Source organism: Marinobacter gudaonensis, assembly GCF_900115175.1.
GTDB lineage: Bacteria > Pseudomonadota > Gammaproteobacteria > Pseudomonadales > Oleiphilaceae > Marinobacter > Marinobacter gudaonensis.
Genome location: NZ_FOYV01000001.1, coordinates 343,367 through 401,037, shown reverse-complemented (window position 1 = coordinate 401,037; position 57,671 = coordinate 343,367). Strand labels below are relative to the sequence as shown.

Genomic DNA, 57,671 nt, shown 5'->3' with positions numbered 1-57,671 from the left:
AAAGACTCCATGGGCCCAGACACCCGGATCTTCCTTTACCCCGTCTCCGGCGCGCCCGATAGCCGGGGCCCCACTCCGGAGAGCGGGTTCCGGGTGGATCATGTAAGGTCCACGAACCAACCTTCTGTGATCAAGAGCTGGCAGGAGGGCACCTACCAGCTGTCCGGCGTTCTGGAAACGCACCCGACCACAGGTGTTGTTCTCAGTCGGAGCGCACGGTCGGTGTCGATGGAAATGGATGCGGCCAGCCTTGAATTCCTGGGCTACATGGCCATGTTGCTGGCTTTGGCCATTGTCATTTCCCGAGGCGTGAGCAATTTGCTTACCCAACCGATCTGGCGTTTGTCGACCCTGCTCAACAGTTCCACCAACGGGATCATCACCACCGACATTCAGGGCCGCACTGAGTGGGTTAATCAGGGATTCGTGCGCCTCAGCGGCTACGAGCTTGAGGAGATCCGGGGCCGAAAACCGGGTTCGTTCCTGCAGGGGCCCGACACCGATCCCGATACCGTTGAAAGAATTCGCGGGCACCTAAGCCAGCAGGAGCCCTTCGAAGAGGAGCTGCTGAACTACCATCGGGAGGGCTGGCCTTACTGGATTCGTATCAACTGCGAGCCACTGCTGTCAGAGGACGGACGACTGGCCGGCTACATCGCCGTGGAAACGGACATCACCGAACAACGAAAAATCGCCCATCTTGAAAACGTGGGCAGCGAGGCGCTTGAACGGATTGCCGAGAACGGCAGGCTCGAGGACACACTGTTCGCCCTGGCCAGCAGCGTAGAGGACTTTGTGCCCGACATCCGCTGCTCCATCGAGTTGTCCGCCTCATTGTTAGGTGACCATTGTGATCTGAATGCTGCCTGTTATTTCGATGTCAGTGGCGGTTCGATGGCTGGCTATTGTTACTGTGAGACAGTGTCGCCGCTGATTCTTGATCCGGCAAAGAACGTGATCGGCCGCCTGAACGTGTTCTACCGTGGTGGTGACATCCCCTCGAAGAACGACTGTGCGGTCTTCAAACGGGCCGCCCATATTGTGGCGATCATTGTTGAGCGCTATTACGCAGACTACCGCCTGGCGGAGGCGGCCGGCGTTTTCAGACACGCCAATGAAGGCATGGTGGTTGCCGATGCGTCCGGCATGGTTCTGGATTGCAACCAGGCGTTCACCGACATCACCGGTCTTGACCCGGGGCACGTGCGCGGTCGGCTAGCCCTGGATCTGCTCTGGGAAATGGAAGCGGTGCAGGAACCGGGTACCGAGATACACGTGCCGGCACCAGAAGACCAGCGAATCCGGGATACCTGGATCAGACACAAGAACGGCAAGACCTCCTGCGTGCGCCGAAGTGTAAGCCTGGTGCGGGACAAGCACGGGGATATTCACCGGTATATCTACATCCTCAACGATATCAGCGAGCTCAAGGAGTACCAGAGCCAGCTTGAGAGCATGGCCAAGTTCGATCCTCTTACCAAACTGCCCAACCGGGCCCTATTGAGCGACCGGTTACAGCAGGCCATGATCAACTGTGAACGTAACGGATCGGAACTGGCGGTTCTGTTTATCGATCTGGATGGCTTCAAGGAGGTAAACGACGGCCACGGCCACGCGGTGGGCGACGAATTGCTTCGGTCTCTGGCGCGGCGCCTGAGATCCATCATGCGGGAAGGGGACACCCTGGCGCGCTTCGGTGGCGACGAGTTTGTGATGGTCGCTCCGGTGGAATCGGAGGTGAAATCCTGCCCGGTGCTGCTGGATCGCATTCTCGCTGCGGTGGCCCAGCAGAGTCGAGTGCTCGGCAAGCCGGTGGCGCTGACGGCCAGCATCGGCGTAACCTTCTATCCTCAGGCGGATCCGCTCGATGCCGAGCAGCTGTTGCGCCAGGCCGACCAGGCCATGTACCTGGCCAAGCAGGGCGGCAAGAACCAGTATTGTTTCTACGACGCCGACAACGAACGCGCCGTTCGCGATCTGTTCAAAGACCTGAAGCGGGTAGAGGAAGGCCTGAACAACGAAGAGTTCGAGCTCTTCTATCAGCCCAAGGTCAACCTCAGAACCCGGCAGGTTATTGGTGTGGAGGCATTGATCCGCTGGCGACACCCGATTCGGGGACTGCTGGGCCCCGCCGATTTTCTTCCGGTAACCGAGCGCCACCCTCTGAGTGTCGGTATTGGCGAGTGGGTCATTCGCACAGCGCTCGCTCAGGTGCGACGCTGGCGCAAGAACGGTCTGCGCCTGCCTGTGAGTGTCAACATCGATCCATTCCACCTCGTTCGGGAGGATTTTGCCGAACGCCTGAAACGGTTGCTGGGTGAATACCCCGAGACTCGGCCGGGCGACCTAGAGATCGAAATTGTGGAAACCTCGTCCCTGGAAAACTTCAATGCGGTGAACAAGGTAATTCAGCAATGCCGAACCCTGGGCGTCCGGTTCGGGCTCGACGACTTTGGCACCGGGTATTCGTCCCTGACCTACCTGCGTCAACTGCCCCTGGACTATCTCAAGATTGATATGAGCTTTGTTCGGGGCATGCTCGAGAACCCGGACGATCTTGCCATTGTGAAAGGCGTGCTGGGGTTGGCCGACTCCCTGAATCTGCCGGTTATTGCCGAGGGTGTGGAAACCCTGCAACACCGAAACAAGCTCATGACGCTTGGCTGCGAGCTTGGCCAGGGCTACTGGCTGTCCCGGCCCGTTTCGGGCGAGGACCTTGAGGTCTGGATGTCGCAGTGGCAGGAGGCGCTGCCCGAGATGGCCGCGGTCTCAGGAAACCTGGTCGGCCCGGTCTAGCGGAAACCGTTTAGCGCGCTGATAGCGTCGCACCTCCAGCCATCCGTGTGTCGCCAGGGCCGAGAACACGATCACGCCACCCACAAGGCTGAGCTTTGGCGGCACTTCTCCCAGGAACAGCCACACAAGGAAAGAGCCCAGCACCGTCTCCAGCAACAGCATCAGGCTGACTTCCGCGGCCGGAATATAACGTGGCCCAATCTGGATCAGGATGCAGGCGGTGGGCAGGAACACCAGGCAGAGCAGGGCAATAAAGAAGAAATCCCGGGCAGAGGGCCATTGGGCGCCGCCCATCAGGGCAGCGGCCAGGGCAAGAACCAGGGCGCCAAACATCAGCATCACGCTCATGTCGCTGTCGGGCTTGGAGCGGGCCACATTCAGGTTGGACGCCAGTGCGGTGGCGGCAACCGCCGCCATCAGCAATCCAAGTGGATCGCCCTTGCCGAATTCGCCCACGGCCATGAGGGTGGCCCCGGCCACGCACACCAGGATCACCAGCCAGGTTCGAAGCGGCAGGGTTTCTTTCCAGATTGCCCAGGCAATCAGGGCAGCGATGACCGGGGCGGTATTCAGAATCACCAGCACGTTGCCGGCGGCGGTGTTTTTCATGCCCACCACAAAGCCGAGGGTACTGATAGCAAACGCGCCCGCGCAGAACAGCCCCTTGCGGCCGCATTTGCGGATCTCGGGTATCAGCCTGGCCCGGTACCGGGCCCAGCTAATGACCAGGAAACTGAGGGCCAGCAAGAGGCCACGCCAGAACAGGAAAACCACCGGCTCAACGGAAGTGATCTTCACCAGGAGCGCGTCCGGTACGATGAACAGTACGCCCAGGGCGGCAATAGTCAGTCCTTTGATTCGGGTGGTCTGCAAACTGTATTCGCCTTGACTGATGCGGGCCTATGGGCCCGGGGTCGGGTTTAGGGTTTGTCCTGCTCGGGCAGTGGCTCAATGCGGTTAATATCGCCCGTGGGGGCGGCCGGTTCGTCCTGATAGATGACAAACATTGCCCCGCCAATAACAGCGATGGCAAATAACGTTTTGAGAATGATCGATTTTGACATGGGCGCTTCGCCTCCTTTTTGCAGCCTATATCTCATGCCTATGGGCGGTACAGGCTTTTCACAACGCCACGGGCGGCGAAACTGAGCATCCTACAAAAGTCGCTTCGACAGTATAGCGCCGGTCAGCAATACTGAAACCAGACGTTCAGAGAAGGCAGTCGCGCGGCCCCGCAGACGACTGCCCGGCAATGAGGAGGCACGCCATGACAGTCCAGTCGGAACCCCTGGTTCGGAAATACAGTGAAAACGGCATTACCACACTCACGCTGAACCAGCCCGAGAAGCGCAACAGCCTGTCCATGGCCATGCTGGAGGCCTTGTCAGAGGCCCTGGAAGGCGTTGCCACCGATAGTGACACCCGTGTGGTGGTGCTGGCTGCTGCCGGTCATGTGTTCTGCGCCGGTCACGATCTCAAGGAGGTTAAGGAGCAGTTTGACAGCCACGAGTTTCAGCTGGCGCTGTTTAACCAATGCAGCAAGGTAATGCAACAGATCGTTAACCTGCCCAAACCGGTCATTGCCCGGGTGGCGGGGGTGGCAACCGCAGCGGGCTGCCAGCTAGTGGCGAGCTGCGACCTGGCCGTGGCGGCTGATACCGCTCGTTTTGCCACGCCCGGGGTCAACATTGGTCTTTTCTGTTCTACGCCCATGGTGGCGCTGTCTCGCAACGTGTCCCGTAAACACGCCATGGAAATGCTGCTGACCGGCGAGATGATCGGCGCGGTCAAGGCGGAGCGCCTGGGGCTGGTGAACCAGGTGGTGGACGAACAGCATCTGGACGAAATGGTTTACAAGCTGGCGCGCACCATCGCCGATAAATCGGGGCTCACCCTGAAGATCGGCAAGGAAGCGTTTTACCGTCAACTGGAAATGCCGTTGGCAGATGCCTATGAATACACCTCGAAAGTCATGGCGGATAACATGATGGCAAATGACGCCCAGGAGGGAATTTGCGCGTTTCTGGAGAAGCGCAAACCGGAATGGCAGGACCGCTGAGTCTTTCAGTTCCGGGGCTCAGGAGGTAGGGCAATTCGCGGCACCCAACCTGAGCCGATCGCCCGGTTCAATGCCGTGCTCCCTGAAGAACCCCGAGTTCATTTCCACCGCGCTGATGAACGGCACGCCGGCCGGGTAGGTGGGACAACCCGAGCCAGAGGCGGAGGCACAGGGCACCATGTGGCGGATGCTGCCTACGATGCCGTTATCGTCGAGAAATGCGATATCGAGCGGAATCCGTGTTTTGTACATCCAGAAACCGTGCTCCGCATCGCGCTCCTGCTCATATTCGAAGAGCATGCCGTGATTCGGCGAGAGAGAGTCTCGCCCCATCAGGCCCTTGCGGCGCTGTTCCGGCGTCGAGGCCACTTCCAGGGTTACCGGTATTGCCGAGTTGCCGCCGATAAAACACGCCTGGATCTCAGGCAGACTTTCCTGTGGTGCCGCAACACCGGTGCGACACCCCTGCAGCGATGCGATCGCCAACAACAGGCATAGCCAGGGTAATGATCGGGGCGACGTGGCGGCAATGTTCACGAGCGCAGCCGATAACCGGTCTTGAAGATCCACCAGATGGCGGTCATGCAGGCGGCCAGGAACACCAGTGTCATACCGACGCTGATACCCACGTGCACGTCAGACACGCCGTAAAAGGCCCAACGGAACCCGCTGATCAGGTACACCACGGGATTGAACAGGCTTACGGTCTGCCATACTTCCGGCAGCATGTCGATGGAGTAGAACGTACCGCCCAGAAACACCAGTGGGGTCACGATCATCATGGGCACAATCTGCAACTTCTCGAAGCCGTCTGCCCAGATGCCGATGATGAAACCGAACATGCTGAAGGTAATGGAGGTGAGCACCAGGAAGGAAAACATCCAGAACGGATGCAATACGTCGTAATCGACAAAGAATTTGGCGGTGGCCAGAATGATCACGCCCAGGATCACCGATTTGGTGGCAGCGGCGCCCACGTACCCGAGCACCACCTCAACGTAGGAGACCGGCGCAGAAAGCACCTCGTAAATGGTCCCTGAAAACTTTGGCATGTAGATGCCGAAGGAGGCGTTGGAGATGCTCTGCATCAACAGCGAGAGCATGACCAGGCCCGGAATGATGTAGGCGCCGTAGGCGATGTTGTCGATGTCGCCCATGCGAGAGCCAATGGCCGAACCGAAGACCACAAAGTACAGGCAGGTGGAGATTACCGGGGAGAGGACACTCTGCATCACCGTGCGTCTCATCCGGGCCATTTCAAACTTGTAGATAGCGCGAACGCCGTAAAGGTTCATTGCCATTCCTTATCCGTTTGCTTTACTGGCGGGCCTACTCATGTACCAGTCCCACGAAGATTTCCTCCAGGGAGCTCTCGCGGGTCTGCAGATCCCGGTATTCAATGCCCAGATCGCTCAGGGTGCGCAACAGACGGGCCACGCCGGCCTGCTCCTGCTGGGAGTCGAAGGTGAAGATCAGCTCGTAGCCGTCGTCCGAGAGCTCCACCGGCTCCAGGGTCAGTTCGCCGGGCACTTTCTCGAGACGTTGTTGCAGCTGCAGGCGCAGCTCTTTCTTGCCGAGCTTGGTCATCAACTGGTCCTTGTCTTCCACCAGGATGATTTCGCCCTGACGGATCACGCCGATGCGATCCGCCATTTCCTCAGCTTCTTCGATGTAGTGGGTGGTCAGGATAATGGTAACCCCGTTCTCGCGGAGTTTACGCACCATCTGCCACATGTCCCGGCGCAGTTCCACATCCACGCCGGCGGTGGGCTCATCCAGAAACAGAATCTGCGGTTCATGGGACAGGGCCTTGGCAATCATCACCCGGCGTTTCATGCCACCGGAGAGCGACATAATGCGGTTGTTGCGCTTGTCCCAGAGAGAAAGATCCTTAAGCACCTTCTCGATGTGCGCCGGCCTGGGCGCCTTGCCAAACAGGCCACGGCTGAACGACACCGCATCCCAGACAGTTTCGAAGGAGTCCGTGTTCAGTTCCTGGGGCACCAGGCCGATGGTTTCCCGGGCTTTCCGGTAGTCCTTCACGATGTCGTATCCGGCGGCCGTAACCTCGCCCACTGACTTGTTCACGATGCCGCAAATGATGCTGATAAGGGTGGTTTTACCGGCGCCGTTGGGGCCAAGCAGGGCGAAGATTTCGCCACGCTGGATTTCCAGGTTGATGTCTTTCAGGGCCTGGAAACCGTCTTCATAAACCTTGCTGAGGTGCTTAACGGAGATGTCCGGCTGCACGGGCGTTTCCTGTAGTCAGATTGGGTCTGAGAGAAGGCCGCGTATTTTCTCATGACTGACGCCGGTTTAGAAACCTTTGCCTTGTTCGCGGAAACCACCATAATGCCGCGAAGACCAAAAACAGGGGCATTACGTGAAGCATCTGGTACGCGCAGTGATCATTCTGGGATTTCTGGTAGGGCTGATTACCCTGTTGATGTTGGCGTTGGCCCTGTTCGGTCCGGCCGATGACAGGGCAGGCTCAAAAACGGCTTCGGCGCGCTGCGATCTGCTGAAAGATGGCCCATGCGTCTGGAACACCGATGCCGGCCGCTGGTCGGCCAATCTCGAGATGGTTCGCGATACCAGCGAGGGAACCGCTTACCGCCTTCAGGTAATTACACCGGAAACGCCCCAGCGGTTCCTGGCCGTCTTGCGCGGCGAGTCCATGTATATGGGAGAGTATCCGGTAGCCCTTGGCCAGGATACCGGCAATCCCTACACCGCGCAGTTCACCGCACCCATCTGCAGCGTGGACGCCTCGATGACCTGGCGGATCGACCTGCAGGAAGGCCAGGCTCCAATCGAAGACGTGCCGCTAACCCTGGTGTTCGAGGCTGCCGGTGGGTGAGGCCCGCAAAGCGTGCGCCAACCCGCTGACAACCATCGGAGAATGTGTAAAATCACGAAATCCGGCCGACAACGGCCAACTCTAACGACAACACCGCCGAACCGGGGACAACGTGATGGATTACGGAGATAGCGTTCAGAAAGTCCTGCTCAGAAAAATCCGCAAGGCCGAACAGGACCTGATGCAGTTGAAGCTGGATTATTGCCGGTTTGTGTTCGGCCTTAGCCACAGGGCCCGTGTGCTCGCCAATGGTGAGGTGTACGTGGTTCGTTCGGTAGACGTCGACACCATGACCCACGCCGACGATGGTGGCTTCACCCGCCCCGCTATTACCGGCAGCCCGGCGGAAGGGAAGGACGAAGGCCAAACCCGGGACCTGGGGACCGACTGGGTGCTGGAGGGTTCCCAGGTTCGGAGCTGAGCTGAGGTCACATGACCGGAGACAAAACCCCTCAGATAAACGCGTTACTGGTAATCGCTTCGTAGAGGCTGGAGGTCGGGGGAACATAATGGCTGTAGCGCCAGAACTCCGCGCCCTCGAGTCCCGATCGATAGCAGGCCAGTAACACCGTACTGGAGGTGAGTGTCGCCAGAGCCTGAAGGGCTTCTGTCTGACGGTGACCGGTCTTCCTGCTGATAATGTGCGCCACCGTTGCCGCGAGCCTGTCCGTGTGCCGGGTCTGCCGGTCGCACAGGGCACAGGCCGCTCCATACAGCCAGGCTGCTGCATAGCCGCGCACCGCTTCCGGCGCGGTGGCCAGATCCAGACCCCGCACGCGACAATCCCTCTCCTGTAATCCCGCCAGAATATGCAATTGAGTGATCAGCCCGGTGCGGTCGGGCGCGCTGGCATCCGAAGACCGCACAACCTCATGGGCGCGCTCCCGAAATGAGGGTGTCGGTGCAGGGTGGCCGGCCGCCATGGGTTCGGTGCGCACAAGGGCCGATACCCGAAAGGCCAGGAGAAAAAGCAGCGCCAGGAGCCCCGCCTGGGTCAGAAGTATCATTCCGTTCACTGTGTTCACCGACTTCCGAAATGTTGCAAAACGTGATCGAAGTGTAACGGAATGTATCTTGATCAGAACGCCTACCGTTCAACAGATTCGCACGGGAATTGACTGAAATGACGGAACTGTGACGGGTATCGCACCGGGTTGTGGCGCGTTTTGCTCAGCAGGTCGGCATCGTCTGCAACGCCAGTTTCCGTCGGATATAGCGGCCAAGGGCGTCGATTCCGATGTTTAGCAATGCCGTGATGAGGATCAGCACCATGGCACGATCAAACCGGATGTTCTGGATGGCGCTGTCCACGTAGAAGCCCAGGGTATAGATGCCGAGAATCCCGAGAATGGCCGTTTCCCGCATGATGATTTCCCAGCGGTAGAACAGGAAAGCGAGAAAGGAACGATACACCCGGGGCACAAGCTCCCAGCTGTAGCGGTTGAAGCCGGTGGGCGCGTCAGGACGAAGGCGAATGCCGTTTGTCTGCCGGCCAATCAGGTGGCCGATAATGCCGCCGTTGTGGAGGGCCAGCGCCACCACGGCGGGCAGCATGGAGGGCCCCCAAAGCTGGAGCAGGATGTAGGCCAGGATGTACTCCGGGGTGGAGCGGGCAATCACCAGGAACACATGGCCTGAAGTACGGCGCACGGGCCCGCCGAAATGATTGGAAATCAGCGGGAAGGCCAGCAGGGTGAGAATGCCAGTGGCTACCAGGGCAATCTGAGTCAGGACAACAGTGTTCCAGATGCCCGGAAGCGCCTCATTGATCATCAGGTCGTTCAGCCATGGCAGCAGGCCGGCCAGCCCTTCGCCGTCCCGGAGCGGGCTGGGGACAATATCCTGCGTAAAGAAGCGCTCGACGTTGCCCCACACGATGGGCAGCCCCTCGCCAAGGAAAAACGGGGCGCCCAGGATGTAAACGGGCAGCAGCCGTGGTTTTACCCAGAGCGGGATGGTGGCAATGAGCACGTAAAACAGGATCAGCATGGCGCCTGCGTCGGAATAGAGACCCTGGGAGAAGGATGCCTCAAGGTAGAAACCAAGGGTGGGCAAACCCACGAACCCCAGGATAGCGCTCGAGCGTAAGCCGCACTCCAGGCGATACGCCGTGTAAGTTCTCAGTTGCACCCAGCAGTCCGGAATCCGGGTGTAGAGGAATGTTGCGATGACACCGGTGCCGGGCGGCAGTAGCCGTGCGGGTTCGGGATCCACCTCATCGAGGATTTCGGAATAGACCTTGGCGAAGATCCCGGCATAGGGAATGGCGATGGCAAGAACACCGGTGAGCGGGTGAAAGCCAAAAAACTGAAGAAAGATCAGTGCCCAGAAGAGCTCGTGAATGGCCCGGATGAAAGCACAGAAAATACGAACCGGCAGAAAGCGGTACACCAGTGACAGCAGGAAACCGCAAATGCTACCCAGGGCCACGCCCACAAAAGCGAAGGCAACGGTTCGCAACAGGGCGGTCATCAGGCCTTCACTGCTGAAGAAATTCGGGGTAATCACGCCCAGAAAGAAGTTGCCGAGATCCCGCCAGGGGTTTGAGGCGGTGATGGCAATGTCCGCAAACAGCAGCCCGACGAGGGCGATCGCCAGGAAAATCAGGCTGGTGCGTACCGTGGGGGAAGAAAGCATGGTGCCGCTCCGTTCCCTAATACAAGGACATGATGTCGGCAGACGTCAGCCGATCGCTGCGCTCGTCCAGGGCCACCTGTCCGTCCTGAATGCCGACAATGCGGGTACAGTATTTAAGCGCCATGTCGACGTCATGCAGTGCAATCACGCTGGTGGCAAACCGTTCTTTCAGCAGCTCCATCACCATGTGGGCCATGGGGCCGTCGAGAGCGGAAATGGGCTCGTCTGCAAGCAAAATGGGGGCGTTCCGGTAGAGTGCGCGGGCAATGGCGACGCGCTGGCGCTGACCGCCGGATAATGACGCGGCCGGCATCCAGATTTTTTCGGACATGCCCAGCGTCTTGAGTAGCCCGCTGACTTCGGCCCGGTTGCGAGCAAAGGGCCGGATCAAGGTTATTGTGCTGTACCAGGTGGGGTGCCGGTCCAGTTGCCCCATGAACACGTTGTGGAAGACCGGTAACGCGTTAACCAGCCCCAGTTCCTGTGGTACGAGGGAGGCATCCCGGTTCACCCGTTCGTGGATCAGGCGAATCAGCGTGGATTTACCGGCGCCGCTCTTGCCTACGAGGGCAACCTGTTCACCGGATTCAACCCTCAGAGAGAGCGGGCCTATGACCCGCTCTCCACTGAAGGAAGCCGTCAGACCAGAAAAGTCGAACCCTGACATCAGTCCAGGATTCCGATCTCTTCCGCTGTCCGGCGAATCGGCTCATAGTCGTCGTTCGAGGCGGGAATAAAGCCAGACCGCGGGAAACTCTCGAGCAGGGCAGGGTCGTCAAGGTTCAGAAGGGCTTCGGTAACCCGCTGCTTGAACCCTTCGCCAAACCGCTCATCCACATCGCCACGGATGGTCCACTGGTAATCGGGGTAGGGAGGGGTTTCCCAGATCACCTTAACGGCGTCGGTATCGATGTTGCCATCTTCGAGTTCTTTCTCCCAAACCTGGAAGTTCAGGGCGCCCACCTCGTAGGTTCCTGCTTCCACCAGCCGCAAGGTGCGGGTATGGTTGCCACTGAAGCCGACCCGGCTGAAAAAGTCCTCCGGCTGCTGGCCGAACACTTCGCGGATGTAAAACTCGGGCATCAGGCGGCCAGACGTGGACCCCTTGGAGCCAAAGGTAAAGGTCTTGCCCTTGAGGTCGGATTCCAGTTCCGCCAGTTCGCCCGCAGGCTCAATGCCGGTGCTGGTATTGGCAATGAAGTAGGTCTGGAAGGCCTCGTCTTCTACGCCCTGGGCAATGGCTTCGGAGCCGGGAACCAGCCGCCGCGCCTGTACGCCGGAAAGTCCGCCGAACCACGCCAGCTGCACCTGGTTATTCCGGAAAGCCGAGACGGCGGCGGCATAGGATTTGACGGGGATGTATCGAACATCCACGTTCAGTTCACCTTCCAGATAGTCCGCAACACCCCGGAACCGCTCCACGAGCTTGGTCTCGTCTTCATCGGGAATGGCGGTAAAAACGAAGGTTTCCGCGGAGGCGGAAGCCGCAGTGAAGCAGAAAAGGCTGGAAATCATCAATTTCCGTATAAGATTGGAGGCCATGTGCGTTCCTTGATTACCAGAGAATTTGAATGGACATCGTTGAGAATCAACGCTTACTGGTATCGAGGAGGATACCTTGATTTACGTTAACTCTGAACAGCTATACGATTTGCAGGTTTGATTGGCTCAGGGCCATCTTACTGATCGAAGGAAATTTTTCTCCGGGCGAGCGCGATGCACATCATCATGATCACACCAGCGAAGCCGGGTTCAAGAGCCGGCAATCGGGCCACCGCTGAACGCTGGCAGTGGTTGCTGCAAAGGGCGGGCCACCGGGTGACCGTGGTCACTGAATATGCCGGGGAGCCTTGCGACGCCTTCATCGCCCTCCACGCCTGGCGCAGTGTGGCAGCAATTCGACGTTTCCGGTCATCGTGGCCCGATCGGCCACTGATCGTAGCCCTCACGGGCACCGACATCTATCGTCACCAGCGGGAGTACCCGGAAGACACCCGATACTCCATGGCGGAGGCCGACGCCCTCATCGGGCTCCATGATCGGTTGGCAGACGACATCCCCGCTGAGTTCTCCGACAAGCTGGTAACCCTGTACCAGTCTGCTGCGGGCCCTGAAAACTTACCGACCCCACAAGCGGAGGTGGCAAGTGCCGGCTTCAACGTGTGCGTCATCGGGCACCTGCGGGAAGAGAAAGACTCCCTGCGGGCCGCCTGCGCATCAAGGCTGCTGCCCCCGGAGTCCCGTATTCGGGTGTTCTGCGCCGGAAAACCTCACGACGAACAGTGGCAGGCCATGGCCGAGCGGGAAATGAGGGAAAACCACCGCTTCCGCTGGCTGGGCGAGCTGGATCAGGCGCAGACCCGACAGCTGATGGCAAGCAGCCAGGTAATGGTCATCAGTTCGGTAATGGAAGGCGGCGCCAATGTGGTGTCCGAGGCCTGCCGCGCCGGTTTGCCGGTGATTGCCTCCGATATTCCGGGCAACCTTGGGTTGTTGGGAGCAGATTATCCCGGTTATTTCCCGGTTCAGAATGAACGCGCACTGGCTGACCTGCTCAACCGCGCAGAAACCGACCCTGAATTCCTTGACTGCCTGAAAAACGCCGTCTCCCGGCTGGCCCATCGTTTCACGCCGGAGCGGGAACAGGCCTCACTGGAACAGGCGCTGGCCCTTGCCGTCCAGCGCCGTTCACAGCGGAGTTAATCCCGAAGGGCAATCGGTTCGATGGGCCCCGATTCATCCTGGGCCATGACCCGGCCGATAATGGCCGTGTGGGGATAACCCAGAGACCGCAGTTCCCGCACGCACGCCTCGGCCTGATCCGCCGACACACTGGCCAGAAGTCCGCCGGCGGTCTGGGGATCGAAGATCAGGGGGTAGCGCGGATGATTCACCCATTTCTCCTGATCGCGAATACCACGGCGCAACCGGATATTGGCCGGCTGGAGCGAACTCAGTATGCCTGCGGCCGCGGTTTCCTCCGCGCCGGGCAGAACCGGAATGGCCGAGAGATCCAGCTCGGCGTCCACGCCCGAGGGTTTGGTCATCTCCACCAGGTGACCCAGCAGGCCAAAGCCAGTGACGTCGGTACAGGCTCTGGAACCGTACTTGCGCAGGCACACGGCAGCCGCTTTGTTGGACTGGACCATAGAGGCGAGGGCCGCATCAATCCACCGGCCCTTGGCGGCAAGACGGGCATGGGCAGCAAACAGGGTACCGGTGCCAATTGGCTTGGTGAGGATGAGCGTATCGCCGGGTTTCAGGCCACCCTTGCTCATGACCTCGTCGGGATCGATCAGTCCGTTCACCGCAAACCCGAGAGCCAGTTCCTTGCCTTCGCCGGTGTGCCCACCCACCAGTGCGCATCCGGCCTCGTTGAGGACCTCCACCGCACCAGACATCATCTGATACACCACGTCTTCAACCTTGGACTCGATGCCGTAGGGCACGGTGGCCACCGCCGTGGCACTCTGCGCCTCAGCACCCATGGCGAACACATCACCCAGGCTGTGATTGGCGGCCACCCGGCCGAACACGTAGGGGTCGTCGATGAAGGCGCGGAAGAAATCCACGGTGTGCACCACCGCCTTGCCGGGCGGAACCTTCAGCACGGCGGCATCATCGGGAGCGTGCAGTCCTATGAGAATGTCGTCGCGCTCGATGGGTTTGAGTTCACCCAGGGCCCGGGACAGTACCGTGCTGCCTACCTTGGCGCCGCACCCGCCACAGCGCATGGCGACAGCCGAGATCGCCTGGGAGGCTTCCTCCGGGGTCTGGGCGGCTGCGGTATCCGGCAAAGAAGACGACTCTTCCATGGGCGGAAGATCGTTGAATTTCTTCATGAACCGGCGATCAATCCAGTCTTTCCAGCGCCAAACCCAGGCGCCGTCAAAAGCCGTCTCGCCCCGGGATGCCACCGCATAACGGTCGCCAGTGCTGATCAGGGCAAGCCACTTCTTCTGAGGAAGGAAATCCCTTGGCGATTTGCCGGTTGCGAGGCGCTTGAGGTTGTCTGCCAGCGGCGGGCCCTGACGAACCGCAAACACACCGGCTTTCTCCCGGGGGTGATTGATCACATTGGCGATGTCACCGGCGGCAAAAATACTGTCGTCGTTTTCCACCTGAAGGGTATCCCGCACACGCAGGAACAGGCCGTCATCCAGAGCCAGCCCGGTGGCCTTGAGCCACTCCGGCCCCCCGGCTCGGGTAACCCAGAGCACTTCGTCGGTTTGCAGGGTCTCGCCGGATTCGGTGACCAGAACACCTGCCTCAACCCTCGAGACGGGCGCACCCAGATGCAGTTTCACACCGCGCTCTGACAGCGTTTTGCGGAAGACTTCCCGTACCTTGGGGTTGTGAGTGGGCAAAATCTCATTAGCGGCATCAAACAGGTGAAAGTGCAGCTGGTCAGGGTCTTTACCACGTTGTTTCAGTTCTTTCCGAAGGCGGTATTGCATGGCCAGGGTAAGCTCAACGCCACCGGCTCCCGCGCCCACCACGGCTACCGAGAGCGGGCCGTCGTGATTCTCGATACGCGAAAGCAAGGCCAGCCAGCGACTGTTGAAACCGGTGATGGGCTTTACCGGGACCGCATGGTCTGCAGCACCTTCCACTTCGTTCACCCGCGGCGATGACCCGATATTGATGGAAAGGATGTCGTAGGGCACATCGGGCCGGCCGCGGCAGATCACGCGCTTTCGGTTTCGATCGATACCAATGGCTTCGGCACGGTAGAACCGTGCGCCCGCGTATTCCGCCAGGCGGCTCAGGTCGATATGGACGTCATCGTAGCTGTAGTGGCCGGCCACGTAGCCCGGCAACATGCCGGAGTAGGGGGTATGGGTGTCACGGCAGATGAGCGTCAGGCGCACGCCGGGAACCGGGTTCATGGCGAACCGTTTCAGTACCCCGACGTGGCTGTGCCCGCCGCCAATCAGGACAATGTCCCGTAATACAGGCTGGTCAGGCGTTCGCATCAGATAATTTTCTTGGCTTCAACGGTAAATTGGCTGTATCCCTTCACGTTTGAGAACGCTTTCAGCTTTTCCTGATCTTCCGCAGACGGATTGGCGATCTGATCAATGGAGGTAATGCCTGCGTCATTCATTTTCTTGGCGGTGGCAGGGCCGATGCCTTTCACCAGGGTGAGGTCGCTCTTGTTGACCGGCTTCGCAGCCTTGGCCCCGGAGGTCTTGCTGGCAGCAGCCTTGCTGGTTTTGGCGGCCGGCTTTTTCGCAGCGGATTTGGTCGCGGCTTTCGATTTGGTCGCCGCTTTTGCCTTGGCGGGCGCTTTGGTACTGGTTGAAGCCTTGGCCTTGGCTGGTGCCTTGGCGGTTTTGGCCGGTGCGGTTTTCCGAGCGGCGGTTCTGGCTTGCTGGCTGGCCTCATCGGAGAGTTTCTTCACCTCGTCGCCGGCCTCTTTCGATGCCACCCCGAGCCGCTCAAGAATGTTGCTCTGCAGCTCGTGGAATTCGTTCAGACGACGCTCGAACTCCTCGTGGAATCGCTTCATCTCCCGGTCGCGCAGCTCGTCGATTTCCTTGAGCAGCTTGCGCACAGGCTCCTGCACCTGATTCTGCAGGCTGTCGAACTGCTTCAGGGCGTCATTCACCAGGTTTTCAATCTGTGACGACGTTTTTTCGAATTCCTTGTTCACCTTTTTGACAATCTTGTCAACGCTCTGCTTGGCTTTCTTCGCCATGGAATGTCTCCTTGCGGACAGGGTTCAACGGTGCAGAATCAGGCCATTTGCCGAAAACCGGAAACGGAGCCTGAGGAACGACGTGACTTCAGGGACTGCTTTTTCGAGAGGACTTCCCGGATCCTGCGCAGTTTTTCCGATGCGGAAGAGGTACCGTTCGGATCGGACTCCACGAAATCAATGGAATAGAAAAAGTTGCTACAGTGCTTTCTGCGTTCCGTGACGAGCCCGGACAGGTTTTCAGCCCGAATCTCGTCAAAGGGCATATCCATGACCAGATCCAGCAGCACTGTGTCTCCCGGATTAAATAACTTGTCGGTTTTCATCACACAACCGTAGCCGTCCAATTCATACAGGGCCGCTTCCACTGTTTCCTTACGGAACAGTCCCTGCTTGACCCGAAAGCGGGCGACCAGGTCTGGTAACGCTTCGTTCATGAATTCTGTTTCTCTGAAGATGTCCGTATCCACTGCAGCCTGCCCATTGGGAGGACAGGCTGGATATTGGTTAAACAATAGACACGGACTTCCGCTTTTGCAACGCCGTCAGTGCCATACCGGCGACCCCTAACGCAGTTTTTCAGATGCCTGCCGTACGGATCGCGTTATTTCGTCTTGAGTTCGTACATATCAACCCGACGATCTTTCAGGTTGGTGACAGAACCTTCGTTTCGTACCAGTTTGAGTTTCTCCAGATCCATGTCCGAGAACATGATCATCTCGGTATTGGGTGTGGTTTCCGCCATGACCGCATCGTGCGGGAAGGCGAAATCCGACGGCGAGAAGACCGACGACTGGGCATACTGTACGTCGAGGTTTTCGACCTTGGGCAGGTTCCCGACACTGCCCGTGATGACCACATAGCATTCGTTCTCGATGGCCCGGGCCTGGGCGCAGTGGCGAACCCGCAGATAACCGTTTTTGGTATCTGTCCAGAACGGCACCATGATCACATCCACGTCCTGGCTGGCCGCAATTCGGCCCAGCTCCGGAAACTCGATGTCGTAGCAGATCATGATGGCCACACGGCCGGCGTCGGTGTCGAACACCTGGAAATGGTTGCCCCCTTCGATAACCCAGTCGCGGCGCTCGTGGGGCGTGATGTGAATCTTGCGCTGCTCGTCGACGCGGCCATCCCGGTGACACAGGTAGGAGACGTTGTATACCCGGTCGTTCTCGATCAGGGGCATGGAGCCGGTGATGATGTTGATGTTGTAACTGACCGCCATTTCAGACATTTCTTCCCGGAACTGCTGGGTAAAGCCCGCCAGGAATCGAATCGCCCGGGTCTGGTCCAGCTGGTCGGTCAGGCCCATCAGTGGCGCATTGAAAAACTCCGGGAAGAGGGCGAAGTCACTCTTGTAGTCAGACAGCGCATCCACAAAGTACTCGACCTGTTTGAGTACCTCTTCCACGGAGGTGAATTCCCGCATCTGCCATTGAACGGCGCCCAGGCGCACCTGGGTTTTCTTGACGCTGAGCACGGGAGAGGGCGGCGTATACAGGATATTCCGCCATTCCAGCAATGTGGCGTAACCAAGAGACTTCTCATCTTCCGGCAGGTACTTATGCATCAGCCGGGTCACCTGGAAATCGTTCGAGAGCTGGAAGCTCAGGATGGGATCGTAAATCTCTTTGCGGTCTACCCGCTGGATGTACTCCGCCGGGGTGTATTGATCGGCGTACTTGAAATAGTTGGGGATTCGCCCGCCGGCCAGAATGGCGCGCAGATTCATGGAGCGGCACAGCTCTTTGCGGGCCTCGTACAGACGGCGACCGAGGCGGTACCCCCGGTATTCAGGATGGATGAAGACATCCAGGCCATAGAGGGAGTCGCCGTTGGCGTTGTGCCAGATCTTCTCGTTGCGCAGGATCAGGTCGTCGTAGGTGTGGGGGTTACTGAAGCGCTCGTATTTCACACACACAGTAAGCGCCACGGCCACCAGCTGGCCGCTCTCCTCAATACAGATCTGACCGTCTGGAAACTGCTCTACCAGGGCCTTGATGGTGTCTTTGGGCCAGGCTCCGCCGATGTCGTCGTACACGCGGTCCATCAGAACCTGAAGCTGTTCGTAGTCGTCGAGCCTGAGATTTCGCAGGTTGAGGTGCAGTTCTTCGTGCGCCATTCAGTTCGGCTCCCGTCGGTTTTGTGAGAAGAGGACAAAAGGCTGAAACCCGCCAATACTCAAGAAGTTTAACAGAAGCCGCTAAAGACTTCGCATCACGGGCCGAAACAGATATTGATTAATATCAGGACATATTCCAGAGGACACGACTGTGCAAATGACATTCGGGCAAAAGCTCCTGACCGCCTTCGGTATCCTGCTGTTGCTGGTAATGGGTGCTTTCACACTCTCCGGGGATCTTCGCCTCCAGAACACCACCGAAACCTATGTAGAAGCGTTGATTGACGATACCGTGCAGCAGAGTACGTCCAGTATCGCGCAGTGGCTCAATACCCGGCTGAAAATGACGGAAGCAACTGCCACGGCGCTGGAACAGGCCGAAAATGATGAGCAGGCCCGCGTGATCCTGCAGGCCATGACCACCGGCGGGGGTTTCCGGGATGTCTACGTGGGCCGAACCGACGGCTACATGCTGATGAAGTCACCGGAGGACAACGCGACGCTGCCTGCGGACTACGATCCGAGAAAACGGCCCTGGTACCAGAAAGCCATGGCGCTGGGCAGTGCCTCTTTCACCGAGCCATATCAGGACGCCAGTACCGGCGACATGATCATCTCCACCCTGGCACCGGTGAAGCGTGGTGATTACGAAGGTGTTGCGGGCGCCGATATCGGCCTGGGTGCCATTGCAAAGACCCTGTCCACGGTGACCCTGGCGGAGACCGGTTACGCGGCGCTCATTAACGGTGAGGGCACGGTATTGTTCCACCCCCGGCAGGAGCTGGTTGGCAAGAATATTGCCCAGCTGATTGGCGGGCAGCCGAACCTTGACGGCCGGGAACACGAATATGCTTCCGACGATGGCCAGTGGGAAGCAAGCTTTCATGCCATCAGTGAGGCCCGGGGTGTGGAATGGTACCTCGGCACCTTCGTGAACGCCGACAAGATCCATGCTCCGGTGCAAAGCGCCCGCCTGACCGGGCTGGTGATGGCCGTGATCGGTCTGATCGTATCACTGGTTCTCCTGCATTTCGGCATCAAGGTTCTGATGGCGCCGGTGCGCCGACTGAACGGCGCCATGGCTGATATCGGCAGCGGCGACGCCGATCTGACCCAGCGCCTCGATGCCAGCGCCAGCGATGAATTCGGCCAGCTGGCGCGCAGCTTCAATCAGTTCGTCGAGAATATCCAGACGGTGGTGCGCGACGTGCAGCGGGGCAGCGCCGAGCTGGGCGAGAATGTGGTGTCCCTTCGCGAAACCGCAAGCAGCAGCCGTTCCAGTGTGGAAAGCCAGCAGGCTGAAATTGACATGGTAGCGACCGCGATCAATGAAATGTCCGCTGCGGCGGGTGAGATCGCCCAGAACGCCCAGCAGACCGCCGACGCCGCGAATACAGCGGACGAGGACAGCCGTGCCTCCCTGGAGACCGTCGCTGCCTCCCGCGATGCCGTGCAAAAGCTGTCTCAGGAGGTCAACGCAGCGGCTGAGGTCATCGACACGCTGGGGCGGGACGTCACGTCCATCACCTCCGTTCTCGAAGTCATTCAGGGAATCGCCGAGCAGACCAACCTGCTGGCCCTGAACGCCGCGATCGAGGCGGCCCGGGCAGGAGAGGCGGGCCGCGGCTTTGCGGTGGTGGCGGACGAGGTACGCAACCTCGCCCAGCGCACCCAGTCCAGCACCGAAGAGATCAACAACATGATCGAGCGCCTGCAGAAGGGCGCCAACGATGCGGTTGAAGTCATGAAAGCGTCAACGGCGGTCTCCAACGTCAGCATGGAGAAAGCTCAGGACGCCATGGACGCGCTCAACCGTATTGCCGAGGCCATTAGCTCCATCAGCCAGATGACCTCGCAAATCGCGACGGCATCCGAGGAACAGACCTCGGTGACCGAAGAGCTCAACGCCTCGATTACGCGTATTGCCGACCAGGGACAGGAAGCGGCAGCGGCTGCCAGCGAGAACGATGTTTACAGCGGACAAATTGAACGGATCGGCACGGCCCTGAACCAGAACGCATCCAGATTCCGGGTCTGACACACACCCCTCAGCGACTGAGGATGTCCAGGCGCCGCCGGAGGTTGCTGAACGTCTGGCGGCTCACGTAGCGAGACTCGTCGCTGAGGTAGGGGTTGTCGAGGGTAATGACGGTGCGCCGGTCAAGCCCCAGGGCCGCTACAGCGGCGCCATAGTAGTTCCGAAGAAATTCCGCGAAACTGCCGTCGTGAATGGCACGCTCCATACCCAGTTGCAGGCGGTGAGCCGTGAGTTGATCGCCCGGCGCCACAAACAGGTAAGAAGGCATGGGGTAGGCGAGAAGAAGGTTGGGCTCGATGACGAGGTCCGGGTCTTTTTCAATTTCCAGATCGTAGAGAACCTCGCTGACCCCTCGGGCAAAGCATTCAAACCGATGGTTGCGCAGCATGCCGAAGAGGATTTCGTAGCGAGAGTGTGTGATAACCCGAATGCCGTTGGATTCGAGGATTGGTGTGTCTGGCCAGTGGGATCCCTGGCCGATACGAATGTTGCTGTTGCGAAGGTCTTCGAGGTTGTCGATGCCCTCAAAACGGGGAAGGGTTTCGGGTAGCACAACGCATACCCTGAAGCCGAGCAGGCCACCGTCAACCGGTATGGGCACGGCGGTGAGAAAACTCTCCCGCTCCTCCGTGGTTGCCACATTGGCGATATCCACCAGCCGTGACTGGTGATCCGCAAGCTCCCTGAGGGCCCGGCCCTGGCTCAGCTCCTCGCTGCGGATCAGTCTGAAATCCCCGTACTCAGGGGTCTTGCCCAGGGCGAGTTCCACCAGGGCACGAATAGCCGGGCTGTCGTAATTTCGGTACCAGAGTACGTATTCCCTGGGGGCCGGCAAGGCGCTTTTCCCTGTGTCCGGCTCCAGCTTCGCGGCGTTGGCCAGTGGCAACAGGGCAAGGCTGACTATCAGGATGGCCAGGGTTCGAGCCCGGTGCAGGGCCCGTCCGCGGAGAGCGCGACAGGCAAAATAGGTGTCCAAATCAGAAATCCTTTCTTAATCCGGGAAAGCCCGTTCCTGACAGGCGCAGCGCACAGGCACAATTCACTCTAGAACACATAGGCCGAAATAAACCGGACAGATTCCAAAAAAATTGTAAAAGATTCTTGCGAGGCCGAAGCGGCGTTGCAATGATCGGCTTCCATTCTCTACTGGATGACAGTTATGGCGTTCATTGACAACCTGATCGGTGCCACTGGCCAATGGGTGGCCAGCACTGATCCCAAGGCCACGCTGGCGAGCCCTCTGGCCTGGCTGAAGAAAACGGGCGGGTACACGGCAGTGAACCGCATCATCGGGTTTTCCATCCCGTTCGCACCCCGCAATGGTTTTTCAGTGGAAGAGGTACAGCCGGGGTACGTGCGGGCGAAAATACGTTTGAAGGGCAACAAGAACCACTTCGGCAGCCTGTACGCTGGCGCCTATTTCCTGGTTGCGGAAATACCCGGTGGGGTGCTGACGCTGTTTGATCTCGGGCCGGCCTACGTTCCGATCCTCAAGGAAATGACGCTGCAGTTCCTGCAACCGGCGAATTCCGATGTAACGGTGGAGTTTCGCCTGCCTCCGGAAACCGTGGCGCAAATTCTGGCGGACGCCGACGCCACCGGCAGGGCGAAGTTCGTGCTGGAAGGCAAGCTGGTTGATGCGGAGGGCAACCACGTGGCCACTTCCATCGCCCATTACCGGGTGCGCAAGAAAGGCTTCCAGGCCCCGGACTGAACGTCAGGCCGGGTCGAGACCGGCGATGGTTTCGAGGAATACCTCGCCGTACTTTTCAAGCTTGGCGGCACCCACTCCACTCACCTCTGCCAGCTCATCCAGGGTTTTAGGCCTGCGCTCAAGCATGTCGAACAGGGTGGTATCGTGGAAAATAACGTAGGGAGGGACTCCCTGCTTGTCCGCCAGCGCTTTCCGGCACGCCCGCAAGGCATCCCAGCCTGCCTGATCGGTAATCTGGTCCCGGACCGGGGCACTGGCGCGACCGCCTGAGGCTCGTGCTGTGGCTTTTTTGACCACCGGGTCTTTGCGCAATTCTATGGTCTGCTGGCCTTTCAGCAGTGGCCGGCATTGCTCGGTGAGCTGGAGGGCCCCGTAGCCGTCAGGATCGGCCCGCAGGTAACCGTTTGCCACCAGCTGACGAAACACCGATTTCCATTCGTTGGCGCTGAGCTCCGTGCCGATGCCGTAGGTGGATACCTGATGATGACCGGACTGGAGAATCCGCTCGTTCTCGGAACCCCGAAGCACGTCGATCAAGTAGGTCACACCAAAACGCTGGCCGGTCCTGAAAACACAGGATAGCGCCTTCTGGACCGCCACCGTGCCATCCCAGGTTTCCGGCGGGTTCAGGCAGGTATCGCAGTTCCCGCAGGGCTCTTCCAGCTGATCGCCAAAATAGCGCAGCAGCACCTGCCGGCGGCAACTTGTTACCTCGCACAGGCCGAGCATGGCGTCCAATTTCTGGCGTTCCACCCGTTTGAACTGATCGTTTCCCTGGGAGCTTTCCAGCATCTGCCGTAGTTTGATCACATCCTGCAGGCCATACACCATCCAGGCTGTGGAGGGCTTGCCATCCCGTCCGGCGCGACCGGTTTCCTGGTAATAGGCTTCAAGACTCTTGGGTAGGTCCAGATGGGCCACGAAGCGCACGTCGGGCTTGTCGATGCCCATGCCAAAGGCAATAGTGGCAACGATGATCACCCCGTCTTCCCGCAGGAAGCGCTCCTGATGCCGGGCCCGCTCATCAGCCGACAAACCTGCGTGGTAGGGCAGAGCGGTATAGCCTTTCTGGGCCAGCGCTTTTGCAGTGGCGTCGACCTTGTTACGCGACAGGCAGTAGACAATGCCGCAGTCACCCTCATGCTCAGCTTTAATAAAATCAAGTAACTGTTTGTTAGCATTCGTTTTTGGAGAAATTCGATACTGTATGTTCGGACGATCAAAGCCACTGATGAAATGCCGGGCCGAGGTTAGCGAGAGGCGTTCGGCGATTTCCTTCCGGGTCCGCTCATCGGCGGTCGCGGTCAGGGCGATTCGCGGAACATCCGGAAAGGCGTCGGCGAGCAGGCTCAGTTGCAGATAATCGGAACGGAAATCGTGCCCCCACTGGGACACACAGTGGGCTTCGTCTATGGCAAACAGGGCAATGGACGCGTTGTGCAAGAGTTCCAGGGTGCGGGGCTGGATAAGCCGTTCCGGAGCGCAGTACAGCAGGTCCAGCTCGCCGGTCATCAGAGCGTACTCGGTGGCCCGTGCCTGCTCGAAATCCATGGTGGAATTCAGGAAGGCTGCCCGCACGCCCAGCTCGTTCAGAGCCGCCACCTGGTCCTGCATCAGGGCGATGAGCGGGGATATGACAATCGCAGTACCCGGGCGCACCAGCGCCGGTACCTGATAACACAGGGATTTGCCACCGCCGGTTGGCATCAGTACCAGGGCATCACGACCTGCCACTACTTCACGAACTATGTCGCCCTGCAGGGGGCGGAAGGTCTCATAACCGAAGATCTCATGCAGCACCTGCTCCGGATCCCTTCCGGATGACGTTGGGCGTTCGGTGGATAGCTGGTCGTAATCCTGGTAGTGGTCCTGGTGTGAATGCATAAAGTAACCGAGTCTTCGGCGCCGGGCCTTGGGGATAATGGGGCCTGATAGGTGCTGGCCGGGATTGCGCTCGTGGGCGCGGCGCAAATGATACCAGAGCCGACCGCCCGGGTGCGATTGATCAGTCCCGGATGCGCCCGGTTTCGAACCTTCGCACAGGTCGCAGAATCGGAAGACCGGACTGTCCGGACAGGGCCCGGCCCGGCACGCCGACAGCGAGTGCAGGTATGGAGGCAAAGCAGTGGAAGAAACGCTACAATACCGCGGTTTCAAACCTCCGTTTCACGCCATATCGTGACAGACACAGATAATAACAGGGCTTACATGCAGGAATTTGATGCCATCCGTCCCTATTCGGACGAAGAAACCGGCGCTGCAATTCACCGCCTGGTCAACGACCGGGAATTTCTGGACATGATCGGCCGATTCAAATCACCCACCCTGGCACGATGGGCGCCGGCGGTGCTGCGGGTAATGACCCGGCGCTGGCTGTCGAGCCATTTTGGTCACTACACCCGGGTGGACGATTTACAGGCCGGGCTTTCCGGCTACGTTGGCGAACTGGTTGAGAACACCACATCCCGGGTCACCGCCAGCGGCCTGGAGAACCTCAGCAAGCAGCATGCGCATTTGTTCATCTGTAACCATCGGGACATCGTCTTTGATCCCATGGTGGTGAACTACCTGCTGTTCCAGAACGGTTTTCACACCACGCGCATCGCCATCGGCGACAACCTGCTGGCCAACCGGGTGTTTGCTGAGATGATGCGCCTGAACAAAAGCTTTGTGGTTCGTCGTAGCATGACCAGTCCACGGGAAATGCGGGATGCCTACATAACCCTCTCGGGGTTCATCAACCACAGCATCGATACAAATCACAGCATCTGGATTGCCCAGAGGGAAGGGCGGGCAAAGGACGGGCTCGATCACACCGATCCGGCCATCATCAAGATGTTCTACATGAGTCGCAAAAAGAGCGGTCTGGGCTTCGACGAAGCGATGAACCGGCTGCATATCGTTCCGGTGTCCATTGCCTACGAGTACGACCCCTGCGACGCCGACAAGGCCAAGGAACTGGAAACGCGCGCCCGTACCGGCCAGTACATCAAGCGCGAGGGTGAGGACACCGAACAGATCATGAAGGGGCTGACGGGCTTTAAGGGGCACGTGCACGTTCACTTTGGGGCGCCGATCCACGACGCACCGGACAACCCCAAGGACCTTGCCGCCCGGATTGATCGGGAGATCCACTCAAATTACCACCTCCACGCTTCCAATCTCGTGTGCTACGAACGCCGCGGTCTGCATCCGCAGGCCCACTCGACGCCCGAGACCGTCAGCGATGCGGTTGTGACTGCCGAAACCTGGTCGCCGGCCGAGATGGAGGCCGCTGAGGCGGAAATGGAGCGTCGCCTGGAAGCGTGTGAGCCGGCGATCCGACCGTATCTGCTGGACATGTACGCCAATCCTGTGGTGACCGCACTGGAAGCGAATGCCGAGCAACGCGGGTGACGTAAACCGTCCGTTATCAGACCGACCACCAGAACAGGAGGTATTCCGTGCAGGACCTTCAGACCATCGAAATTGAAACGGGAGATCAGCCCACAGCCGCCGTCATCTGGCTCCACGGCCTGGGCGCAAGTGGCCACGACTTCGAGCCGGTGGTGCCAGAGTTGGGGCTGCCCACAGATGCCCGGGTACGTTTCATTTTCCCCCACGCCCCGGAGTTGCCGGTCACGATCAATGGTGGCATGACCATGCCCGCCTGGTATGACATAAAGGCCATGGATATCGACCGGGTAGTGGACACCGAGCAACTGCGTGCTTCAGCCGAGGCGGTCGGCAAGCTGGTGAAGCAGGAAATCGAACGTGGCGTCGCTGCGCGGAACATCATTATCGCCGGCTTTTCCCAGGGCGGCGCCGTGGCCTACGAGCTGGGCCTGAGTTACCCGGAACGGCTGGGCGGTATTCTCGCGCTGTCCACCTACTTTGCCACTGCCGATTCGGTACGGCGATCGGACGCCAACGCGGACATCCCGATCAGTGTCTACCACGGCACCTTCGATCCTATCGTACCCGAAGCCCTCGGCGTGCGTAGCGTCGAAACTCTGAAAGGCATGGGCTACGATCCCTCCTACCAGACCTTTCCCATGGAACACAGCGTGTGCCTGGAAGAGGTGGTGGACATAGGCCGTTTCATTCGCCGGCACGTAACCTAAACCCAGAGCATGGCACCCATCTCAAGGGGATGGGTGAGGGCCTCATGATAAGGGTACATTCGTAGCCGCAGCGTCTGTAGGCCAGGATAGGGCGGTGGTATCCGGGTGGCGAAAACGGTTCGTCCGCCCGACTCGCTCTCCATCTCCAGCAGGAAGCTGCCGGGACCGGGGTCGCTGTGGGTTCCGGTGCACTCGGGGCTTACCAGGCACTCGACCCGCACATCGCCAGCGCTTAACCCGTTCAGAAAGGCTTCCACCCGCAGTTCCACCGCTTCATCATTGACGCACCTGGCCTGTATGCAGCCCAGGATGTTAAGTTCCACACTTGGCCAGGCATCACGGACACGGGCTTTCCAGTCGGCCAGGGCGCCAGCCAGCTTGCCGCTTTCCGCCACCATGCGTGCGCCTTGCGTGGCGGCTGGCTCATAGTAGTCGGTGACATAATCCATCACCATGCGCTGGGCGTTGAAACGGGGCGTAATTGAGATCATGGACGCCTTCGAGCGTTTGACCCACGCCCGGGAATAGCCCTGCGAAGCGCCTTCGTAATACAGCGGCACCACTTCGAATTCCAGCAGGTCCAGCAGGTCCCGGGCTTCCTCCTGGTTCCGGAACTCCGGATCGAGACCGGTATCCCTTGGCACGATACCCCAGCCGTTTTTGCCGTCGTATCCCTCCCCCCACCAACCATCCAGCACGCTCAGGTTGAGCGCGCCGTTCAGGGCGGCTTTCTCGCCGGACGTGCCACTGGCTTCCTTGGGATATTCCGGCGTATTCAGCCATACATCCACACCGGCGAGGAGCCGACGCGCCATGGCCTGGTCGTAGTCCTCCAGAAGAATCAGATGGCCCATCAGCGCCGGGTGCATGGACAGATCGTGAATCACCTTGATCAGTTGCTGGCCCGGTTTGTCCCTGGGGTGCGCCTTGCCGGCAAACACCAGCACAACCGGACGTTCCGGATTAGTCAGAATCTGCTCCAGTCGCTCCAGGTCGGAGAAGATCAGTGTCGCTCGCTTGTAGGTGGCGAAGCGCCGGGCAAAGCCGATCACCAGCGTATCAGTGTGTGCCGAGAGCAGTTGCCGGGTCATCCTTTCTGTCACTGAGTGGCCGGTACCGTTGCGTTTGTGCTGACGCTTCAGTCGACGAACGATGTAGTCGGTCATCTGCTGTTTAAGTGCCTTGTGCACGCTCCAGTAGTGGTAATCCGGAATCTGTTCAATAAACGACCAGTAATCCGGATTACGCAACTCGCTTTTCCAGGTCGGCGCCTGGATGTCAAACAGGCTGGCCCATTCCGGCGCGAGAAACGTGGGGACATGAACACCGTTGGTAATGTAACCCAGCGGGTTCTCTTCCGGTGGAATCTGGGGCCAGATACCGCCTTCCATCTGCGAAGCAACCCCCCCGTGAATCCGGCTTACCCCGTTATGAAAGCGCGAGCCGCGAAGCCCAAGGCTGGTCATGTTGAAACTGTCTCCGCCGTTCTTGGCCCCCAGCGCGAATACCTCGCCGAAGTCCAGTCCAGCTTCCTCGAGGTAGGCCCCCAGGGCTTGTTCGACAAGGTCTCTCGGGAAAATGTCGTGGCCAGCGGGTACCGGCGTGTGGGTGGTGAACAAGGTGGCGGCCGCCACCGCCTCCAGGGCGCCGTGGAAACCCAGTCCGGTTTCCATGGCCTGTCGACAGCGTTCGAGAATCTGGAACGCTGCATGTCCCTCGTTGATGTGCCAGACGGTCGGTTTCAGGCCCAGAGCCTCCAGCACCCGAGTGCCACCAATCCCGAGCAACATTTCCTGACTGATGCGGGTGGACTCGTCGCCGCCGTAAAGTTGCAGGGTTAGCTCCTGGTCCTCCGGACTGTTTTCGACGGTGTGGCTGTCCAACAGGTACAGGCGGATGTGACCGACTCGTGCCTCCCAGACCCGCGCGAACACCAGTCGGCCGGGGAAGGGCACGGATACCTTCAATAGTGTGCCCTCGTGTTCAACGGGCACGATGGGCAGCTCGTCGCTGGCGTGGGATCGGTAACGGGCAATCTGATGGCCTTGGGCGTCGATGGTCTGGATGAAGTACCCCTGCTGATACAGCAGACCTACCGCTACGAACGGCAAGGCGAGGTCACTGGCCGCTTTGCAATGGTCACCAGCAAGGATTCCCAGACCGCCGGAATAGATCGGAAAGCTCTCGTGAAAACCGAATTCCGCGCAGAAATAAGCCACAAGGTCCCGTTCCGGGTCCAGGCGGTCGGTGACTTCTGGCCCCGGCCCGGCCTCCAGATACGCATCGTAGGTGCTCAGCACCCGCCGGTACTCCGCTAGAAATGCGCGATCCTCGGCGGCCTCGTCCAGCCGTTCCTGGGCAACGCGACGAAGAAACAGCTTGGGGTTATGTTCAACTTTTTCCCAGAGCCGCATATCCATCCGAACAAACAGGCTGCGCACGCCGTGGTCCCAGCTGTAAAAAAGATCGTTCGCGAGTTCTTCAAGCCGCGCCAGGGCCTCGGGAATTCGGGGGTTAGCTTCCAGTCGGAACTCCGTTGCCTTTTTCATGGTGTCAGCCTCCGGGCGGGCATACGCTCGCCCTAATCCTGCGGTAAGGGTTGGCGCTGTTTAAGAATGCTCTGATACAGCTCGCCGTAATCCCGGGCGCGCTGTCTCCAGGAATGGTCGCCGGCCATTCCGTTTTCCTGCAGTCGTCGCCAGTGCCGTCGTTGGCCGAGCACCGCCAGTGCCCGGTCAATGGCTGCTCTCAGGCCCTCAGCGCTGGCGTGCCGGAAGCAGAAGCCGTTCGCCTGGTCCAAACCCACATCCAGCGGGTCGAATACTGTGTCGGCCAGACCTCCGACAGCGTGAACAACGGGTACTGAGCCATAGCGCAGGCTGTACATCTGGTTCAGCCCGCATGGCTCGAAGCGAGAGGGCATCAGGAAGATATCGCAACCGGCGGTAATCCGGTGCGACAGCCCCTCGTTATAGCCAAGGGTGAGGGAGAACTGCTCCGGCCACTTTCTCGCCAGCGCCCTGAGCGACTCCTGATACCGGGGCTCTCCCGAACCCAGCAACACGATCTGACATCCCTGATCCAGCAGACCTGGAATCACCTCAACCAGCCAATCGACACCTTTTTGCTCCACCAGACGACCGATAAAACCAAGAACCGGAGCGCCTTTGACCTCCAGCCCCAACTCCCGCTGGAGGCCGGCTTTGCAGAGTGCCTTGTTCTTGAGGTGATCGCGGCCAAAGTGAAAGGCCAGTTCCGGATCGGTCTCGGGGTTCCAGACCCGGGTATCGATACCGTTTAGTATGCCGGTCAGGGCCTGATGTCGGTGCCGCAGCAGACCATCCAAGCCGCAGCCCAGCTCCGGCGTCTGGATTTCCCGGGCGTAGCTGGGACTCACGGTGGTGAGTCGATCACTGAACACCAGGCCGCCCTTGATGAACGAGAGCTGATCGTGGAATTCGAGTTGGTCCCAGCGCCACAGGGCATCGGGCAGGCCCAATGCCCGGAAGGTTTCCCGGGAGAACAGGCCCTGATAGGCCAGGTTGTGAATGGTAAACACGGTGCCAGGGCGCTCGTTGCCGTTTTCCAGGAGCACCGGGATCAGGCCGGTCTGCCAGTCGTTGCAATGCACCAGATCCGGCTTCCAGGTCAGGCCGGATTCGCCCCTCGCGATCATGGCGCCGACCCTGCAGAACAGTTGGAAGCGGTGGGCGTTATCCCACCAGTCGGTACCTTCCTCATTCCTGTATGGGTCTCCGGGCCGTTCAAACAGTGGCGGGCAATCCACCAGCCAGAGGGTAACGGCGGTTCCGGGCAGCCGGGTCTGCCACAGGCTGACACCATACTGCCCCAGCCGGAAGCGAACCTTGCGTCGTGATCCGGCCCGGCGGGCGGCGCCGATGGCCGCAGGGTAGCCGGGCAACAGAATCTGCACATCGTAGTCAAGGCGACACAGGGCCTCCGGTAGGCTCGCGGATACATCCGCCAGCCCACCGGTCTTGATCAGTGGATAGACTTCGCTGGTGGCGAACAGCACCCGGATCATGACACCGGCCTCAGAACCACTGCCGCCAAAGGCGGCAAGGTCAGCTCAACTGACCAGTCCCGATTCATCCAGCGGCCTTGCTGGGCCTGCAGCTGGTAAGGGTTGCCAAGGTTGCTGCCCCCGTAATATTCCGAGTCGGAATTGAGAATTTCACGCCAGGCGCCCCCGTCAGGTAGCCCTATCCGGTAGTGGTGGCGAGGCACCGGGGTGAAATTGACCACCACAACGGTTTTTTCACCCTGGCTCTGGCGAACGAAACTGATCACGGACTGAGGGGAGTCATGGCAGTCGATCCACTCGAAACCTTCTTTGTGGTAACCATGCCTGTGTAACGAGGGTTCTTGGCGATAGAGCCGGTTCAGGTCTCTGGCCAGCCAATGGATACCCGCATGCCTGGCGTCGCTGAGCAGTGACCAGTCCAGCTCCCGTGATTCACTCCACTCCCGTCGCTGGCCGAACTCACCACCCATGAACAGCAGCTTGGCTCCGGGATATGTGTACTGGTAGGTCAGCAGTAAACGCAGGGACGCACTCTGTTGCCAGCTGTCCCCGGTCATCTTGTTGATCAGGCTGCCTTTGCCATGTACCACTTCATCGTGGGACAACGGCAGCAGGAAGTTTTCGGAAAACGCATAGAGCAGCCCGAAAGTGAGCTTCTCGTGGTGATACTGCCGGTATACCGGATCCTGGCCCAGGTAATCCAGTGTGTCGTGCATCCAGCCCATATTCCACTTGAGGTTGAACCCCAGCCCACCGATTTCGGGAGGATGCGTAACCCTCGGCCAGGAAGTGGACTCCTCGGCGCAGATCAGAACCCCGGGAAACCGACTCTGGCATACACTGTTCAGCTCCCGCAGAAAACTGATCGCCTCAAGGTTTTCGTGGCCGCCATGTTCGTTGGGTAGCCATTCACCCTCTTTGCGCGAATAGTTCAGGTAGAGCATCGAGGCCACGGCATCCACACGCAGACCATCCACGTGGAAGGTATCCAGCCAGAACAGAGCGCTCCCGATCAGAAAATTTCGCACTTCGTGACGGCCGTAATTGTAAATGAGGGTGCCCCAATCCTGATGTCGACCTTTTCTTGGGTCTTCATGCTCGTACAGGGCGCTACCATCGAAGCGGGCGAGGGCGTGCTCGTCGGTCGGGAAGTGGCCCGGCACCCAGTCCAGGATCACGCCGATACTGTGCCGGTGGCACTGATCAATCAGGTAGCGAAGGTCATCCGGCGTACCAAACCGGCTTGTAGGCGCGTAATAGCCAGTGGTCTGATAGCCCCAGGATTCGTCCAGGGGATGCTCGGTGACAGGCAGAAGTTCAATGTGGGTGAAGCCCATCTCGGTTACATAGGGCACCAGCTGATCCGCCAGCTCACGATAGTTGAGCCAACGGCCCGATCCGTGGTGGCGCCAGGAACCGGCGTGCACTTCGTAGATGGATACCGGTGCATGCTGCCAGTCCCAGTGGCTGCGCCGGTATAGCCAGTCGCCATCTCCCCAGCCAAAGCTTCCGCGTTGGGTTACTACCGCTGCGGTGGCAGGGCGTAGCTCGAAGGCTTGCCCGTAGGGGTCGGTTTTTAGAAGCCGTTCGCCCTGCGCCGTGCAGATCGAAAACTTGTAAAGTGCACCGGCACCAATACCCGGAACGAAGCCCGACCAGACGCCTGACTCGCCATGAAGCGCCAGGGTATGGGTCCCGGACTGCCAGTCGTTGAAATTGCCAACTATGCTGACATCCCGGGCGTTAGGGGCCCAGACCGCGAACCGGACACCCTCGCCGCTTTTGCTCCGGCAGAGATGGGCGCCCAGAACGTTATAGATGTGCCAGTGCCGTCCCTCGGAGAACAAATGAAGATCGAAGTCGCTCAGGGTGGGGCTGTCCATAGATCATGAGCTTCCTGGCCAGATGTCGCGCTCAGCGGCGTTCTGTCATTGAACGCCACCCGGGCTGTTCAAAAAATGACCCAAGACAATTTTGCGTCATTAATGTCTGCTACTGTTCTAATATAGATTAAGGCGTCAAAAACGTGGCATCCCCGACCGGCGTATCGCCGTTCCAGGGAAGGGTTTCTTCAGGGAAGCAGCTATGCAAACGGCCAAGCGTTTCGTCAGTCGTCTCACTCGTCAGACCCTCGCACTGGTTCTTGCCGGAGGGCGAGGCTCCCGCCTGCACGACCTGACTCGATGGCGAGCCAAACCGGCAGTGCCTTTCGGGGGCAAGTTCCGGATCATCGATTTTCCGTTGTCCAACTGCATCAACTCCGGGATCGGGCAGGTGGGCGTCATCACCCAGTACAAATCCCACTCGCTGATACGGCACATTCAGCGCGGCTGGGGGTTTCTGCGGGGCGAGCTCGACGAGTTTGTGGAGCTGCTGCCGGCGCAGCAACGGATAGAAACCTCCTGGTACGAGGGCACCGCCGATGCCGTGTTGCAGAACCTCGACATCATTCGAAGCCATACCCCGGAATATGTCCTGATCCTGGCCGGTGACCACGTCTACAAGATGGACTACGGCACCATGCTGGCCGCTCACGTGGAGAACGAGGCCGACATTACCGTGGGCTGTATCGAGGTGCCGACCGAGGAAGCATCGGCATTTGGCGTGATGTCTGTGGACGAGGAATTCCGCATTACCGAATTCGTGGAAAAGCCTGAGCAGCCGCGGTCAATGCCCGGCAATCCCGGCAGATCACTGGCCTCCATGGGCATTTATGTATTCAGCACCCAGGTACTGTTCGATGAGCTGATGCAGGATCACCAGAAGGAGGGGGGCTCTTCGCATGACTTCGGCAAGGACATCATTCCTTCGGTCATCAAACGGCTGCGGGTTCAGGCCTTTCCATTTCGTGATCCAGTCAACAACAAGCCGGCCTACTGGCGAGACGTGGGAACAATTGATTCCCTGTGGCAGGCAAATCTGGAGCTGATTGGCATCAGCCCGGAGCTCAACCTGTACGATGCCCACTGGCCAATCTGGACTTATCAGGAGCAATTGCCGCCCGCCAAGTTCATTTTCGATGACGACAACCGACGAGGCATGGCGGTAGACTCGATGGTGGCAGGCGGCTGTATTGTCTCGGGTGCCCAGGTAAAGCATTCCCTTTTATTTTCACAGGTTAAAGTTCATTCCTACAGTGAAATATCAGATTCGGTTATCTATCCCGATGTCGATATCGGTCGCCGCTGCCACATTCGCAGGGCGCTGATTGACCGCGGCTGCCGTATTCCCGAAGGCACGCGAATCGGGTTCGATCACGCCGAGGATCAGAAACGGTTTCACGTTTCGCCAAAGGGCATCGTCCTGATCACGCCCGAGATGCTCGGGCAGGACTATCCCCATGGCCTCTGACGCCCGAACCCCGGTGGTGCTGTGCTGGCACATGCATCAGCCGTCTTACCAGGACGCCCGAACGGGAGAGTTTCTGTTTCCCTGGGTCTACCTGCACACCATCAAGGACTACAGCGACATGGCCGCGCACCTGGAGCAGGAGCCCCGGGCAAAGGCAGTGGTCAACTTTGCACCGATTCTGCTGGAGCAGATTGAAAGTTATCTGGTGCAGATTGAACGCTGGCGCCATGGCGCCGGAGCGATCGGCGACCCATTGCTGGCCGGACTGGCAGCCGAGCAACTGCCTGAAGCCGGGACGCCGGCCTACACAGTGCTTGTGGAGAAATGCCTGCGGGCAAATCCCGAGCGTATTATTCGCCGCTACCCTGCGTACAGCCGTCTGGCCGATCTGGCTGACTTCTATCACCAGAAACCGGAACTTCAGCGTTACGTGGCCGATCGCTTCCTCGCCGATTTACTGGTGTGGTACCACCTGGGCTGGATGGGGGAGACCATCCGCAAGGAGAACCACTGCATCCAGAGCCTGCAGGAGAAAGCCCAGCATTTCTCCCTGGACGACCGACGAGCGCTGTTGGACGTGATTTTCGAGATACTGTCCGGAATAGCACCCCGTTATCGCCGTCTGGCCGAAAAGGGGCAGGTTGAGTTATCGGTAAGCCCCTATGCCCACGCAATGCTGCCGCTGCTGATCGAGCTGGAGTCTGCACGGGAGGCCATGCCGGACATCGCGTTACCGTCGCACCCTGGCTACCCTGAGGGCGCTGAGCGGGCAGACTGGCAGATGCACGAGGCCAGGGTGGTGTTTCAGCGCTTTTTTGGCATGGAGGCCGCCGGATGCTGGGCCTCGGAGGGTGGCCTCAGCCAACGGACACTGCAACTTCTCGATGAACACGGGTTTCGCTGGACAGCCAGTGGTGATTCCGTCATCCACAACAGCCTCAACTACGCCAGGCAGCAAAACCCGAAGCTGTCGGCGCATGACATCCACCAACCCTATCGGTTTGGTGAGAGCCGCATCCCGATATTTTTCCGCGATGACGGCCTGTCCGATCTGATCGGGTTTACCTACGCGGACTGGCATGCAGAAGACGCCGTGGGGGATCTGGTGCACCACATGGAAAACATCGCCGACTCAACCGGCGCAGAGCCGCGCCGGGTCATCTCGGTGATTATGGATGGGGAGAATGCCTGGGAATATTACCCTCAGAACGGCTTTCATTTTCTCAACGAGCTGTACCGGGTGCTCGCCAGCCATCCCCGCCTTGAGTTGTCCACGTACCGCCAACTCCTCGATGAGGGGCGCGTGGAGCCGCTTCAACTGCCGAAACTGGTGGCCGGCAGCTGGATCTACGGCACCTTCTCGACCTGGGTCGGCGATCCGGACAAGAACAGGGCCTGGGATTTGCTGTGCGAGGCCAAGGAGCATTACGACCGGCTTACGGCGAATGGCGACCTGAGCGCTGCGCAGAAGGCAGCGGCAAGCCGGCAGCTCGCGATCTGTGAGGGGTCCGACTGGTTCTGGTGGTTCGGCGATTACAATCCCGCCCAGATCGTCAGTGATTTTGAACGCCTGTACCGGCGCCACCTGGTTACCCTGTACGATCTGATTGGCTGTCCGGCACCGGCTTCGGTGTTCCAGCAGTTGAGCCAGGGCAGTGGTGAACCTGCGCGAGGCGGCACCATGCGGCCGGGCCATGAGCCCGGCGACGCACCATGATGACGGATCCCTCCCTGGATCCGTTCAGCCTCCGCAGGGCCGGCGTGCTGCTGCATCCCACCGCCTTACCCGGACCCAAGGGTGTACTGGGCAGTAGTGCACGCCGGTTTGTCGACTTCCTGGCGGCCTCCGGGATGACGGTCTGGCAGACTCTGCCGCTGGGCCCTACCCATCGGGACCTGTCTCCGTACCAGTCTCTGAGCGCCCATGCAGGGAATCCCGCCCTGATTGACCTGGGTGATTTGACGGTCTCTGGCCTGCTGGACGAACAGGAACTGAACACCGACAGCTGCACGGACCGGCAAGGCCTGCTGGCGCTGGCCGCAGGGCGGTTCTTCAGGGGAGAGGACGGTCCGGGCCTGGACCAGCATTCGTATCAGCAGTTCCGGGCGGATAATGCCGACTGGCTTGATGATTTCTGCCTGTTCTGCGCACTCCGGGAATGTCATAACGTGCCGTCCTGGCTGGACTGGCCTGAACCTCTCAAAAGCCGTGATCCCGATGCGCTACGGACATTTGCAGAGCAAGAAGTCGGTCGAATCAAGCGGATCGGTTTTGAACAGTATCTGTTCCACCATCAATGGCAGGCGCTGCGGGCGTATGCCCATGAGCTCGGAATTCTGCTGTTCGGCGATATTCCCATTTTCGTCGCCCATGACAGCGCCGACGTCTGGAGCCACCGCTCCTTGTTCAAACTCGATGATTCGGGCAATCCCACGGTGGTGGCCGGGGTACCACCCGATTACTTTTCTCCCGACGGTCAGCATTGGGGCAACCCTTTGTACCACTGGCAAGCTATGGCCCGAGACGGTTATCAATGGTGGCTGAGGCGTCTCGAAAGCCAGCGCCACCTGTTTGATCTGATCCGCATTGATCACTTCCGGGGCTTTCAGGCTTATTGGGAAATTCCCGCTACCACGCCTGAGCCCCGCCATGGCTATTGGGTGCCCGGTCCTGGCGAGAATTTTCTCGAGGCCTGCTTCCGGCAATTCCCAGGCCTGCCTTTGGTGGCCGAGAATCTGGGCATCATCAGCGACGATGTCGAAGCCTTGCGCAAACGCTTTCAACTACCGGGTATGACGGTCATGCAGTTTGGCTTCGACGGCAGCCCCGATAACCCGCACCTGTTGCACAACCACCAAGAACGGGACCTGGTGTACACCGGCACACATGACAACGACACCACATTGGGCTGGTATCGCAGCCTGGATGAGCACACCCGCCACTACGTGAACGGTTACCTGAAGACATCGGGTGAGGGCATGCCCTGGCCTGTCATCGATGCTGCGCTGCAATCGGTGTGTTCGCTGGCCATTGTGCCCATGCAGGATCTGCTGGGTCTGGGCACGGAAGCCCGCTTCAATACGCCCGGCACGGTGGTGAATAATTGGGTGTGGCAACTGGACTGGAATCTTTGCAACGACGAACTGTCAAAGCATATTGCTGAATGCGTTCAGCGGCACCGGCGCGCTCCTGGGCGTTGAGCATTTATTGATCAGCGTCAAAGAGGCGTTGCGGAGACTCGGATATAAAAATCAGGCAGTACACATTCAAGCGTTCATGTTGAGTCACGGGGAGGGAACATGGAACACAGACTCAGTCAACGCGTACAAGGAAAACTTGGCCTGCTCGTTTATCGTCGGGGCATGCCCGTGGCAACCGGCCAGATCCGTGATGCGTCCAAACGCGGGCTGTTCATCGCCACCGACTACACCGATGTGCAGCTGAACCAGATCCTCGAACTGGAATTCCGCTTTCCCGATAAACAGGAGAAGCAGTTTCGCCGCCTGAAAGCCCACGTGGTCCGCAAATCTGATGAGGGCATTGGCCTGGACTTTGAAGGTGTGGATAACGACGGCTTCGCCATCTCATCGCTGATGCATTGGCTGACCCGGCATCACAGATCGGTCAGCTATTTCCCGGTTCGCAGACAGCAGGCGTACTGATCCGCCAGGGATTTGATAAACCACCCAGGGGAGGGTGCTATGGACAGACTGAAAGGCAAGGTGGCAGTCGTAACCGGAGGATCAGTGGGCATTGGGGCCGCAACGGCTACCCGGATGGCCGAGGAGGGCGCGGCCGTTGCCGTTCTGGACTGCAGGGACGACGAAGGCCAGGCTTTGGCAAATCAGTTGGCCAACCGGGGCCTGCAGGCCGCCTACTGGCACTGCGATGTGACCAGCGAACAGGCAGTCCGCAGCGTTTTCGATGAGGTGGTCTCGACGTTTGGCAGCCTGACGGTGCTGGTCAATAACGCCGGGATTTCAGGGCCGAACAAACCAACCCATGAGCTCTCGGAAGAGGAGTGGGATGTCGTTCAGAACGTAAACGTGAAGGGCGTGTTTTTCTGCACCAAGCATGCGATACCGCATATGCAGAAGGCGGGCGTGGGCAGCATCATCAACCTGTCGTCCATCTATGGTCTGGTGAGCGCCCCGGACGTTCCACCCTACCACGCCTCCAAGGGCGCCGTGCGACTGATGACCAAGACCGACGCCCTGTTGTACGCGGCCGAGAACATCCGCGCCAACTCCATCCACCCGGGTTTTATCTGGACGCCCATGGTAGAGGGCCACCTGAAGACTACGGGCATGGACCTTGAGGAGGCAAAGCAGGCCACGGCTGCCCTGCATCCACTAGGCCACATGGGCGAACCGGATGACATTGCCTGGGGCGCGGTGTATCTGGCCTCGGACGAGTCCAAGTTTGTCACTGGCAGTGAGCTGGTCATAGACGGCGGCTACACCGCTCACTGACATGACTGTCTCAAACACAGGAGCCGCAGCTTGACTCTGGCAGCCTATACAACGCGCTACCTGCCGGAGTCGCTGCGCGGCCTGTTCGCGTTGGCTCTGGACCTGCATTGGACCTGGCATCACGGCAGCGACGAACTCTGGCGCACCCTGGACGAGGACACCTGGAACGCCACTCGCAACGCATGGCTGGTACTCAACAGCGTTTCCGGAGACAGGCTCGAGGAAGTGGCACAGGACCCGACCTTCCAGGCGCGGTATCTTGAACAGATGGCGGCTCGTGAGGTGTTTTCATCGGCCAGCACCTGGTATTCGGACAGTTGCGCACCGGCGCTCGACCGAGGCATCGCCTATTTCTGCATGGAGTTTGGACTGAGCGAATCCCTGCCCCTGTACAGCGGCGGGCTGGGAGTGCTGGCCGGGGACTTTCTCAAGGCCGCCAGTGATCTGGGCCTGCCGGTGACTGCCATCGGGCTGCTGTACCAGCAGGGGTATTTTCGACAGGCCATCAGCCGTACCGGCGAACAACTTGAGTTCTACCCCTACAACGACCCCACCATGCTACCGGTCTCGCCCCTGCGAGATGCCGACGATGAATGGGTGAGGGTGGTCGTTCCCCTACCGGGCCGGCCAGTAAGGCTGAGGGCCTGGAGGGCCCAGGTGGGCCGGTGCGAGTTACTGCTCCTGGACAGCAACGACCCGCGCAACGAGCCCGGTGACCGGGGGATCACGAGTGAGCTTTACACCGCTGACCCGGAGAAGCGCCTGCAGCAGGAGATGGTGCTGGGCATTGGCGGTTGGCGATTGCTTCGGCAGTTGGACCGGAAGCCGTTGATCTGCCACCTGAACGAGGGACACTGTGCGTTCGCTCTGGTCGAGCGCGCTTTTGCCTGGCAAGACGACCATCAACAGGATTTCGAAACCGCACGAACCGCCACGCGGGCCACCAACCTGTTTACCACCCATACATCGGTGGCGTCCGGATTTGATCTGTTCCCGGCGTCCCTGCTCAGGCTTTACCTCACACCCTGGCTGGCATCCCGGGATCTCGACCTCAACGGACTGATCGCCCTTGGTAACGGCAGCAACCGTGGACAGGCCCAACCCGGTGAGTGCGCAGAGGATGAATGCCGGCTTAACATGGCCAGATTGGCTTTGAACATGAGCGGACGATTCAACGCGGTAAGCCGTATCCATCAGGCAGTCACACAGAATCTGTTCCAACCCTGGTTTCCCCGCTGGCCGGCCGAAGACATTCCCGCCGGGTATGTTACCAACGGCGTGCACACGCCCAGCTGGGATTCACCGGAATCCGATGCCCTCTGGACCCGCACCTGTGGACAGGACCGTTGGCGGCGCCCCCTCGAACGCCAGTGCCCGATGGCAGAGGTGAGCGATCATGAGCTCTGGGATATGCGCCGGGCCCAGCGCAAGCGCCTGATTCGGTACCTGCGCAGCCGGCTGGCCAGCCAACATTGCGAACAGGCGTTTCCCAGCGACCGGGACGCCGCCTGCGGCGTTCTGTTGGACGGCGAAACCCTCACACTTGGCTTCGCCCGTCGCTTTACCGACTACAAGCGCCCCGACCTCCTGCTGAAAAATCCGGAAAGGCTGATCTCCCTGCTGTCCAGCCGGGATCGTCCCCTTCAGATTGTGCTGGCTGGCAAAGCGCACCCCTACGACCAACGCGGCAAACAGATGATTCGTCAGTGGAAAACCTTCTCTCGCCGCCCGGAGGTGGAGGGCAAGGTGGTGTTCATTGAGGACTACGACCTGGGCGTTGCCAGCCAGCTGGTGCAGGGCGTTGACGTATGGCTGAACTGCCCTCGGCATCCGTGGGAGGCGTGCGGTACCAGTGGAATGAAGGTACTGGTGAACGGTGGGCTGAATCTCTCACAGTATGATGGCTGGTGGGCCGAAGCGTGGCGTCCGGAGGTAGGTTGGGCCATTCGCCCGGGCGCCACCGTCGAACAGCTACGCAACGCCAGGGATCACGACCGGCAGGATGCCGAGGAACTGCTGGACCTTCTCGAATACTCGGTCATTCCTGCTTTCTATACCGTTGACGACAAGGGCATTCCCCATCCGTGGCTGGAAATGATCCGGGCCAGCATGAACGGGTTGACCGCAGCCTACTCAGCCAACCGGATGGTGCGTGACTACGTGGCCCAATTCTATGTGCCCATGGCGGAGATGGGCGCACAACGTTCGCCGGAAGTCGCCAGGCAACTGGTAGCCCAGACCCGAGCCCTGGCCATTCACTGGCCCCACATACGGTTCGGGACGTTTAGCGTGAACACAATCGGCGAGAGCCAGACCTGCACTGTGGAGGTCTATCTCGATGGTGCTGAGCAGGATGAAGTTGCCGTGGAACTCGTTGCAGAGGCGTCTGATCACGGGCCGCGGGTGGTTGCGACGATGACGCTAGTCTATCCGTTGAGTGGTTCGGAGAACACGTTTCTGTTCGAAGCCTCGGTGCCTGCGCGCCCCGAGGGCCACTACACCCCCCGCCTCAGACCCCGAGATGAACGGCTGAACCTGCCCCTCGAAAATCCGGCAATCCTGTGGATGAAGTAGGTTTGGTTTGAAGGGATGGAACGCGTCAGCTGCGCCAGAAGGCGGGCGACAGCACGATGACAACACTCAGGATTTCCAGACGCCCCATAAGCATGCCCACTGACAGAACCCACTTCGCGCCATCCGGCAGCGGGCCGAAGTTGCCCGCCGGACCAATAATGTCGCCAAGGCCGGGACCAACATTGGTGAGTGAGGTGAGGGCACCGGAAAGCGCGGTGATGAAATCAAGCTGCATGGCGGCCAGGGCCACGGTAATGAGCAGGAGGCAGAGCAGAAAAATAAAGGTGTAGGCGATCATGGAGGAGATAATCTCGTCGCTCACTGACCGGCCATTGTAATTCCGGGTCAGCACCGCCCTCGGGTGCAGCAGCCGCATGAGCTGTTCACGAAGGATGATCAGCGACAGCTGAAACCGGAAAATCTTCATGCCACCCGCCGTGGAACCGGAGCAGCCACCCACGAACATCAGGAAAAAGAACAGCACGAACGCCAGGGGGCCCCAGGCCGAGTAATCCTCAGAGGCGTAACCGGTGGTGGTCACCACCGAGGTGACGTTGAACAATGTGGCCGCGTAATTGTGGACCGGATCGAAGGGAACCGGGGACACCAGCCATCGGTAAAGCGTTAGCAACAGCGGCACCAGGAACAGGATCATCAGGAACAGGCGAACCTGCTGGTCACGAAACAGCACGCCATGCTGGCCGTGCAGCTCGCGCACAAACAGGAAGAAGGGCAGGCTGCCGATGATCATGAACAGGGTGGCTTCCATCAGGATTACGTCGTTGAACTTGCCCATGGACATGTCCGATGTCGAAAAACCGCCGGTCGCTATGCTGGTCAAACCGTGGTTGAAAGCGTCAAACAGGGTCATGCCCGAGAGCCAGTAAGTCACCACCGCGATTACCGAGAACGCCACGTACACCAGCAGCAGCCCCCGGCTGAGGGTCTTCATGCGGGGCAATGCCTTGTCGGTCCATTCTGATGACTCGGTGGCAAACAGTCGCATGCCGCCCACTCGCAGGAAAGGCAAGACGGCAACGAACATACCGATGATCCCGACACCGCCAATCCACTGCAGAATCGACCGCCACAACAGCAGGTCCCGGTCCATGGAGTCGAGCCCGCTGAAGACGGTGGCGCCCGTGGTGGTGATGCCGGACGTGCCTTCAAAAAACGCATCGGCGGCAGAAATACCAAGATCGCTGAGGTAGAAAGGCAACGCCGAGAGCAGGGCAATGATGAACCAGGAGGAAACGGTGAGCACAAACATGAAGCGTGGCTTCAGATCCCGGGGCTTCCGGTAGGTGGCGATCATACCCACCAGGCCCAACGTAAACACAATGGTCGCGGACTCGGCGAACGCATCGGCGTTAGGCGCGTGCTCACCGGCCAGCAGTAGCACAGGCAAGGTCATGAAAATGCTCAACAGCACGAACATGACACTGACGATGAAAATGACGGGGTAAAGATTTCTCAATGGATGCTCGAGCCAGCTGAAACCGGGGAACGGCGTCAGAATACCTGCGAGGTGGGACGTCCGCAAGGTAACCAGCCCCTTTACCGGCCATTAACGGTTGATTAAATCACTGTAAAATTGGCGTAAATGCGGATCTTTCTGATGGTAAAAATCGTGGGTCTGGTGCAAGTTCATTGCTGAAAACCGAAAGATTCGGTCAAGGAGATGCAATTATGAGAAGCACACAGGTCATTGCCGCAGTTTTCGTATCTGGATTGGCTACCGCAGGGGCTGCCCAGGCGCAGGACATGTACAAATCCGGAGTCGGCGGACTCTACTCCGGTCTCAATTATACATTCGTGAGCCTTGATAACGGCAACGCCGATGCTGACGTTGGCACGCTCTCCGCGAAAGTAGGTGTCATGGCGACGCCGTTCCTCGGCATCGAAGCCCGGGGCGGTTTTGGGGTGGACGACGACCGGATTGGCGGGGTCGACTATTCCCTGGATAACTTCTTCGGTGGTTATGCCACCTTTAACCTCGCCAACCAATCACCTATTACTCCCTATGCCATCCTCGGCTTTACCCGCGTTGAAGTAGAGGCCGAGTCCGCCTTTGGCTCGGCCACGGAGGACGATTCTGATGTCTCCTATGGTATCGGTATGAACGTTGAATTTGCCCCCAACCTGTCGGGCAACCTGGAATACATGCGTTACTATGAGGATGGCAATACCGAGATCGACGGGCTGGGTGTCGGTTTGCAATTCAACTTCTGACAGCCACAGACCGAGGAGACTGCTTGAACCATCTGGCCCATGTATTTCTCGCGCCAGACTCACCCGAGGCCCGGGTGGGCAGTATTCTCGGCGATTTCAGCCGGGGCGTTGATCTCTCAGCGCTGCCGGCTGGGGTAAGGCAGGGCGTTCGGCATCACCTGGCCGTTGACAGCTACACCGACCAGCACCCCAGTGTACTGGCCAGCAAACAGCTGTTCTCCGCCCAACGCAGACGCTTTGCCGGTGTGGCACTGGATATCCTGTACGACCATTTCCTGCTGATGCACTGGTACCGTTTCACCCATACCGACAAAGACGCCTTCATCCGCCAAACGTACACAGAGCTTCAACGGAGTGAACACCTGATGCCCGAATCCATGGCCCGGGTGACTCGCCGTATGGTCTGGTATGACTGGTTTGGTGCCTACGAAGATCTCGACAACATCGGTGAGGCTCTGGATCGTGTGGCAGCGCGGATCCGGTTCAGGAACCGCTTTCACGGGATAATTGCTGAAATCCGGGAAAACCACTCACAGCTTGAACAAAATTTCCTTTCATTTTTTCCTGATTTACAGGAGTTTGCAGGAGGTATTGAATGAGGTTTATTAAAATTGGCGCTATGGTTGCGGCACTCTCTGGTTTGTCGCCACTGGCCCACGCAGCCAATCCGGAGACGGAATCCGCACAGCGGGTGCCCGAGACCCTCGGTTACGTCGAGTGGATGGTAATTCAGGATACCAGCCTGAGGCTCAAAGCCAGGCTGGATACCGGGGCCAAAACCTCCTCCCTGCACGCAGTGAACATTGAAGCCTTCGAGAAAGACGGCGAAGAGTGGGTAAACTTTCAGATCCCGCTGGGCGACCATGAAGATCAGCCCACAGAGGGCGAGCTGGATCATGAAGACGTCATCCTGGAGTTTGAACGCCCGGTGGAACGCACCGTACTGATCAAGCGAAAAGGGGCGCCGTCCCAGAAACGCTATGTGGTGGTCATGGACTTCTGCATCGCCGGCACGACCCACACCACCCAGTTCTCACTGACCGACCGTTCCAAGTTCTCCTACCCGGCATTGCTGGGACGGCGGTTCATGAGCGACGACAACATCCTCATTGATTCGGCAGACGGCTTCCTGGCAGAGCGGGAATGCGAGTATATGACTCTCGAAGAACTCGCCAAACGACACGCGGCCAATGTCGTTGAGGCAGTGGACCCTGATTGACGCCAAGAAACTCCCGCGGGAAACCTCACTCGGAATCACCCAACAGGGAACTCCGTTTGTGCGTAGCGGACCCGGGATTTTCTGCGAACCGTGAGCGTATAGCCCAGAGTAAGCGGCCCCAGGCGACCAATGAGCATCACCGCCATGATCACCAACTGACCCGCCGTACCAAGCTCGCCCGTGGTTCCTCTGGAAAGGCCCACGGTGCCAAAGGCAGAAACGACTTCAAAGGCGATATCGAGAAAATTGTCCTCCACCAGGGCACTGAGCGACAGCACCCCTACGAACACCACGGCCATGCCGATAGTGGCTGTGGCCAGTGCCTTGAGTACGGTTTCGCTGCTCAGGGATCGCCGGAAGAAGGTGACGTTCAGGTTGCCCCGCAGGAACGAGCGGGTGGCTGCCAGCATGATCACGAAGGTGGATATCTTGATCCCACTGGACGTGGAGTTTGGCGCGCCACCGATGAACATCAACAGCAGCATCATCACGCTGGTTGCCGTGGTCAAAGCACCGATATCGAGGGTATTGAAGCCTGCAGTGCGAGGGGTGACGCCCTGAAACCAGGCAGCCAGCAGCTTGTCCCAGAAGCCGTCCAGTGCACCGAGTGTGGCCGGGTTGCCGAATTCAAAAAGCAGAACCGCGCCGGTGGCAACGAGATTGAGAAAGAGGGTGGCGAGCAGGATAACTTTCACGTACACCGATAAACGCGACCATCGACGCTTGTCCATCAGTTCCATGATAACGATGTAGCCGAGCCCACCGATAATGAATAGGCCTGTTACAGACAGCGTGATGCCGGGGTGGCTCACGTAATCCGAAAGGCTGTCGGCCGAAAGGGCAAATCCAGCATTATTGAATGCTGAGATCGCATAAAACACGGCGTGATAAACGCCATCCCACAAGCCCAGTTCGGGCACGAAGAACAACGCAAGCAACAGTATGCCGACGGCCTCGGCCGCGAGTGCAAACAGGGCGATGGAGCCACTGGCCCGTCGTGCTGTTTGCAGTGAAATTTCATTGAAGGCTTCCTGTGCCACCAGCTGGTGCTGCAATCCCAGCTTGAACCCCAGGGCCAGGGCAGTCAGTACGGCAAACGTCATCAAGCCAAGCCCGCCCAGCTGAATCAGGGCCAGGATCACCAACTGTCCTAACAGGGTGTACTGGCTGCCGGTATCGACCACCACAAGGCCGGTGACCGTGACCGCAGAGGTTGCCGTAAAGGCCGCCTCCATCCAGGTAACCGGCTCCACGGTGGCGAAGGGCAGTTTGAGCAGGCAGGCGCCCAGGGCAATGAGTACCAGAAAGGCTTCCAGCAGAAGCCGGGGAGGGTTGATGCCCTTGGCGGGTTCACCGTGTTTCCGGTACGAGACCAGGTCCAGGAAATGAACTTTCATAGCCGATCGACCAGGTCCCTGAGGTCCTCCAGTTGTCCGCCAAGAATCAGCCGATCGCCCTTACGGATTTTCCAGGTATGGTCGGGGTGGGGGTGGGCTTCTTTCATCCGCTTCACCACCAGCGCCTCCACCGGCTCGCCGTTAATGATTTCGCCGATGGTTTTGTCAACCAGGTCTTCCGTGGTGTGGAAGTCCACTATGAAGTAATTGTCGTCGAGCCCCAGGTAGTCGTGCACCATGGGATAGTTGAGCTCTTGGGAAATCCGCACGCCCATTTCGTATTCGGGCGCAATCACCCGGTTGGCCCCAAGCCGCTCCAGAATCCGGTGATGCTGGTTGGTCAGAGCCTTGGCCCAGACCTTTTTTACACCAAGTTCCCGCAGTTGAAGCGTTGCCAGCATAGTTGCCTCAACGTTCCGGCCAATGGCAACCACGGCGGCATCATAAGTGCCGGCGTTCAACTCCGTCAGGGAGTTTTCGTCGGTTACGTCCGCAATCACGGCATGGGTAATCTCGTCGGCCAGGCGATCAACGCGCTGTTCATCGGAATCAATCCCGAGCACCTCGTGGCCAAGTCGGGTCAGCTCGCGGGCAATGGTTGCCCCGAAAATTCCGAGGCCAATAACAATGAACTGCTGCTTTTCGATCATGGCGACGTTTCCGGGATTTTGAGTGGATGTTGGCGACGGTTGGACGAAATCATCTCACAATACACCAGATTTCCTCTATGCTTACCCGGCGGCACGTGCATAATACGGCCTCGCGGTTTCGTTGCTACGCGTCAGCCACCTGACACCGGAATGGTCCCGACACTTCCAATGATAGCTTTTATTAGCATTTTGCCAGTTGTTCAGATCCTTGGTTTTCTGCTGATCCTTCTCAGTTTTTTCATGACCCTACCGGTGAATCTGCTGATGCTCGGAGACACGCCGGACTGGAAGGCCTTTGTCACGTCCGCGAGTATCTGTTTTCTGGTTGGATTGGCCTGCTTTCTCAGTGCCGGCCGCAAACGGCACGCCCTGAAACAACGGCAGATGTTCATTCTTACCGTGTCCGCCTGGGTAGTGATCCCCTTGTTTTCCAGCCTGCCATTGCTGCTCAGCGATTTGAAACTGAGCATTACCGATGCCTTCTTCGAGAGTATCTCCGGGGTGACAACCACAGGCTCAACAGTTCTGGCGGGCCTGGATCACCTGCCAGGTGACATACTGCTCTGGCGTTCCATCATGCAGTGGCTGGGCGGCATCGGCATCATCGGCATGGCGGTGGCCATCCTGCCGTTCCTGCGCATCGGTGGTATGCGCCTGTTCGCCACCGAGTCGTCCGAGTGGACGGAAAAGGCGGTTCCCAGAACCAATCGCCTGGCTCGGGGATTGGTTTTCAGTTACCTGGCGCTTACGTTCGGCTGCATACTCACCTACTGGGTGCTTGGCATGGATCTGTTCAATGCCGTTAACCACGCACTTACAACGGTTTCGACAGGCGGCTATTCAACCTCCGACAGCTCGATGGGGCAGTTCGACCAGCTTTCCATCCTGCTTGCCTCGAGTGTGTTTATGGCCCTTGGCGGGATTCCGTTTTTTCTGTTTGTACGATTATTGAATGGCCAGGCTCAGCCGCTTTTGCGCGATCAGCAGATACACTTCTTTCTGAAATTCCTGTTGGGCATCGCCACCCTGATTACCATCTACCGTGTGGTGAAGGAGGGCGCATTTCCGCTGGACGCGTTTGTTCATGCGCTGTTCAACGTAACCTCGGTGGTGACCACGACAGGTTATGCCTCCCAGGATTACTCGCTCTGGGGCCCCTTTGTGGTCGTGCTGTTCTTCTTCCTGACCTTCGTCGGCGGGTGCTCAGGTTCCACCAGCGGCGGCATGAAGATCTTCCGTTTCCAGTTATCCATGCTGCTTCTGCGAGAACAGGTGCTGAGGCTGCTCCACCCCAATGCTGTCATCGCCCGGCACTACAACGGTCGCATTATCAGTGACGAAATCGTGGCCTCAAGCGTCGCTTTCTCCTTCATCTTTCTGGCAACACTGGCGGTGGTAGCAGCCATCCTGGCCGCCCTGGGCCTGGACCTGGTAACCAGCCTGACCGGGGCCGCGACGGCGTTGGCCAACGTGGGTCCGGGGCTAGGTGACACCATCGGCCCGGCGGGAAACTTCGAGCCCTTGCCCGAGGGCGCGAAGTGGGTATTAATGATGGCCATGCTGCTCGGAAGGCTGGAACTTCTGAGTGTATTCGTCATGTTCTCGCCGCAGTTCTGGCGTGATTGACCCGATCTAGCTGAATGCCGCAACCAACGCCCATAACCTACGATCGCTTGATGAACCCGGTACTGGTGGCCGGCTGCGTCATCATTCTGGTGAGTTTTGCGGTGCGCGCGTCTTTTGGCCTGTTTCAGTTGCCGATTGCCCAGGAGTTTGCCTGGCCCAGGGAGTCGTTTTCCCTGGCAATCGCTATCCAGAACCTGTTCTGGGGCATCGGACAGCCCATCTTCGGCGCCCTGGCTGAACGGTTCGGCGACCGCAAGGCCATTCTGGGTGGCGGTGCGTTCTATGCAGTAGGCCTGGTGCTTTCGGCCTACGCCATCACCCCGGGCCAGCACCAGCTTCTGGAAATGCTGGTGGGTTTTGGCATTGCCGGCACCGGTTTTGGCGTGATTCTGGCGGTAGTAGGGCGGGCGACTCCAGAACGGCATCGTTCCATGGCCCTTGGCATCGCCACAGCCGCAGGATCTGCAGGGCAGATCGTAGGGCCACCCGTTGCCAACGCGTTGTTGAGCCAGATGCCCTGGCAATCGGTGTTTGTGGCTTTCGCGGGTTTCGTTGCCCTCTCGATGTTTGCCCTGTTACTGATGCGTGCGCCACAGCGACAGCCAGTCGCCGACACCGATGAACCTATGGGTGTTGTGGTCAAGAGGGCACTCAAGGACCCCACATTCCTGTTCATCTTTATCGGTTTCTTCTCCTGCGGGTACCAGCTGGCATTCATAACGGCCCATTTCCCCGCCTTTATCACCGAAATGTGCGGGCCAATTACGCCGGACAGCCTGCTCTACGTACTGGGCGTAACCTCCGCCACAGGCCTTGGCGCCATATCCATCGCGCTGATTGGGCTTTTCAACATTGGCGGAACCCTGCTGGCCGGCTGGCTGGGCAACCGCTATTCCCGCAAATATCTGCTTGCCAGCGTCTATCTGTTGCGGACACTTGTCTCGGCAGCGTTCATTCTCACACCCATTACGCCTGAAACCGTTGTCCTGTTTTCAGTAGCCATGGGTTCCCTCTGGCTTGCTACCGTACCGCTGACATCCGGTCTGGTCGCCCACATCTATGGCCTCCGGTATATGGGCACGCTCTATGGGCTGGTGTTCTTTTCACACCAACTCGGTGGCTTTATGGGCGTGTGGCTCGGCGGGGCGCTGTACGATCTCTACAACAACTACACGCTGGTGTGGTGGGTTGGCGTAGGCGTAGGTGCGCTCTCGGCGGTGATTCATTTGCCGATCAAGGAATATCCGTGGTCGGAGCGCCCCAGGGTGCCTGTTGCTGCGTGATAGAAGCGGAGCGCAGAAGCCTGACACAGGTTCCTTACTACCCTTTTGGATAATCACCGAAAAAAACGACCTGTGGTCGTCCGTAGATATCAAGCTAATAAACTGCCGCAATCACCTGATCGTATAAGCAGGTATCGCAGGGCAGGAGAACACATCATGAGAAAAACCTTCGTTCAAGTTGCAACATTTATGGGTGCTCTTACATGTTATGGCCCCTTGTATGCCGCAGAGCCAATAACGGCTCTGGTTCCGCTCCCTTCAATCGAGGATTTTACCAATGGAGACGGCTGGGGCTTCGGGCTTGGCCTGGGCGTTGAATACGAGACGGCTTATGAGGGCTCGGACGAGTTCGAGGTTGAGGTCGACCCGGCCGGGGGCGTTCAGTGGCGAACCGGCGACCATGTTTTGTTCTGGGCGGGAGAAGCCATTGGTTGGCGGGCTCTGGCGAGCGACTCCTGGCTGTTTCAGGCCTCTGTGGGTTACGAAGAAGGTCGCGAAGAGGGCGATTCAGAAGATGGCAGGCTTGATGGGTTAGGGGAATCCAGTTCCGGAGTGGCTGTACTGTTGCAAGCTCGTTACGCGCTTACACAGGATTGGCGTTACTTCCTGGATGGGCGCGTATCCACAGGCGAAATTGGCACACTCGGCATTTTTGGCGCAGGAATGTGCCTGGCTTGTCAACCGGATGGAACGGGCTGGGAACTCGGCGCCGTCGTCACTTTCCATGACAGTAAGCTGGCCAATCGGGATTTCGGTGTGAGCGCGACTCAGTCGAACAATTCAGGTCTTCCAGAAACGGACGTAGACAGCGGCTACCGATCCACCGGTTTCAATGTTAACTACCGGCATTACCTGAGCGAGAACTGGCAGCTCTTCGGTGAAGCTCTGTATGAACTCTACGGAAGTGATGTTTCAGACAGCCCGATCTCCCGAAACGATTACGAGGCCGAGGTCGGCGTCGGTTTCATTTATGTGTTTTGATGCCGGTTGGCAGAGAAGCAGGTGAAGACGCTTTTGCAGAGTGGTCTTCACCTTGAACCAACGCAACGAATGTGGAATTTGTGCCGTGTCAGGGAAGACGCCGGATGTCGACGAAAGGACTTGAGCTTGTGTGAGCGACTCGTGGCTATACTATATTTAACATAATATACATTATGCGCATTTATGCATAACTTTCGGGCGCCCCGATCCGGCCGTTTGGACGACCACACAAAGTACTAAACAAACACCTCACAAAATGCTAAAGCTCCACACAAAGTACTAAACTTGTTGTCCAGCCCGGTACCCCCTTGTATTAACTTGATTTAAGCTTTCCTACACTGTGGATTCTATTTTGCTGGGAAGGTCGAGTTTCACGCGGAATCGAATTTTCAGATGCCCAAGAACATTCGACTATCCTTGTGATGAAAACATGCTAATGGAATAAGTCACGATCTCAAGTATTTAGATAATTTGAAGCAAAATTCATGTTGGTGGTCCCAGTATGCGAGGAGTACACTCATTTTAGACAGGAAGTCTCTTCTGTTAAGACACATTTATTTTCGTGGTTTTGCTTCACGATCAATGTGTTTTTGATTCAGGAACATTGCTATAGGTCTGACTGATAATTTCGATAAGAAAATCGTTACGTCTGATTTTAAAGATGGTCACGAATTATAGCGTCCGGTATTTAATGCAGTCGCCAGACAGATAGTGTTCTCACCATCGTTCTCTGGAAAGGATTCAAATGACTGACACACCCGGCCCACTGAGTAACAAGCTTCTTGCCGCCCTGTCTGATGACGCCCGCAAGCGTATTTTTCCGAAACTGAAACTGGTCGAGCTGCCCCTCGGGGACGTGATTTACGAATCTGGCCAGTCCATTGAATACGTCTATTTCCCTTTAGACTGCATCATTTCACTGCTCTACGTGATGGTGAACGGTTCTTCCGCCGAAATTTCCGTGGTCGGCAACGAGGGCATGGCCGGAGTCGCCGTTGTTATGGGCGGGGAAAGCACGCCCAACCGGTTTATTGTGCAGAGCCGCGGCCATGCCTACCGGTTGCCCGCCGCTGAACTGAAAAAAGAGTTCAACAACTACTCCGAGATCCGCATTATCACCCTGCGCTTTACACAGGCCTTGATCACCCAGATGTCGCAAACGGCAGTCTGTAACCGCCACCACTCCATCGACCAGCAGCTGTGTCGCTGGTTGTTGTTGTCACTGGACCGGCTGGGCAACAAGGAACTCAATATGACCCAGGAACTGATTGCCAATATGCTGGGTGTCCGCCGTGAGGGCGTCACCGAAGCGGCAGGCAAGCTGCAGAAACTGGGGGTGATCGAATATCGGCGCGGCCGAATCACCGTGATTGACCGCCCGCAACTAGAGTCCCTGAGCTGCGAATGCTACGCCGTAGTCAGACGGGAGAATCGCCGTCTTGAATCCAGGGGTTCAGAGATTTAAGGCCTGGGATCCCCCAGATACTCTCTTGGTTTCCGTCTTGACCCGATACATGGCCGCGTCGGCGTGGGGCAGTAATGCCTCCAGAGTTTCGCCGTCGTTTGGAAACAGGCTGATACCCACGCTAACCGTCAGCGTCTCCCAGTGACCTTGCTGTCGCAAAAGCTCAGCGGCGGATTCCCGTACTTTATCGACCACCGCAAACGCCTGTTCATGTTCTGCAAGGTCGCTGAGCAGCACCACAAATTCGTCACCGCCGTGACGACATACGTGATCCGTCGCGCGCACGCAGCCCAACAGCCTCGAGCCCAGCGCCTGTAATATTTCGTCGCCAACGGCGTGGCCGAGGGTGTCGTTCACTTCCTTGAAGTTATTGAGATCAATGAACAACATCACCATTTTCTTTTCATGCCGTTGGGCCAATGCAGCGGCCTGTGTGAAACGCTCTTCAAACGCATAGCGATTGAGCAGGCCCGTCAGTGAATCGTGCTGCGCCCTATACGCCATTCTGGCGGTTGTTTCTGCCGAAAAGCGGGCGTCGTGGAATTTGACCATCGCGCCGATGATTTCACCTTTCGCGTTGCGCAAGGGTGAGGCGGCATCTTCAATGGCCAGCTCACGACCGTGCCTCGCTCTCAAAACGGCACTGTTATGCAGCTCAACAGGAGCGCCGAATTCCATGACATGTTGCGCCAGGTTGGCTCTCTTCACGCGAGAGGTTACGTCAATTACCCGGAAGACCTCTTCCATCGGTCGGCCCTGCGCTTCCTTCCGGCTGAAACCAGTCAGGGTCTCCGCCGCCGTGTTCATGTAGGTAATATTCGCACAGGTATCCGTTGCCAGCACAGCATCGCCAACGAAGTCCAGCATGGCGTGAGCCATCGCAGTCTCATCCTTGACATTCGTCCTATCCTTTATGGATCTGAGATTCAAACGCTTCCGTGGGCCATACCTCGTCCGCGCGGGTGAGAGATGCACAGCTCTAAAGGAGTTCAACATAATCGCCCCTCTAACCTTCAACAGTCGGTTGTCGCGCCAATGGATTCTTGCGAGCGCAGATCAGGCCTACCAATCCAATCCCGAATAGCGCCAGTGTGCCCGGCTCAGGAACCGGTATACTGGAAGCTTTCATCATAACGAGCATGTCGTCATGATCATCATCGACTCGATTATTATCGTCCAGGCTCAGAATCATATGGTCGAGTCGGCCCTGGAAAATTGTGTAGTTATAAAACGGAGCCTGATTGTTTTCGCCGAGGTTTGATACTGAGCCGGCAGAGGCACCGCCAGACTTCACAGACGAAAAGCCAAAGTCGATTTTGCCAATGCCCGCCGTGTAGAGAACGCTGAACGCCTGACCAGGCGCTGATGAGCCTGTGTTGAACACTTCTGAATTATTAAATAGAAACGAGCCTGTATAGCCAGCTTCTTTCCCCAGATAAGTGAAAGTGAGGTTAAACGGAACGCTAGACGTTGAAATCACAGAGTGAGATGACTGGACTTTATCCGTCAGACCGTAAAATTGATCTGCCACGAACGCGCCTCTGTCGCGAACAGCGTAACTATTGTCGCCAGAAACGGGCACTAACGCTCCACCCGGGTTGGCTACAGTGTCGATGAAGGCCGCGTGGGTAATGCCAGAGGCACCAACTGCAGCCGCGATGACTACGATTCGAATTAATGTATTCATAGTAAAATCCTTCCCATGGATTGCCGAGGCCAATAAAACAGCCTAAAAACCTTCAACCGAATCCAGCCGCCTAGTTTTCAATAATCACTTCAACGCGCCGGTTTTGCTGGCGCCCCATGGCAGACTCGTTACCGGCCACAGGGCGTTCAAGCCCAAGACCGGACACCGTAAGCCTGCGGCTTTGTACGCCATGATCCGTTAAGTAACGGCGAACCGAATCAGCTCTCTTCAGCGACAGGGTCTGGTTGAATTGTGCGCTGCCGACGTTGTCGGTGTGGCCTTCGATCAGTACGTTCCGGTCCGGATAGGTTTTGAGAAAGTCCACCAGCTTTTCCAGGTTGCGATTAGACCCGCCCTGCAGATCTGCGCTGCCAGTGGCAAACAGTACGTCGCCCAGCGTCAGCACCAGGCCACGTTCTGTTGCTTCTGCCTCAAGCTCGTCGATCTGCCTTTGCATCTCTTGGGCGGCTTTTGCAGACACGGCTGCAGCTTCCAACTCAGAGCTGCGGGCAGTATCCGCGTCGGCACGCGCTGCATCTGCCTCAAGGGTACGGGCTGCCAGCCTGGCAGCATCACGTTCCTCTCCCAGGCGTTTCCGGTCCGCTTCCATCTGGCGGGTAGTGCCCGTGGCTCTGGCGATTTCCACCATACGGTCGGCCATATAGATCCGGTGGTCTGCCAGCATGGCTTCGTCGCTGTCGAGAGGCTGTTCGGCCAGTTGTACGGCAGCTTCCGCATCACGCAATTCAATGCGGGCGTTACTGGCCATCGCCGGGTTGCGCTGCAGCTCTGTCAGCTTCTGTCGCGCATCCAGCGCCTCAGTCGATGTTTCAGGCGCCATGGCGCAGGCGCTCAGCAGCAACGAGGAAAGCAGAACAATGGCACTGGTTTTGCCAACGAACGGTTTTTTCAATAGCGATACAGTTTTCATTTGTGCTCTCCCTGGCGCCCCATTTCCACATCCAGAGCATCGGCGCCGCGCCCCATTTCACGATTGATTTCCGCCGCTTTGGCGGCTTCTGTTCTTGCCATCGCCAGCCTGGCAGCCACGCTGGCCTGTTTGGCCAACTGGTCCGCCTTTGTCATGGACTCTTCAGCCACAGCCTTTTCTGCCATAACCAACTGTGCGCGGGCTTCTTCCAGCTCTGCGCCGGCGTATTGCCGCGCATCTGCCTGTTCAGCTCTGGCAATGGTGTCTCTGGCCACGTTCATCGACTCGGTCGGTGGTAAGGGCGCCGAGGCGCACGCAATCAGTAATGTCGTCAGAGCAAGAGTGAAAAATAGAGAATTTCGGTGGTTTACATTGCCTGCAAGAGAAAGTTTCATAACCTGGCCCCTATTAATCCGGAGCTGCCAGAACCCATCAAGATTCAGGCACTCACAAACCGGAACGGTTCGCGGACTCTCCTTATTTAATCCAAGTTAACAATTACCGGTCAGGGATTCGGTTCGCTAACGCACACAGGCCACGATGTTGAACAAACTTGGCATGGCAGCTGTCTATGGCGGACTCCCAGGAGTAGTATCGGAGTGGTAACAGCGGATAGCCGCGATACAAGGAAGCGATAATGACAACCAATAAAGGACTCTCATGGGCGGAAAACCGTGCCCAACTCCGCTTGCACGCTGAAAACGTTATTCGTGGCGGCGCCGACAAGGTGACTAACATCGAGGGTGGCGCCCTGGGCGTTGACGCATTGGCGCTTTTATACCGCCGGGCCAGTGACCCCGACTTTGCTGCCGATGCACTAAAGCTGCTGCACGAGCTGCAAACCCACCAGGTTGAGCTTGATCTGCTGCTTGAACAACTTCAGACCAGTGAAGCCGAGCTTACTGAAGAACTGGCCCATTATCAGGCGCTGTATAGATTCGCGCCCGTGGCGTGCCTGGTGGTATCCCGCGAAGGGCGCGTGATTGAAAGCAACGCTGCCGCGGTGGCTCTGCTGGGGTGTACGCCGGAGCACTCGGAGGAACAGACGCTGACCCAATACCTGGCGCCGCCGGGCCGTGGCGATGTGGCCAATCTGTTAGATAGGCTTGAGACGCCCGGGGCCATAGCAACTTGCAAGGCCTGGCTTGCCGGCAACGATAGCTTTGAGCTGTCGATCAACGCGAGCCTCATTTCGAGCGGAGAACTGATTATGATAGTGATGTCCCACTACCCGGCTCCGCACTCGCATCCTGTCCGCGCCTGATGCGCATTGTCGGAATCGGAGCCTCTGCCGGTGGTCTGGCGGCACTCGAAGAGTTTCTGCGCCATACGCCAACGGATACCGGCCTGGCCTTTATCGTGGTTCAACATCTGGACCCGACCCAGAAGGCCCTGCTGCCGGAGTTGTTGCAGCGGGTGACTGCAATGCCCGTACAAGAAGCCCAGCACGGCAATGAAATTCTACCCAATTGTGTCTATGTCATCCCCTCCAACGCGGAACTGACCGTTGAGAATGATCGGCTGAAGCTGGATCAGCCCCGCGAACCCAGGGGCATGCGCCTGCCCATAGACGTGTTGTTTTCATCTTTGGCCAGCGCTCGCAATGAGGGAGCCATTGCCGTGGTGCTTTCAGGAATGGGCTCGGATGGCACTCTCGGGCTGCAAGCCATTCGCGCCGTGGGCGGCCTGACCGTTGTTCAGGAGCCCAGCTCGGCCGAGTTCGATGCTATGCCTCGAAACGCCATTGCCACCGGTTGTGCGGATATTGTTGCTCCGGCCAGCGAGTTGCCCAACCGCATACTGGCCTACGACAAATCTGTTACCGAGCCTGACCAGGATGAATCACCGGCAAAACAGATGGAGCCGATCAAAGCCATCATCGCCATATTGCAGCGACACACCAAGCACGACTTTTCCCTGTACAAACCCAGCACTCTCCTGCGCCGAATCGAGCGTCGCATGGCGATCCATGGCGTTGCGACTCTGCCAGACTATGCTCGATACCTTGAGAACAACGACCAGGAAGTGCAGTTGCTTTTCAGGGAAATGCTAATTGGTGTGACCGCTTTTTTCCGAGATGCCAATGTCTGGGATTACCTGTGCGATTACGCACTTGAACCACTGATCGGGCAACTTGAACCCGGCGAGAAGCTGAGGGCGTGGGTGGTGGGCTGTTCAACCGGTGAGGAGGCCTATTCTCTGGCCATGACATTCACCGAGACTCTGGAACGACTCCACCCTGAAAAGCCGACTAACTTTCAGATTTTTGCCTCGGACCTGAGTTTGGAAGCCATCACCGTGGCCCGGGCGGGTCGGTATCCCTCGATGATTGAGGACCAGGTATCCAAACAGCGCCTGGCCCGATTCTTCACAAAAGACAACCATCATTACCAGATAAACCAGACCATTCGAGACAAGGTCTTGTTCGCCCAACACGATGTCATTCTGGACCCGCCGTTCACGAAGCTCGACCTGCTGGCCTGCCGTAACCTGCTGATCTATTTTGACCCTATGCTGCAGCGTCGTTTGCTGCCGTTATTCCATTACAGCCTGCGTAACCATGGCTTACTGATGTTGGGCAGTTCAGAAACCGTGGGCAGGCTGAACCACCTGTTCAAGCCACTTGAGCGAGGGCTAAGGCTCTATGAAAGATTGCCCCACGACTCCATTAGCGGGTCCAGTTTTCTGCTGAAATCCTTTCCACCCCTTTCCAATCTGTCCAAGGAGCAACCCGTGTCCGCGCCTATCTATCCCAATGGGGAGAGCGACAATCTTCAGAACGCCGCAGATCACCTTCTGTTGCAGCGGTATTCACCGGCTGCCGTGGTGCTTAACCAGGATGCGGATATCGTGTATATCAGCGGGCGAACGGGAAATTACCTGGAACCGGCCGCCGGAAAAACCAACTGGAATATCCATGCCATGGCACGGGAAGGTTTGCGCACGCCGCTGTACACGGCATTGAAACAGGCCGCCACTCAGCGAGACCCGGTTGAGCTGAACGACCTGGCCATAGAAACTGATGCCGGTGTGCAACACGTGGACGTAACCGTGCAGTCACTCAACGAACCAAAGGCCCTACAAGGTATGACTATGGTGGTGTTCCGGAACCACCCTGTCACTAAGCGGCGTAAACGCTCGAAGCGCGACGGCGCGACGGCCACCGATCAGTCCGATGAGATCTTGCGTTATCAGGCGGCCATTGAACAGTTAAGCGAAGAGGCTCGGCTTTCCAGAGAAGAGCTCCAGGCCTCCAATGAAGAGCTGCAATCCACCAACGAAGAGCTTCAGTCTGCGAATGAGGAACTGACATCCTCCAAAGAAGAAATGCAGTCAATGAACGAAGAGCTGCAAACCATCAACACTGAACTGCAAACCAAACTGGACGATCTGGCACTGGCCCAGAGCGACATGCAGAACGTGCTGAACAGCACCGAAATTGCCATTCTGTTTATGGACCAGAATCTGAACGTCCGCCGCTACACCGCCCGCGCCGCCAACATCATCAGCCTGCGAGAGAGCGATGTGGGGCGACCGCTCAGCGAACTGACTACAAAACTGGAGTATCCCGAGCTGGAGGATGATGCTCGACAAACGCTCGATACCTTGATGGTCTGCGAAAAGCAGATAAAAACAAACGAAGACCGTTGGTTCTCCATCCGCATTATGCCCTATCGTCGGCTGGACAATGTGATCGACGGCGTGGTTATGACCATGGTCGATA

The 57,671-nt window shown here is 58.4% G+C and carries 49 protein-coding genes (2 of these 49 running past the window's edge); 24 read left to right on the top strand and 25 right to left on the bottom strand.

Annotated elements, in window-relative coordinates; translation table 11 throughout:
* On the top strand, positions 1-2,796 hold the 3' portion of the coding sequence (locus BM344_RS01810) for a sensor domain-containing protein (RefSeq protein ID WP_139229616.1). The gene continues 663 nt to the left of window position 1, outside the view; 2,796 of the gene's 3,459 nt are visible here — the last part of the coding sequence; the start codon falls outside the window, past its left edge; its stop codon occupies positions 2,794-2,796.
* Here the strand turns inward: BM344_RS01810 and BM344_RS01805 are convergent.
* On the bottom strand, positions 2,770-3,669 hold the full coding sequence (locus tag BM344_RS01805) for a DMT family transporter (RefSeq protein WP_091985319.1): 900 nt from the start codon (positions 3,667-3,669) through the stop codon (positions 2,770-2,772). The two genes, BM344_RS01810 and BM344_RS01805, sit on opposite strands and share 27 nt — an antisense overlap.
* A gap of 47 nt (positions 3,670-3,716) precedes the next feature.
* A complete protein-coding gene (locus BM344_RS17535; protein ID WP_167363202.1) occupies positions 3,717-3,860 on the bottom strand; it encodes a hypothetical protein in 144 nt (47 codons plus the stop codon).
* Between the two features lie 203 nt (positions 3,861-4,063).
* Between BM344_RS17535 and BM344_RS01800 the strand changes: the two genes are divergently transcribed.
* The gene (locus BM344_RS01800; protein WP_091985317.1) at positions 4,064-4,855 is read left to right on the top strand and encodes an enoyl-CoA hydratase; all 792 of its coding nucleotides are present in this window, start codon (positions 4,064-4,066) and stop codon (positions 4,853-4,855) included.
* Between the two features lie 18 nt (positions 4,856-4,873).
* Here BM344_RS01800 and BM344_RS01795 read toward each other — a convergent pair whose 3' ends face one another.
* Genes BM344_RS01795 through BM344_RS01785 form a run of 3 tightly spaced genes read right to left on the bottom strand, consistent with a single transcriptional unit; the run spans position 4,874 to position 7,105 of the window.
* Positions 4,874-5,392: a DUF192 domain-containing protein gene (locus tag BM344_RS01795; protein WP_228143526.1), complete on the bottom strand. Its 519-nt coding sequence runs from the start codon at positions 5,390-5,392 to the stop codon at positions 4,874-4,876.
* Positions 5,389-6,150 carry an ABC transporter permease gene (locus BM344_RS01790; protein ID WP_091985314.1) on the bottom strand — a complete coding sequence of 254 codons (762 nt, stop codon included), beginning with the start codon at positions 6,148-6,150 and terminating at the stop codon, positions 5,389-5,391. The genes BM344_RS01795 and BM344_RS01790 overlap by 4 nt, the downstream gene beginning before the upstream one ends.
* Positions 6,151-6,184: 34 nt before the next feature.
* Entirely contained in the window at positions 6,185-7,105 is a 921-nt protein-coding gene (locus tag BM344_RS01785) for an ABC transporter ATP-binding protein (RefSeq protein WP_091985312.1), read from the bottom strand.
* Between the two features lie 133 nt (positions 7,106-7,238).
* On the opposite strand from BM344_RS01785, the gene BM344_RS01780 reads away from it, so the two are divergent.
* A complete protein-coding gene (locus BM344_RS01780; RefSeq protein WP_228143525.1) occupies positions 7,239-7,715 on the top strand; it encodes a hypothetical protein in 477 nt (158 codons plus the stop codon).
* Between the two features lie 115 nt (positions 7,716-7,830).
* On the top strand, positions 7,831-8,136 hold the full coding sequence (locus BM344_RS01775) for a hypothetical protein (RefSeq protein WP_091985310.1): 306 nt from the start codon (positions 7,831-7,833) through the stop codon (positions 8,134-8,136).
* Positions 8,137-8,167: 31 nt separating this feature from the next.
* Here BM344_RS01775 and BM344_RS01770 read toward each other — a convergent pair whose 3' ends face one another.
* The 4 genes from BM344_RS01770 to BM344_RS01755 all read right to left on the bottom strand — a co-directional run bounded on the left by BM344_RS01770 (position 8,168) and on the right by BM344_RS01755 (position 11,894).
* Positions 8,168-8,722: a hypothetical protein gene (locus BM344_RS01770; RefSeq protein ID WP_091985307.1), complete on the bottom strand. Its 555-nt coding sequence runs from the start codon at positions 8,720-8,722 to the stop codon at positions 8,168-8,170.
* 163 nt (positions 8,723-8,885) lie between these two features.
* Complete coding sequence (locus BM344_RS01765) at positions 8,886-10,352, bottom strand: PhnE/PtxC family ABC transporter permease (RefSeq protein ID WP_091985306.1); 1,467 nt, start codon at positions 10,350-10,352, stop codon at positions 8,886-8,888.
* Positions 10,353-10,368: 16 nt separating this feature from the next.
* A complete protein-coding gene (locus BM344_RS01760; RefSeq protein ID WP_091985303.1) occupies positions 10,369-11,019 on the bottom strand; it encodes a phosphonate ABC transporter ATP-binding protein in 651 nt (216 codons plus the stop codon).
* Positions 11,019-11,894, bottom strand: a complete 876-nt coding sequence (locus BM344_RS01755) for a putative selenate ABC transporter substrate-binding protein (RefSeq protein WP_208603366.1) — start codon at positions 11,892-11,894, stop codon at positions 11,019-11,021. Before BM344_RS01755 ends, BM344_RS01760 begins: the two co-directional genes overlap by 1 nt.
* 174 nt (positions 11,895-12,068) lie before the next feature.
* Here BM344_RS01755 and senB point away from each other — a divergent pair, with 174 nt between their 5' ends.
* A complete protein-coding gene (gene senB, locus BM344_RS01750; protein ID WP_091985302.1) occupies positions 12,069-13,055 on the top strand; it encodes a selenoneine biosynthesis selenosugar synthase SenB in 987 nt (328 codons plus the stop codon).
* Here the strand turns inward: senB and selD are convergent.
* The 4 genes from selD to BM344_RS01730 all read right to left on the bottom strand — a co-directional run bounded on the left by selD (position 13,052) and on the right by BM344_RS01730 (position 18,178).
* Entirely contained in the window at positions 13,052-15,328 is a 2,277-nt protein-coding gene (gene selD / locus BM344_RS01745) for a selenide, water dikinase SelD (RefSeq protein ID WP_091985299.1), read from the bottom strand. The two genes, senB and selD, sit on opposite strands and share 4 nt — an antisense overlap.
* Positions 15,328-16,053, bottom strand: coding sequence for a helix-hairpin-helix domain-containing protein (locus BM344_RS01740; protein ID WP_091985297.1), 726 nt, complete (start codon positions 16,051-16,053; stop codon positions 15,328-15,330). The genes selD and BM344_RS01740 overlap by 1 nt, the downstream gene beginning before the upstream one ends.
* Before the next feature lie 38 nt (positions 16,054-16,091).
* Positions 16,092-16,490 (bottom strand): hypothetical protein, encoded by a 399-nt coding sequence (locus BM344_RS01735; protein ID WP_091990682.1) that lies wholly within the window; start codon positions 16,488-16,490, stop codon positions 16,092-16,094.
* 167 nt (positions 16,491-16,657) lie between these two features.
* Positions 16,658-18,178, bottom strand: coding sequence for a carbon-nitrogen hydrolase family protein (locus BM344_RS01730; RefSeq protein WP_091985295.1), 1,521 nt, complete (start codon positions 18,176-18,178; stop codon positions 16,658-16,660).
* A 151-nt stretch (positions 18,179-18,329) separates the two neighbouring features.
* Here BM344_RS01730 and BM344_RS01725 point away from each other — a divergent pair, with 151 nt between their 5' ends.
* Complete coding sequence (locus BM344_RS01725; protein ID WP_091985292.1) at positions 18,330-20,216, top strand: methyl-accepting chemotaxis protein; 1,887 nt, start codon at positions 18,330-18,332, stop codon at positions 20,214-20,216.
* Positions 20,217-20,226: 10 nt separating this feature from the next.
* On the opposite strand, the gene BM344_RS01720 is transcribed toward BM344_RS01725, so the two are convergent.
* Positions 20,227-21,096: a hypothetical protein gene (locus BM344_RS01720; protein ID WP_407656835.1), complete on the bottom strand. Its 870-nt coding sequence runs from the start codon at positions 21,094-21,096 to the stop codon at positions 20,227-20,229.
* A 279-nt stretch (positions 21,097-21,375) separates the two neighbouring features.
* Between BM344_RS01720 and BM344_RS01715 the strand changes: the two genes are divergently transcribed.
* On the top strand, positions 21,376-21,930 hold the full coding sequence (locus tag BM344_RS01715; RefSeq protein WP_091985289.1) for a PaaI family thioesterase: 555 nt from the start codon (positions 21,376-21,378) through the stop codon (positions 21,928-21,930).
* Positions 21,931-21,933: 3 nt separating this feature from the next.
* Here BM344_RS01715 and recQ read toward each other — a convergent pair whose 3' ends face one another.
* The gene (recQ, locus tag BM344_RS01710) at positions 21,934-23,814 is read right to left on the bottom strand and encodes a DNA helicase RecQ (protein WP_091985287.1); all 1,881 of its coding nucleotides are present in this window, start codon (positions 23,812-23,814) and stop codon (positions 21,934-21,936) included.
* Positions 23,815-24,138: 324 nt separating this feature from the next.
* On the opposite strand from recQ, the gene BM344_RS01705 reads away from it, so the two are divergent.
* Both BM344_RS01705 and BM344_RS01700 read left to right on the top strand, forming a co-directional pair.
* On the top strand, positions 24,139-25,326 hold the full coding sequence (locus tag BM344_RS01705; RefSeq protein ID WP_091985284.1) for a 1-acyl-sn-glycerol-3-phosphate acyltransferase: 1,188 nt from the start codon (positions 24,139-24,141) through the stop codon (positions 25,324-25,326).
* 47 nt (positions 25,327-25,373) lie between these two features.
* Entirely contained in the window at positions 25,374-26,033 is a 660-nt protein-coding gene (locus BM344_RS01700) for an alpha/beta hydrolase (RefSeq protein WP_091985282.1), read from the top strand.
* Here BM344_RS01700 and glgP (BM344_RS01695) read toward each other — a convergent pair.
* From glgP (BM344_RS01695) to glgB, 3 genes are read right to left on the bottom strand one after another with little or no spacing between them, the layout of a single operon-like run.
* Positions 26,030-28,582, bottom strand: coding sequence for an alpha-glucan family phosphorylase (gene glgP, locus BM344_RS01695; protein ID WP_091985280.1), 2,553 nt, complete (start codon positions 28,580-28,582; stop codon positions 26,030-26,032). The two genes, BM344_RS01700 and glgP (BM344_RS01695), sit on opposite strands and share 4 nt — an antisense overlap.
* Positions 28,583-28,614: 32 nt before the next feature.
* Positions 28,615-30,078, bottom strand: a complete 1,464-nt coding sequence (gene glgA / locus BM344_RS01690; RefSeq protein ID WP_091985277.1) for a glycogen synthase GlgA — start codon at positions 30,076-30,078, stop codon at positions 28,615-28,617.
* Complete coding sequence (glgB, locus tag BM344_RS01685) at positions 30,075-31,961, bottom strand: 1,4-alpha-glucan branching protein GlgB (RefSeq protein WP_091985275.1); 1,887 nt, start codon at positions 31,959-31,961, stop codon at positions 30,075-30,077. Before glgB ends, glgA begins: the two co-directional genes overlap by 4 nt.
* A gap of 202 nt (positions 31,962-32,163) precedes the next feature.
* On the opposite strand from glgB, the gene glgC reads away from it, so the two are divergent.
* From glgC to glgP (BM344_RS01655), 6 genes are all read left to right on the top strand, one after another.
* On the top strand, positions 32,164-33,429 hold the full coding sequence (gene glgC / locus BM344_RS01680) for a glucose-1-phosphate adenylyltransferase (protein ID WP_091985272.1): 1,266 nt from the start codon (positions 32,164-32,166) through the stop codon (positions 33,427-33,429).
* Positions 33,419-35,146 carry a glycoside hydrolase family 57 protein gene (locus tag BM344_RS01675; RefSeq protein WP_091985269.1) on the top strand — a complete coding sequence of 576 codons (1,728 nt, stop codon included), beginning with the start codon at positions 33,419-33,421 and terminating at the stop codon, positions 35,144-35,146. The genes glgC and BM344_RS01675 overlap by 11 nt, the downstream gene beginning before the upstream one ends.
* The gene (gene malQ / locus BM344_RS01670; RefSeq protein WP_091985268.1) at positions 35,143-36,630 is read left to right on the top strand and encodes a 4-alpha-glucanotransferase; all 1,488 of its coding nucleotides are present in this window, start codon (positions 35,143-35,145) and stop codon (positions 36,628-36,630) included. Before BM344_RS01675 ends, malQ begins: the two co-directional genes overlap by 4 nt.
* Before the next feature lie 99 nt (positions 36,631-36,729).
* The gene (locus tag BM344_RS01665) at positions 36,730-37,092 is read left to right on the top strand and encodes a PilZ domain-containing protein (protein ID WP_091985266.1); all 363 of its coding nucleotides are present in this window, start codon (positions 36,730-36,732) and stop codon (positions 37,090-37,092) included.
* Between the two features lie 39 nt (positions 37,093-37,131).
* Positions 37,132-37,902, top strand: a complete 771-nt coding sequence (locus BM344_RS01660) for an SDR family NAD(P)-dependent oxidoreductase (RefSeq protein WP_091985264.1) — start codon at positions 37,132-37,134, stop codon at positions 37,900-37,902.
* 30 nt (positions 37,903-37,932) lie between these two features.
* Positions 37,933-40,476 (top strand): alpha-glucan family phosphorylase, encoded by a 2,544-nt coding sequence (gene glgP / locus BM344_RS01655; RefSeq protein ID WP_091985262.1) that lies wholly within the window; start codon positions 37,933-37,935, stop codon positions 40,474-40,476.
* A gap of 25 nt (positions 40,477-40,501) precedes the next feature.
* Here glgP (BM344_RS01655) and BM344_RS01650 read toward each other — a convergent pair whose 3' ends face one another.
* A complete protein-coding gene (locus BM344_RS01650; protein WP_091985259.1) occupies positions 40,502-41,914 on the bottom strand; it encodes a TrkH family potassium uptake protein in 1,413 nt (470 codons plus the stop codon).
* A gap of 251 nt (positions 41,915-42,165) precedes the next feature.
* On the opposite strand from BM344_RS01650, the gene BM344_RS01645 reads away from it, so the two are divergent.
* Genes BM344_RS01645 through BM344_RS01635 form a run of 3 tightly spaced genes read left to right on the top strand, consistent with a single transcriptional unit; the run spans position 42,166 to position 43,927 of the window.
* The gene (locus BM344_RS01645; protein WP_091985258.1) at positions 42,166-42,708 is read left to right on the top strand and encodes a porin family protein; all 543 of its coding nucleotides are present in this window, start codon (positions 42,166-42,168) and stop codon (positions 42,706-42,708) included.
* 23 nt (positions 42,709-42,731) lie between these two features.
* Positions 42,732-43,307, top strand: coding sequence for an acyl carrier protein phosphodiesterase (locus BM344_RS01640; RefSeq protein WP_091985255.1), 576 nt, complete (start codon positions 42,732-42,734; stop codon positions 43,305-43,307).
* Positions 43,304-43,927, top strand: a complete 624-nt coding sequence (locus tag BM344_RS01635; protein ID WP_167363201.1) for an ATP-dependent zinc protease family protein — start codon at positions 43,304-43,306, stop codon at positions 43,925-43,927. The genes BM344_RS01640 and BM344_RS01635 overlap by 4 nt, the downstream gene beginning before the upstream one ends.
* Positions 43,928-43,962: 35 nt before the next feature.
* On the opposite strand, the gene BM344_RS01630 is transcribed toward BM344_RS01635, so the two are convergent.
* Positions 43,963-45,324 (bottom strand): TrkH family potassium uptake protein, encoded by a 1,362-nt coding sequence (locus tag BM344_RS01630; protein ID WP_091985253.1) that lies wholly within the window; start codon positions 45,322-45,324, stop codon positions 43,963-43,965.
* Positions 45,321-45,974, bottom strand: coding sequence for a potassium channel family protein (locus BM344_RS01625; protein ID WP_091985250.1), 654 nt, complete (start codon positions 45,972-45,974; stop codon positions 45,321-45,323). The genes BM344_RS01630 and BM344_RS01625 overlap by 4 nt, the downstream gene beginning before the upstream one ends.
* A 240-nt stretch (positions 45,975-46,214) precedes the next feature.
* Here BM344_RS01625 and BM344_RS01620 point away from each other — a divergent pair, with 240 nt between their 5' ends.
* The 4 genes from BM344_RS01620 to BM344_RS01605 all read left to right on the top strand — a co-directional run bounded on the left by BM344_RS01620 (position 46,215) and on the right by BM344_RS01605 (position 51,329).
* Positions 46,215-47,600 carry a TrkH family potassium uptake protein gene (locus BM344_RS01620; protein WP_407656787.1) on the top strand — a complete coding sequence of 462 codons (1,386 nt, stop codon included), beginning with the start codon at positions 46,215-46,217 and terminating at the stop codon, positions 47,598-47,600.
* Between the two features lie 50 nt (positions 47,601-47,650).
* Positions 47,651-48,883, top strand: coding sequence for an MFS transporter (locus BM344_RS01615; protein ID WP_228143523.1), 1,233 nt, complete (start codon positions 47,651-47,653; stop codon positions 48,881-48,883).
* A gap of 156 nt (positions 48,884-49,039) precedes the next feature.
* A complete protein-coding gene (locus BM344_RS01610) occupies positions 49,040-49,864 on the top strand; it encodes a MipA/OmpV family protein (RefSeq protein WP_091985244.1) in 825 nt (274 codons plus the stop codon).
* A gap of 745 nt (positions 49,865-50,609) precedes the next feature.
* Positions 50,610-51,329 (top strand): Crp/Fnr family transcriptional regulator, encoded by a 720-nt coding sequence (locus tag BM344_RS01605; RefSeq protein ID WP_091985241.1) that lies wholly within the window; start codon positions 50,610-50,612, stop codon positions 51,327-51,329.
* Here BM344_RS01605 and BM344_RS01600 read toward each other — a convergent pair.
* From BM344_RS01600 to BM344_RS01585, 4 genes are all read right to left on the bottom strand, one after another.
* On the bottom strand, positions 51,318-52,208 hold the full coding sequence (locus BM344_RS01600; RefSeq protein WP_167363200.1) for a diguanylate cyclase domain-containing protein: 891 nt from the start codon (positions 52,206-52,208) through the stop codon (positions 51,318-51,320). The two genes, BM344_RS01605 and BM344_RS01600, sit on opposite strands and share 12 nt — an antisense overlap.
* A gap of 127 nt (positions 52,209-52,335) precedes the next feature.
* Positions 52,336-53,016, bottom strand: a complete 681-nt coding sequence (locus BM344_RS01595) for a PEP-CTERM sorting domain-containing protein (protein WP_091985237.1) — start codon at positions 53,014-53,016, stop codon at positions 52,336-52,338.
* Positions 53,017-53,086: 70 nt separating this feature from the next.
* Positions 53,087-53,947, bottom strand: a complete 861-nt coding sequence (locus BM344_RS01590; protein WP_091985235.1) for an OmpA family protein — start codon at positions 53,945-53,947, stop codon at positions 53,087-53,089.
* On the bottom strand, positions 53,944-54,222 hold the full coding sequence (locus BM344_RS01585) for a DUF4398 domain-containing protein (protein WP_167363199.1): 279 nt from the start codon (positions 54,220-54,222) through the stop codon (positions 53,944-53,946). The genes BM344_RS01590 and BM344_RS01585 overlap by 4 nt, the downstream gene beginning before the upstream one ends.
* A 362-nt stretch (positions 54,223-54,584) precedes the next feature.
* Here BM344_RS01585 and BM344_RS01580 point away from each other — a divergent pair, with 362 nt between their 5' ends.
* Together BM344_RS01580 and BM344_RS01575 are read left to right on the top strand one after the other, a co-directional pair.
* Positions 54,585-55,211 (top strand): PAS domain-containing protein, encoded by a 627-nt coding sequence (locus BM344_RS01580; RefSeq protein WP_091985230.1) that lies wholly within the window; start codon positions 54,585-54,587, stop codon positions 55,209-55,211.
* On the top strand, positions 55,211-57,671 hold the 5' portion of the coding sequence (locus BM344_RS01575) for a chemotaxis protein CheB (RefSeq protein WP_091985228.1). It continues 68 nt past the right edge of the window; the window shows 2,461 of its 2,529 coding nt (coding positions 1-2,461); the start codon lies at positions 55,211-55,213; its stop codon lies beyond the right edge, outside the window. The genes BM344_RS01580 and BM344_RS01575 overlap by 1 nt, the downstream gene beginning before the upstream one ends.

What these genes read in the sequence shown, in the direction of transcription:
- BM344_RS01755 (WP_208603366.1), bottom strand. Translation starts at nt 11,894, where the DNA reads ATGGCCTCCAATCTTATACGGAAATTGATGATTTCCAGCCTTTTCTGC.
- BM344_RS01765 (WP_091985306.1), bottom strand. Translation starts at nt 10,352, where the DNA reads ATGCTTTCTTCCCCCACGGTACGCACCAGCCTGATTTTCCTGGCGATC.
- senB (WP_091985302.1), top strand. Translation starts at nt 12,069, where the DNA reads ATGCACATCATCATGATCACACCAGCGAAGCCGGGTTCAAGAGCCGGC.
- BM344_RS01705 (WP_091985284.1), top strand. Translation starts at nt 24,139, where the DNA reads ATGCAGGAATTTGATGCCATCCGTCCCTATTCGGACGAAGAAACCGGC.
- BM344_RS17535 (WP_167363202.1), bottom strand. Translation starts at nt 3,860, where the DNA reads ATGTCAAAATCGATCATTCTCAAAACGTTATTTGCCATCGCTGTTATT.
- glgB (WP_091985275.1), bottom strand. Translation starts at nt 31,961, where the DNA reads ATGGACAGCCCCACCCTGAGCGACTTCGATCTTCATTTGTTCTCCGAG.
- BM344_RS01600 (WP_167363200.1), bottom strand. Translation starts at nt 52,208, where the DNA reads ATGGCTCACGCCATGCTGGACTTCGTTGGCGATGCTGTGCTGGCAACG.
- BM344_RS01760 (WP_091985303.1), bottom strand. Translation starts at nt 11,019, where the DNA reads ATGTCAGGGTTCGACTTTTCTGGTCTGACGGCTTCCTTCAGTGGAGAG.
- BM344_RS01775 (WP_091985310.1), top strand. Translation starts at nt 7,831, where the DNA reads ATGGATTACGGAGATAGCGTTCAGAAAGTCCTGCTCAGAAAAATCCGC.
- glgA (WP_091985277.1), bottom strand. Translation starts at nt 30,078, where the DNA reads ATGATCCGGGTGCTGTTCGCCACCAGCGAAGTCTATCCACTGATCAAG.
- selD (WP_091985299.1), bottom strand. Translation starts at nt 15,328, where the DNA reads ATGCGAACGCCTGACCAGCCTGTATTACGGGACATTGTCCTGATTGGC.
- BM344_RS01645 (WP_091985258.1), top strand. Translation starts at nt 42,166, where the DNA reads ATGAGAAGCACACAGGTCATTGCCGCAGTTTTCGTATCTGGATTGGCT.
- BM344_RS01625 (WP_091985250.1), bottom strand. Translation starts at nt 45,974, where the DNA reads ATGATCGAAAAGCAGCAGTTCATTGTTATTGGCCTCGGAATTTTCGGG.
- glgC (WP_091985272.1), top strand. Translation starts at nt 32,164, where the DNA reads ATGCAAACGGCCAAGCGTTTCGTCAGTCGTCTCACTCGTCAGACCCTC.
- BM344_RS01580 (WP_091985230.1), top strand. Translation starts at nt 54,585, where the DNA reads ATGACAACCAATAAAGGACTCTCATGGGCGGAAAACCGTGCCCAACTC.
- BM344_RS01590 (WP_091985235.1), bottom strand. Translation starts at nt 53,947, where the DNA reads ATGAAAACTGTATCGCTATTGAAAAAACCGTTCGTTGGCAAAACCAGT.
- BM344_RS01675 (WP_091985269.1), top strand. Translation starts at nt 33,419, where the DNA reads ATGGCCTCTGACGCCCGAACCCCGGTGGTGCTGTGCTGGCACATGCAT.
- BM344_RS01665 (WP_091985266.1), top strand. Translation starts at nt 36,730, where the DNA reads ATGGAACACAGACTCAGTCAACGCGTACAAGGAAAACTTGGCCTGCTC.
- BM344_RS01620 (WP_407656787.1), top strand. Translation starts at nt 46,215, where the DNA reads ATGACCCTACCGGTGAATCTGCTGATGCTCGGAGACACGCCGGACTGG.
- glgP (WP_091985280.1), bottom strand. Translation starts at nt 28,582, where the DNA reads ATGAAAAAGGCAACGGAGTTCCGACTGGAAGCTAACCCCCGAATTCCC.
- BM344_RS01605 (WP_091985241.1), top strand. Translation starts at nt 50,610, where the DNA reads ATGACTGACACACCCGGCCCACTGAGTAACAAGCTTCTTGCCGCCCTG.
- BM344_RS01615 (WP_228143523.1), top strand. Translation starts at nt 47,651, where the DNA reads ATGAACCCGGTACTGGTGGCCGGCTGCGTCATCATTCTGGTGAGTTTT.
- BM344_RS01660 (WP_091985264.1), top strand. Translation starts at nt 37,132, where the DNA reads ATGGACAGACTGAAAGGCAAGGTGGCAGTCGTAACCGGAGGATCAGTG.
- BM344_RS01800 (WP_091985317.1), top strand. Translation starts at nt 4,064, where the DNA reads ATGACAGTCCAGTCGGAACCCCTGGTTCGGAAATACAGTGAAAACGGC.
- BM344_RS01730 (WP_091985295.1), bottom strand. Translation starts at nt 18,178, where the DNA reads ATGGCGCACGAAGAACTGCACCTCAACCTGCGAAATCTCAGGCTCGAC.
- BM344_RS01610 (WP_091985244.1), top strand. Translation starts at nt 49,040, where the DNA reads ATGAGAAAAACCTTCGTTCAAGTTGCAACATTTATGGGTGCTCTTACA.
- malQ (WP_091985268.1), top strand. Translation starts at nt 35,143, where the DNA reads ATGATGACGGATCCCTCCCTGGATCCGTTCAGCCTCCGCAGGGCCGGC.
- BM344_RS01770 (WP_091985307.1), bottom strand. Translation starts at nt 8,722, where the DNA reads ATGATACTTCTGACCCAGGCGGGGCTCCTGGCGCTGCTTTTTCTCCTG.
- BM344_RS01595 (WP_091985237.1), bottom strand. Translation starts at nt 53,016, where the DNA reads ATGAATACATTAATTCGAATCGTAGTCATCGCGGCTGCAGTTGGTGCC.
- BM344_RS01630 (WP_091985253.1), bottom strand. Translation starts at nt 45,324, where the DNA reads ATGAAAGTTCATTTCCTGGACCTGGTCTCGTACCGGAAACACGGTGAA.
- BM344_RS01715 (WP_091985289.1), top strand. Translation starts at nt 21,376, where the DNA reads ATGGCGTTCATTGACAACCTGATCGGTGCCACTGGCCAATGGGTGGCC.
- BM344_RS01650 (WP_091985259.1), bottom strand. Translation starts at nt 41,914, where the DNA reads ATGTTCGTGCTGTTGAGCATTTTCATGACCTTGCCTGTGCTACTGCTG.
- BM344_RS01635 (WP_167363201.1), top strand. Translation starts at nt 43,304, where the DNA reads ATGAGGTTTATTAAAATTGGCGCTATGGTTGCGGCACTCTCTGGTTTG.
- BM344_RS01790 (WP_091985314.1), bottom strand. Translation starts at nt 6,150, where the DNA reads ATGAACCTTTACGGCGTTCGCGCTATCTACAAGTTTGAAATGGCCCGG.
- BM344_RS01735 (WP_091990682.1), bottom strand. Translation starts at nt 16,490, where the DNA reads ATGAACGAAGCGTTACCAGACCTGGTCGCCCGCTTTCGGGTCAAGCAG.
- BM344_RS01740 (WP_091985297.1), bottom strand. Translation starts at nt 16,053, where the DNA reads ATGGCGAAGAAAGCCAAGCAGAGCGTTGACAAGATTGTCAAAAAGGTG.
- recQ (WP_091985287.1), bottom strand. Translation starts at nt 23,814, where the DNA reads ATGCATTCACACCAGGACCACTACCAGGATTACGACCAGCTATCCACC.